65 protein-coding genes and 1 tRNA gene (1 of these 66 running past the window's edge) are annotated in these 55,388 nt (G+C 43.6%); 37 read left to right on the top strand and 29 right to left on the bottom strand.

All coding sequences use genetic code 11. From position 1 onward, the window contains the following. The 4 genes from QUB61_RS10830 to QUB61_RS10815 form a co-directional block, all read right to left on the bottom strand. Window positions 1-273, bottom strand: the 5' end (the start) of a protein-coding gene (locus tag QUB61_RS10830) for an RloB family protein (RefSeq protein WP_333133847.1). 327 nt of this gene lie to the left of the window's left edge; 273 of the gene's 600 nt are visible here — the first part of the coding sequence; its start codon is at window positions 271-273; the stop codon falls past the left edge of the window. A 5-nt stretch (window positions 274-278) separates the two neighbouring features. After that, entirely contained in the window at window positions 279-1,496 is a 1,218-nt protein-coding gene (locus tag QUB61_RS10825; RefSeq protein WP_333133848.1) for an ATP-binding protein, read from the bottom strand. A gap of 280 nt (window positions 1,497-1,776) precedes the next feature. Continuing rightward, the gene (psbA, locus tag QUB61_RS10820) at window positions 1,777-2,859 is read right to left on the bottom strand and encodes a photosystem II q(b) protein (protein ID WP_333133849.1); all 1,083 of its coding nucleotides are present in this window, start codon (window positions 2,857-2,859) and stop codon (window positions 1,777-1,779) included. 141 nt (window positions 2,860-3,000) lie between these two features. Further along, window positions 3,001-3,231 carry a hypothetical protein gene (locus QUB61_RS10815; protein WP_333189937.1) on the bottom strand — a complete coding sequence of 77 codons (231 nt, stop codon included), beginning with the start codon at window positions 3,229-3,231 and terminating at the stop codon, window positions 3,001-3,003. On the opposite strand from QUB61_RS10815, the gene cofG reads away from it, so the two are divergent. After that, entirely contained in the window at window positions 3,221-4,174 is a 954-nt protein-coding gene (cofG, locus tag QUB61_RS10810; RefSeq protein WP_333130083.1) for a 7,8-didemethyl-8-hydroxy-5-deazariboflavin synthase subunit CofG, read from the top strand. The two genes, QUB61_RS10815 and cofG, sit on opposite strands and share 11 nt — an antisense overlap. Window positions 4,175-4,498: 324 nt before the next feature. Here the strand turns inward: cofG and QUB61_RS10805 are convergent, their stop codons facing one another. After that, window positions 4,499-5,275 carry an SDR family NAD(P)-dependent oxidoreductase gene (locus tag QUB61_RS10805; protein WP_333130085.1) on the bottom strand — a complete coding sequence of 259 codons (777 nt, stop codon included), beginning with the start codon at window positions 5,273-5,275 and terminating at the stop codon, window positions 4,499-4,501. Between the two features lie 306 nt (window positions 5,276-5,581). Further along, a complete protein-coding gene (cpdA, locus tag QUB61_RS10800; protein WP_333130087.1) occupies window positions 5,582-6,361 on the bottom strand; it encodes a 3',5'-cyclic-AMP phosphodiesterase in 780 nt (259 codons plus the stop codon). A 201-nt stretch (window positions 6,362-6,562) separates the two neighbouring features. On the opposite strand from cpdA, the gene QUB61_RS10795 reads away from it, so the two are divergent. Next, window positions 6,563-6,633: transfer RNA gene (locus tag QUB61_RS10795), tRNA-Cys, on the top strand. A 124-nt stretch (window positions 6,634-6,757) separates the two neighbouring features. Further along, a complete protein-coding gene (locus QUB61_RS10790) occupies window positions 6,758-7,822 on the top strand; it encodes a site-specific recombinase (protein ID WP_333130089.1) in 1,065 nt (354 codons plus the stop codon). A 7-nt stretch (window positions 7,823-7,829) separates the two neighbouring features. Here the strand turns inward: QUB61_RS10790 and QUB61_RS10785 are convergent, their stop codons facing one another. The 6 genes from QUB61_RS10785 to QUB61_RS10760 all read right to left on the bottom strand — a co-directional run bounded on the left by QUB61_RS10785 (window position 7,830) and on the right by QUB61_RS10760 (window position 13,924). Next, window positions 7,830-8,291 (bottom strand): hypothetical protein, encoded by a 462-nt coding sequence (locus QUB61_RS10785; protein WP_333130091.1) that lies wholly within the window; start codon window positions 8,289-8,291, stop codon window positions 7,830-7,832. A 377-nt stretch (window positions 8,292-8,668) separates the two neighbouring features. Then, a complete protein-coding gene (locus tag QUB61_RS10780) occupies window positions 8,669-10,396 on the bottom strand; it encodes a bifunctional DNA primase/polymerase (RefSeq protein ID WP_333130093.1) in 1,728 nt (575 codons plus the stop codon). Between the two features lie 2 nt (window positions 10,397-10,398). After that, complete coding sequence (locus tag QUB61_RS10775) at window positions 10,399-10,626, bottom strand: hypothetical protein (protein WP_333130095.1); 228 nt, start codon at window positions 10,624-10,626, stop codon at window positions 10,399-10,401. 10 nt (window positions 10,627-10,636) lie between these two features. Beyond that, window positions 10,637-12,811, bottom strand: a complete 2,175-nt coding sequence (locus QUB61_RS10770; RefSeq protein WP_333130097.1) for a hypothetical protein — start codon at window positions 12,809-12,811, stop codon at window positions 10,637-10,639. Window positions 12,812-13,174: 363 nt separating this feature from the next. Beyond that, on the bottom strand, window positions 13,175-13,405 hold the full coding sequence (locus tag QUB61_RS10765) for a hypothetical protein (protein ID WP_333130099.1): 231 nt from the start codon (window positions 13,403-13,405) through the stop codon (window positions 13,175-13,177). Between the two features lie 204 nt (window positions 13,406-13,609). Further along, complete coding sequence (locus tag QUB61_RS10760) at window positions 13,610-13,924, bottom strand: hypothetical protein (RefSeq protein WP_333130101.1); 315 nt, start codon at window positions 13,922-13,924, stop codon at window positions 13,610-13,612. 551 nt (window positions 13,925-14,475) lie between these two features. Here QUB61_RS10760 and QUB61_RS10755 point away from each other — a divergent pair. From QUB61_RS10755 to QUB61_RS10705, 11 genes are all read left to right on the top strand, one after another. Further along, window positions 14,476-14,778 carry a helix-turn-helix transcriptional regulator gene (locus QUB61_RS10755; RefSeq protein WP_333130103.1) on the top strand — a complete coding sequence of 101 codons (303 nt, stop codon included), beginning with the start codon at window positions 14,476-14,478 and terminating at the stop codon, window positions 14,776-14,778. Window positions 14,779-15,297: 519 nt separating this feature from the next. Next, the gene (locus QUB61_RS10750) at window positions 15,298-15,627 is read left to right on the top strand and encodes a hypothetical protein (RefSeq protein ID WP_333130105.1); all 330 of its coding nucleotides are present in this window, start codon (window positions 15,298-15,300) and stop codon (window positions 15,625-15,627) included. A gap of 127 nt (window positions 15,628-15,754) precedes the next feature. Continuing rightward, the gene (locus tag QUB61_RS10745; protein ID WP_333130108.1) at window positions 15,755-16,585 is read left to right on the top strand and encodes a DUF4339 domain-containing protein; all 831 of its coding nucleotides are present in this window, start codon (window positions 15,755-15,757) and stop codon (window positions 16,583-16,585) included. A 199-nt stretch (window positions 16,586-16,784) separates the two neighbouring features. Further along, entirely contained in the window at window positions 16,785-16,928 is a 144-nt protein-coding gene (locus tag QUB61_RS10740) for a hypothetical protein (RefSeq protein ID WP_333130110.1), read from the top strand. A 14-nt stretch (window positions 16,929-16,942) separates the two neighbouring features. Then, entirely contained in the window at window positions 16,943-17,251 is a 309-nt protein-coding gene (locus QUB61_RS10735; RefSeq protein WP_333130112.1) for a hypothetical protein, read from the top strand. A 549-nt stretch (window positions 17,252-17,800) separates the two neighbouring features. Continuing rightward, window positions 17,801-18,385 carry a hypothetical protein gene (locus tag QUB61_RS10730; protein WP_333130114.1) on the top strand — a complete coding sequence of 195 codons (585 nt, stop codon included), beginning with the start codon at window positions 17,801-17,803 and terminating at the stop codon, window positions 18,383-18,385. Window positions 18,386-18,600: 215 nt separating this feature from the next. Further along, on the top strand, window positions 18,601-19,248 hold the full coding sequence (locus QUB61_RS10725) for a hypothetical protein (protein ID WP_333130116.1): 648 nt from the start codon (window positions 18,601-18,603) through the stop codon (window positions 19,246-19,248). Window positions 19,249-19,251: 3 nt separating this feature from the next. Beyond that, on the top strand, window positions 19,252-19,662 hold the full coding sequence (locus QUB61_RS10720; RefSeq protein ID WP_333130119.1) for a hypothetical protein: 411 nt from the start codon (window positions 19,252-19,254) through the stop codon (window positions 19,660-19,662). After that, window positions 19,659-20,171 (top strand): hypothetical protein, encoded by a 513-nt coding sequence (locus QUB61_RS10715; RefSeq protein WP_333130121.1) that lies wholly within the window; start codon window positions 19,659-19,661, stop codon window positions 20,169-20,171. The genes QUB61_RS10720 and QUB61_RS10715 overlap by 4 nt, the downstream gene beginning before the upstream one ends. Next, on the top strand, window positions 20,171-20,434 hold the full coding sequence (locus tag QUB61_RS10710) for a hypothetical protein (protein WP_333130123.1): 264 nt from the start codon (window positions 20,171-20,173) through the stop codon (window positions 20,432-20,434). Before QUB61_RS10715 ends, QUB61_RS10710 begins: the two co-directional genes overlap by 1 nt. Further along, window positions 20,425-20,985, top strand: coding sequence for a hypothetical protein (locus tag QUB61_RS10705; protein WP_333130125.1), 561 nt, complete (start codon window positions 20,425-20,427; stop codon window positions 20,983-20,985). The genes QUB61_RS10710 and QUB61_RS10705 overlap by 10 nt, the downstream gene beginning before the upstream one ends. 119 nt (window positions 20,986-21,104) lie before the next feature. On the opposite strand, the gene QUB61_RS10700 is transcribed toward QUB61_RS10705, so the two are convergent. After that, a complete protein-coding gene (locus QUB61_RS10700; protein ID WP_333130127.1) occupies window positions 21,105-21,968 on the bottom strand; it encodes a hypothetical protein in 864 nt (287 codons plus the stop codon). Then, a complete protein-coding gene (locus QUB61_RS10695; RefSeq protein ID WP_333130129.1) occupies window positions 21,965-22,489 on the bottom strand; it encodes a hypothetical protein in 525 nt (174 codons plus the stop codon). The genes QUB61_RS10700 and QUB61_RS10695 overlap by 4 nt, the downstream gene beginning before the upstream one ends. A 59-nt stretch (window positions 22,490-22,548) precedes the next feature. On the opposite strand from QUB61_RS10695, the gene QUB61_RS10690 reads away from it, so the two are divergent. From QUB61_RS10690 to QUB61_RS10645, 10 genes are all read left to right on the top strand, one after another. Beyond that, window positions 22,549-24,948 carry a hypothetical protein gene (locus QUB61_RS10690; protein WP_333130131.1) on the top strand — a complete coding sequence of 800 codons (2,400 nt, stop codon included), beginning with the start codon at window positions 22,549-22,551 and terminating at the stop codon, window positions 24,946-24,948. A gap of 2 nt (window positions 24,949-24,950) precedes the next feature. Continuing rightward, window positions 24,951-25,151, top strand: a complete 201-nt coding sequence (locus tag QUB61_RS10685; RefSeq protein ID WP_333130133.1) for a hypothetical protein — start codon at window positions 24,951-24,953, stop codon at window positions 25,149-25,151. Window positions 25,152-25,153: 2 nt separating this feature from the next. Continuing rightward, the gene (locus QUB61_RS10680; protein ID WP_333130135.1) at window positions 25,154-26,134 is read left to right on the top strand and encodes a hypothetical protein; all 981 of its coding nucleotides are present in this window, start codon (window positions 25,154-25,156) and stop codon (window positions 26,132-26,134) included. Window positions 26,135-26,140: 6 nt separating this feature from the next. After that, on the top strand, window positions 26,141-27,196 hold the full coding sequence (locus QUB61_RS10675; protein ID WP_333130137.1) for a hypothetical protein: 1,056 nt from the start codon (window positions 26,141-26,143) through the stop codon (window positions 27,194-27,196). Between the two features lie 467 nt (window positions 27,197-27,663). After that, on the top strand, window positions 27,664-28,023 hold the full coding sequence (locus QUB61_RS10670) for a hypothetical protein (protein WP_333130139.1): 360 nt from the start codon (window positions 27,664-27,666) through the stop codon (window positions 28,021-28,023). 5 nt (window positions 28,024-28,028) lie between these two features. Next, window positions 28,029-28,400, top strand: a complete 372-nt coding sequence (locus QUB61_RS10665; protein WP_333130141.1) for a hypothetical protein — start codon at window positions 28,029-28,031, stop codon at window positions 28,398-28,400. A gap of 2 nt (window positions 28,401-28,402) precedes the next feature. Continuing rightward, window positions 28,403-28,732 (top strand): hypothetical protein, encoded by a 330-nt coding sequence (locus QUB61_RS10660; RefSeq protein WP_333130143.1) that lies wholly within the window; start codon window positions 28,403-28,405, stop codon window positions 28,730-28,732. A 1-nt stretch (window position 28,733) separates the two neighbouring features. Beyond that, window positions 28,734-29,066 carry a hypothetical protein gene (locus QUB61_RS10655; protein WP_333130146.1) on the top strand — a complete coding sequence of 111 codons (333 nt, stop codon included), beginning with the start codon at window positions 28,734-28,736 and terminating at the stop codon, window positions 29,064-29,066. 109 nt (window positions 29,067-29,175) lie between these two features. Next, window positions 29,176-29,475: a hypothetical protein gene (locus tag QUB61_RS10650; protein WP_333130148.1), complete on the top strand. Its 300-nt coding sequence runs from the start codon at window positions 29,176-29,178 to the stop codon at window positions 29,473-29,475. Window positions 29,476-29,673: 198 nt separating this feature from the next. Then, window positions 29,674-30,426, top strand: a complete 753-nt coding sequence (locus QUB61_RS10645; RefSeq protein WP_333130150.1) for a C39 family peptidase — start codon at window positions 29,674-29,676, stop codon at window positions 30,424-30,426. A gap of 273 nt (window positions 30,427-30,699) precedes the next feature. Here QUB61_RS10645 and QUB61_RS10640 read toward each other — a convergent pair whose 3' ends face one another. From QUB61_RS10640 to QUB61_RS10615, 6 genes are all read right to left on the bottom strand, one after another. Continuing rightward, a complete protein-coding gene (locus tag QUB61_RS10640; protein WP_333130152.1) occupies window positions 30,700-31,326 on the bottom strand; it encodes a type II toxin-antitoxin system PemK/MazF family toxin in 627 nt (208 codons plus the stop codon). Window positions 31,327-31,330: 4 nt separating this feature from the next. Then, a complete protein-coding gene (locus QUB61_RS10635; protein ID WP_333130154.1) occupies window positions 31,331-31,873 on the bottom strand; it encodes a type II toxin-antitoxin system antitoxin SocA domain-containing protein in 543 nt (180 codons plus the stop codon). Between the two features lie 145 nt (window positions 31,874-32,018). Next, window positions 32,019-32,477 (bottom strand): DUF7689 domain-containing protein, encoded by a 459-nt coding sequence (locus tag QUB61_RS10630; RefSeq protein ID WP_333130157.1) that lies wholly within the window; start codon window positions 32,475-32,477, stop codon window positions 32,019-32,021. Next, on the bottom strand, window positions 32,467-33,048 hold the full coding sequence (locus QUB61_RS10625; RefSeq protein WP_333130159.1) for a hypothetical protein: 582 nt from the start codon (window positions 33,046-33,048) through the stop codon (window positions 32,467-32,469). The genes QUB61_RS10630 and QUB61_RS10625 overlap by 11 nt, the downstream gene beginning before the upstream one ends. 4 nt (window positions 33,049-33,052) lie before the next feature. Then, on the bottom strand, window positions 33,053-33,844 hold the full coding sequence (locus QUB61_RS10620; protein ID WP_333130161.1) for a TIGR04255 family protein: 792 nt from the start codon (window positions 33,842-33,844) through the stop codon (window positions 33,053-33,055). A gap of 276 nt (window positions 33,845-34,120) precedes the next feature. After that, window positions 34,121-34,591 (bottom strand): DUF4079 domain-containing protein, encoded by a 471-nt coding sequence (locus tag QUB61_RS10615; protein WP_333130163.1) that lies wholly within the window; start codon window positions 34,589-34,591, stop codon window positions 34,121-34,123. 96 nt (window positions 34,592-34,687) lie between these two features. Here QUB61_RS10615 and QUB61_RS10610 point away from each other — a divergent pair, with 96 nt between their 5' ends. After that, window positions 34,688-36,169, top strand: coding sequence for an ankyrin repeat domain-containing protein (locus QUB61_RS10610; RefSeq protein WP_333130165.1), 1,482 nt, complete (start codon window positions 34,688-34,690; stop codon window positions 36,167-36,169). Between the two features lie 281 nt (window positions 36,170-36,450). Here the strand turns inward: QUB61_RS10610 and QUB61_RS10605 are convergent, their stop codons facing one another. Both QUB61_RS10605 and purH read right to left on the bottom strand, forming a co-directional pair. After that, the gene (locus QUB61_RS10605; protein ID WP_333130167.1) at window positions 36,451-37,392 is read right to left on the bottom strand and encodes a 2OG-Fe(II) oxygenase; all 942 of its coding nucleotides are present in this window, start codon (window positions 37,390-37,392) and stop codon (window positions 36,451-36,453) included. Window positions 37,393-37,605: 213 nt separating this feature from the next. After that, window positions 37,606-39,153 (bottom strand): bifunctional phosphoribosylaminoimidazolecarboxamide formyltransferase/IMP cyclohydrolase, encoded by a 1,548-nt coding sequence (purH, locus tag QUB61_RS10600; protein WP_333130169.1) that lies wholly within the window; start codon window positions 39,151-39,153, stop codon window positions 37,606-37,608. Between the two features lie 478 nt (window positions 39,154-39,631). Here purH and QUB61_RS10595 point away from each other — a divergent pair, with 478 nt between their 5' ends. Further along, window positions 39,632-41,524: a PAS domain S-box protein gene (locus QUB61_RS10595; RefSeq protein ID WP_333130171.1), complete on the top strand. Its 1,893-nt coding sequence runs from the start codon at window positions 39,632-39,634 to the stop codon at window positions 41,522-41,524. 204 nt (window positions 41,525-41,728) lie between these two features. On the opposite strand, the gene glcD is transcribed toward QUB61_RS10595, so the two are convergent. The 6 genes from glcD to QUB61_RS10565 form a co-directional block, all read right to left on the bottom strand. Then, window positions 41,729-43,204, bottom strand: coding sequence for a glycolate oxidase subunit GlcD (gene glcD / locus QUB61_RS10590; protein WP_333130174.1), 1,476 nt, complete (start codon window positions 43,202-43,204; stop codon window positions 41,729-41,731). A gap of 263 nt (window positions 43,205-43,467) precedes the next feature. Continuing rightward, on the bottom strand, window positions 43,468-44,331 hold the full coding sequence (locus QUB61_RS10585) for a DUF6671 family protein (RefSeq protein ID WP_333130176.1): 864 nt from the start codon (window positions 44,329-44,331) through the stop codon (window positions 43,468-43,470). Window positions 44,332-44,700: 369 nt separating this feature from the next. Further along, complete coding sequence (locus tag QUB61_RS10580) at window positions 44,701-45,000, bottom strand: hypothetical protein (protein WP_333130178.1); 300 nt, start codon at window positions 44,998-45,000, stop codon at window positions 44,701-44,703. Continuing rightward, entirely contained in the window at window positions 44,985-45,818 is an 834-nt protein-coding gene (locus QUB61_RS10575) for a hypothetical protein (protein ID WP_333130180.1), read from the bottom strand. Before QUB61_RS10575 ends, QUB61_RS10580 begins: the two co-directional genes overlap by 16 nt. Window positions 45,819-45,837: 19 nt before the next feature. Next, window positions 45,838-46,494, bottom strand: a complete 657-nt coding sequence (locus QUB61_RS10570; RefSeq protein ID WP_333130182.1) for a hypothetical protein — start codon at window positions 46,492-46,494, stop codon at window positions 45,838-45,840. A gap of 99 nt (window positions 46,495-46,593) precedes the next feature. Beyond that, window positions 46,594-46,986, bottom strand: a complete 393-nt coding sequence (locus tag QUB61_RS10565; protein ID WP_333130184.1) for a transporter — start codon at window positions 46,984-46,986, stop codon at window positions 46,594-46,596. A gap of 155 nt (window positions 46,987-47,141) precedes the next feature. Between QUB61_RS10565 and QUB61_RS10560 the strand changes: the two genes are divergently transcribed. Together QUB61_RS10560 and QUB61_RS10555 are read left to right on the top strand one after the other, a co-directional pair. After that, window positions 47,142-48,320 (top strand): glycosyltransferase family 2 protein, encoded by a 1,179-nt coding sequence (locus QUB61_RS10560; protein WP_333130186.1) that lies wholly within the window; start codon window positions 47,142-47,144, stop codon window positions 48,318-48,320. A gap of 130 nt (window positions 48,321-48,450) precedes the next feature. Beyond that, window positions 48,451-49,122, top strand: coding sequence for a methyltransferase domain-containing protein (locus QUB61_RS10555; protein ID WP_333130188.1), 672 nt, complete (start codon window positions 48,451-48,453; stop codon window positions 49,120-49,122). A gap of 7 nt (window positions 49,123-49,129) precedes the next feature. Here the strand turns inward: QUB61_RS10555 and QUB61_RS10550 are convergent, their stop codons facing one another. After that, on the bottom strand, window positions 49,130-51,085 hold the full coding sequence (locus QUB61_RS10550; RefSeq protein ID WP_333130190.1) for a hypothetical protein: 1,956 nt from the start codon (window positions 51,083-51,085) through the stop codon (window positions 49,130-49,132). A 691-nt stretch (window positions 51,086-51,776) separates the two neighbouring features. Between QUB61_RS10550 and QUB61_RS10545 the strand changes: the two genes are divergently transcribed. The 9 genes from QUB61_RS10545 to QUB61_RS10505 all read left to right on the top strand — a co-directional run bounded on the left by QUB61_RS10545 (window position 51,777) and on the right by QUB61_RS10505 (window position 55,270). After that, entirely contained in the window at window positions 51,777-52,592 is an 816-nt protein-coding gene (locus QUB61_RS10545; RefSeq protein ID WP_333130192.1) for a hypothetical protein, read from the top strand. Window positions 52,593-52,749: 157 nt separating this feature from the next. Then, on the top strand, window positions 52,750-53,265 hold the full coding sequence (locus QUB61_RS10540) for a hypothetical protein (protein WP_333130194.1): 516 nt from the start codon (window positions 52,750-52,752) through the stop codon (window positions 53,263-53,265). A gap of 125 nt (window positions 53,266-53,390) precedes the next feature. Further along, window positions 53,391-53,633, top strand: a complete 243-nt coding sequence (locus tag QUB61_RS10535; protein ID WP_333130196.1) for a hypothetical protein — start codon at window positions 53,391-53,393, stop codon at window positions 53,631-53,633. Between the two features lie 342 nt (window positions 53,634-53,975). After that, window positions 53,976-54,191 carry a hypothetical protein gene (locus QUB61_RS10530; protein ID WP_333130199.1) on the top strand — a complete coding sequence of 72 codons (216 nt, stop codon included), beginning with the start codon at window positions 53,976-53,978 and terminating at the stop codon, window positions 54,189-54,191. Further along, window positions 54,179-54,391 (top strand): hypothetical protein, encoded by a 213-nt coding sequence (locus QUB61_RS10525; protein WP_333130201.1) that lies wholly within the window; start codon window positions 54,179-54,181, stop codon window positions 54,389-54,391. Before QUB61_RS10530 ends, QUB61_RS10525 begins: the two co-directional genes overlap by 13 nt. 15 nt (window positions 54,392-54,406) lie before the next feature. Next, window positions 54,407-54,622, top strand: a complete 216-nt coding sequence (locus QUB61_RS10520) for a PIN domain-containing protein (protein ID WP_333130203.1) — start codon at window positions 54,407-54,409, stop codon at window positions 54,620-54,622. 10 nt (window positions 54,623-54,632) lie between these two features. Beyond that, window positions 54,633-54,770 carry a hypothetical protein gene (locus tag QUB61_RS10515; RefSeq protein ID WP_333130205.1) on the top strand — a complete coding sequence of 46 codons (138 nt, stop codon included), beginning with the start codon at window positions 54,633-54,635 and terminating at the stop codon, window positions 54,768-54,770. A gap of 44 nt (window positions 54,771-54,814) precedes the next feature. Then, window positions 54,815-55,015: a hypothetical protein gene (locus QUB61_RS10510; protein WP_333130208.1), complete on the top strand. Its 201-nt coding sequence runs from the start codon at window positions 54,815-54,817 to the stop codon at window positions 55,013-55,015. Window positions 55,016-55,057: 42 nt separating this feature from the next. Beyond that, window positions 55,058-55,270 (top strand): ParE family toxin-like protein, encoded by a 213-nt coding sequence (locus QUB61_RS10505; protein ID WP_333130210.1) that lies wholly within the window; start codon window positions 55,058-55,060, stop codon window positions 55,268-55,270. Window positions 55,271-55,388 lie beyond the last annotated feature (118 nt).

The following is a 55,388-nucleotide window of genomic DNA, read 5'->3' as shown; positions in this document are numbered from 1 at the left end:
AAAATCTTGTGGTTTCCAATTATCACGATCAAAAACACACCAAACTTGATCGTAATCTTCTAGGCTGTTATATCTCCTTGCACTTTCAACTAGGTTGCTTGGATTCTCTCCAACCCCCTTAACATCTATAACATTCTTTGGAACACGAAAACTCTTAAAGTAGTTAGGTTCTGTCTTTTCTGCTTCACACACAATCAAAAATCTCTGCCTGACTTCCCTCTCGTTAACTTTTCTAGTTGAATATCCGCGAGACTTTTGTTCCCTTTTAGCCATAAAGCTCAACTAATTAAATTATTCAAATTCATAATATATGGAATTGCACCATATTTACCCTTGATATAATCGCTTTCAAAGGAGGCATCATTAGGAATATTATATTCAACCAAAGAATAAAGAGCCGTTGCGCCTTGTCTATTTTTCTCAGTAAACCATATTTGATCCCTACGAAAAATTTTATTGCTGAGCAGATTTGTATCGTGAGTCATAAATATAAATTGTGCATTATTTGGATTTGTATCAGTAGAATTAAATAAGTCAACAATAGCCCGATTAATTAAAGGATGTAATCTGGCATCAAATTCATCAATTACAAGCACTTTGCCGTTACTCAATGTGTCAAATAGTGGGCCTCCCAAAGCAAATACTTTTTTCGTTCCTTCAGACTCTTGTTCCTCTAAGCTAAAGAGTTCCATAGATGTGTGATGCCCGTGACTATCAAATTTTTGATGTAAAGTACCAATTGATGTTGCACTACCGCCACTTTTAACGAGAAATTTCTTAAGTTCATCTGGAAATATGTCTGGCAAAATGTCAGACGTGATTTCCCTCTGTTGTACTTCAACCCCATCAATACCTAAATCCAATTTTCTGATTAAACGTAAAATTTCCTCCTTATTGTTGTCTTCAGCCAAGCATTGCTGCACAGTATCTATTAGATGGTTGTCATCGCGCAAGCCAGAAATAATCTTTAGTTTGTTTGTCAGCCAAGCTAATATTTGCTCTGCAATTTTCACATTGAACTGTGCCGATACAGATAAAAATAAGGCGTTGTCCCTTGTCTTCTCCTGAATACCGTTGGCTTTGTAAGTCTTAGAAACAATGAAATCATGATGGTTACGTTCAAAAAGTTTAGTTTCCCTTTGCTTTGGAACATAAAATAACCATTCCGAAATAACTCTGTCTCGGTTAACTTCAAAGCCATATCTATATTTTTTTTTATTTATTAAAAATACAATTTCAAATAAAGATGGTTTATCTTCAGTTTCTGTACTTAGTCGAAAACGCTCAACACCAATTTTTTCTGTACTTTGAGTTTCTTTAGAGGAATTGACCATAAACCATTTCATAAAACTCAAAGCTTTACCAAGATTACTTTTTCCACTTGCATTTGCGCCGTATATTGCAGCACTTTTAAGTAGTTCGAGTTCATCATCAACGGCAAAGACATTTGCTTCATCAAGATGCTTATCTTTGGCAACAATATTCGCAGCTACCATACTGAAGGTAACTTTCTCTTTGAATGATCGGTAGTTAGAGACACTGAATTCAATAAGCATGGCAAGCTATTGTTTAAAATTAAATATATGAAAAAATCACAAATTTATATTTTAAGCATAACAAGATGTAAACTCAAACGTTAAATTATTAAGATTTTTTTACATTAACTGCTGTCTGAGTTAAGCTGTTGTGCCCCACAAGAAAGCCTATAAAATATTTTTCCCCAAACAAAAAGCGCCCCTATTACTAGGAGCGCTTTTTGTAATCTCAGACTAAAACTTAGCCGTTGATAGAAGGAGCAACCAAAGCTACGGGAGTTGTTTCGCCAGCAGCCAAGTCGAGAGGGAAGTTGTGAGCGTTGCGCTCGTGCATTACTTCCATACCCAAGTTAGCGCGGTTGATGACATCAGCCCAAGTATTGATGACGCGACCTTGCGAGTCGATAATCGATTGGTTGAAGTTGAAACCGTTCAAGTTGAAAGCCATCGTGGAGATACCCAAAGCGGTAAACCAGATGCCGACTACTGGCCATGCACCTAACAAGAAGTGCAAAGAACGGCTGTTGTTGAAAGAAGCGTATTGGAAAATCAAACGACCGAAGTAGCCGTGGGCTGCAACGATGTTGTAGGTTTCTTCTTCTTGACCGAATTTGTAACCGTAGTTCAAAGATTCGGTTTCAGTTGTTTCGCGAACCAAGGAAGATGTTACCAAAGAACCGTGCATGGCGGAGAACAAGCTACCACCGAAAACACCAGCAACTCCCAACATGTGGAACGGGTGCATCAGGATGTTGTGCTCAGCTTGGAACACGATCATGAAGTTGAATGTACCGGAGATACCCAAGGGCATACCGTCTGAGAACGAACCTTGACCTATAGGGTAGATCAAGAATACTGCGGTTGCTGCTGCTACTGGTGCAGAGTAAGCGACGCAGATCCAAGGACGCATACCTAAGCGGTAAGACAGTTCCCATTCACGACCCATGTAGCAGAAAATGCCGATCAGGAAGTGAAATACTACCAATTGGTAAGGGCCGCCGTTGTACAACCACTCATCGAGGGAAGCTGCTTCCCAGATTGGGTAGAAGTGCAAGCCGATCGCGTTAGATGAAGGAACAACAGCACCTGTGATGATGTTGTTACCGAACATCAAGGAACCTGCAACAGGTTCGCGGATGCCGTCGATGTCCACTGGAGGAGCAGCGATGAAGGCGATGATGTAGCAGATGGTGGCAGTTAGCAAGGTAGGAATCATCAAGACGCCGAACCAGCCTACATAAATGCGGTTGTCGGTGGATGTGACCCAGTTGCAAAACTGTTCCCACAGGTTGGCGCTTTCGCGTTGCTGTAAGGTTGTTGTCATTTGCTTATGATTGCTTTATTTGGTTTTCAATGTTCGTGACGGCTTTGTGTTCCGCCATGTAAATAAACATAAAGCTTTTATTTCAGTTTGTAAAGGACTTTTAAGCACATTTTTTCTTATAATTATCATAAGCTAGGCTTATTAAAAGCCAGAAGGCTTGCTGTATAGGGAGTTTAAAAACAGAAGGCGGAATTTGTGGGCGATCGAACGAGAAGAAGAATGCTCATAATCTACCGGGGCAACGAGATTCGGCACTGGCGTCCGTGTTAAGATAGATGAAGGGTTGCGATCGCCAACCGCAAAACTCGCACTGCACAGATATATGTTGTTGCGCAAGTCCGATCGATAAAAGTCCCAACGAATGTCCCGCACCGTCACCTACAGCCCTGCTTATACTCTGGTTCCCACTTACGAGTGTTTTAACCGCTGCACCTATTGCAATTTTCGGGCAGAACCCCTGCAAAGTCCTTGGCTGTCACTACCATCCGCCGAAAAACAGCTTTTGCTGTTGCAAACTCAAGGTGTAATTGAAATTCTCATCCTCAGCGGCGAGGTACACCCTCACAGTCAGCGGCGAAAAGCTTGGTTGCAGCGGATTTATGATTTGTGCGAACTCGCACTTGCTCTGGGATTTTTGCCCCATACTAATGTGGGGCCGCTCAGCTTTGAGGAGATGGCACAGTTAAAAAAGGTCAATGTATCGATGGGGCTGATGCTAGAACAGCTTGCCCCACATTTGTTACAAACTGTTCACCGGCACGCACCGAGTAAAGTGCCTGCGCTGCGGCTGCAACAGTTAGAATGGGCTGGGAAATTAAAGATTCCGTTTACAACTGGTTTGCTGCTGGGAATTGGGGAAAGTGAGGCCGATTGGATTGAGACATTAAAGGCGATCGCCCGGATTCATTCGCGTTACAATCACATTCAAGAAGTTATTCTCCAGCCACACAGTCCGGGAAATCAGCAAAGTTGGGACGGTGAAGTTTTTGATTCTACAAAAATGCCGGAAGTTATTGCGATCGCCCGCAGCATTTTACCATCTGAAATCAGGCTGCAAATTCCGCCAAATTTAGTTGCACAGCCAGACATATTGCTGGCTTGTTTAGAAGCAGGTGCTAGAGATTTGGGAGGAATTGGGCCGCGGGATGAAGTTAATCCCGATTATCCTCACCTGCAACATCAAACTTTAACAGAAATTTTAGCAGCATCGGGATGGCAACTCGTAAAGCGTTTGCCTGTTTATCCTCAGTACGATAAGTGGCTGCCGCAGACATTGCAAAGTGCTGTCAAACACTGGAGAGCCAATCGATTTTAGATTTTAGATTGAAGAATTGAAGAATTGAAGAATTGAGCCTAGTGATCAATCCGGGGGTTCCAAACCAAATTGCTTGATAGTCAGTCAATCGATTTTAGATTTTCGATTTTCGATTTTCGATTGAACAATTGAGCCTACTGATAAATCCGGGGGCTGGTGACCAAATTGCTTGATAGTCAGTCAATCGATTTTAGATTGAAGAATTGAAGAATTGAGCCTAGTGATGAATGCGGGGGCACCGGACTAAATTGCTTGATAGTCAGTCATTAATTATGGGTAATGGGTAATTGTAGCAACATTCTTTAAATTGCTGCTATAGAGATTTTAAATCAAAGAACCGCCCCCATCAATCCACACTTCAGTACCTGTGATAAAGCTGGACGCATCGGACACTAAAAATAAAACTAATTGGGCGATTTCTTCGCTAGAACCGGGGGTATTATCCGTCAAAGGAATCAGGTCTTGAATGGCATCAGGCTCGAGTGGAATGTCATCAAGATTGCGCTTAACCGTACTCTCCCCAATGTCAGTCTCCACCGCGCCCGGACAGATAACATTGACTCTGATTTTGCTGGGAGCAAGTTCTAGCGCCAGCATTTTCGCTAAAGCTACTTGGGCCGCTTTGCTGGAAGAGTAAGCTGTGGCGCCAACTTTCTTGAAACTTCTGGTGCCATTAATCGACGATGTAATGACAATCGAACCTCCTTGTTTTTTCAGATAAGGAACAGCATACTTAACAGCCAAAAATGTTCCTCTGAGGTTAGTATTAATTGTCTTGTCCCACTCTTCGGGTTCTATCTCTTCTATCGGCGACCATACACCGTTAATACCTGCATTTGCCAAGACAATATCAATTCTTTGATATTCATCAAAAATGGTTTGAAATGCCTGTTGCATTTGCACAGAATCGGCCACATCTGCTGCAACAGCTAGCCCGCAGCCTCCTTCATCGACGAACTGGCGGACGGTTTCTTGCGCGGTTTCTAAAGTGCGATTGATAATAGCAACTTTTGCGCCTTCCTTGGCCATTAAAATTGCTGCTGCACGACCAATTCCCGACCCTCCGCCAGTAATAACGGCAACTTTTTGTGAAAGTTTCATAATTTTTTATGTAAAATTACATTATACACGATCGCATAGCAGAAAAATATGACTAGAGAGAGAGCTTTAGTCCTAACTATAGATAGATTTTAGTTATCAAAAATATGAAAGCAAAAAGTAAAAAGATATCTTGCTTTTTACTTTTTGCCGTTAAGACAGTCGTTACGGCTGCCGAACCCAGACAGAAACAGCACCGGCGTTACACCTAAAATCAGCTCAACCATCCTCATTAGTTGCGATCGCTTCGATGTATTGACAACAGAATGTAAATTTGATAAAAAATTATTTTAGGCAAAGCGAAAAATATTAATGGGGTGGCGATTGTGCGGCAACTCGCTCAACTCTGGTGTTCCAAGTACCGTCGATCGCCAATTCAAGCAATCTAAATCCCGGCGGGATTTCGTCAACTACAATCGCATGGCTTTTGGGTAAAAGTTGGAGGCAGGTACTGGGCGTTCCCAAGTAGGAAACTCCGCTTCGCTGTTGGTGAAATTCTTGGTGAATGTGGCCGCAGAGGACAATTTTGATTTGAGGATATCGATCGACAATTGCCAAAAATTCATCGGCATTGTGCAGCATCATTCCATCCATTATTTCAGAGTCGATCGGCAGCGGATGGTGGTGCAAGGCAATGATAACAGGTCGATCGCCCGTTTGTTGCAGTTGAGAGTCGAGCCAATGCAAGCTTTCTGGGGAAAGCCGCCCGCCGTCGCATCCGGCTTCCACACTCGAAAGTAATAGAAATTGCCAGTTTCCTAGCATCCATGATTTTTCAGGGGAAAGGGGCGACTGATTTAAGATTTCTGCTATGACTGGGATGTTGTCGTGGTTCCCAGGTATCCAGTAGGCGGGAATTCCGAGGGGGGCGATGAGGGAGACTAGGCGCTGGTAGGATTCGGGTGTTTCGTCTTGGGACAAGTCGCCTGTGAGTAGGAGTAAGTCGGGCGGCGGCTGTATCTGTTGCAAGCGATCGAGAACTGCTTGGAGGGTGCGGGTTGTTGAGAGGCCTTTCCATTCTCGATCGAGCTCTGCAAACAAGTGAGTGTCGGTGATTTGGGCGACGAGTACGGGAGAAAGGGGTGTCATGGCTGGTGTTGCGGGTCGTTGCTATAGTTCTAGATTACCTTCCCACAAGGGTTTTGGGGATAGGGGAAAAAAGGGCGATTCCCTACCCTTGGGGAACCCAGGCGCGATCGGGATAGCTGCGCTTTACGAAATTTTTGACAGGTATGTTAAAATTTTCGAGATTTGGTGTACTATAAGAAAACGTCAATTTTCAGACGTGACGGCGGCATAGCCAAGTGGTAAGGCAGAGGTCTGCAAAACCTCCACCCCCAGTTCAAATCTGGGTGCCGCCTTGATTTATGGTATTTTTTAAAAGCCTTAAATGCTTGCGTGACAAGGTTTTTGGGTTTGTTACAGATTGTGAATCGCATTTAAATGTGCATAATTGATTGCAAAAAGTAATGCACTTTTAATGCAATGCAAAATCCAAAAATAAATCAGGCGAACGGTCGGCTGAAAGCGGCCAAAACTGGTGTGACTATTCTGCAGAGAGGCGATCGCCTTTACCTCCAGGCGGTGCTACCCCCTCGTCCAGGGTCAAGCAAATTATCTCCCTGCCAGCAGCAGATCGCTCTAGGTATTCACGCAAATCCTTCCGGCATATCCTTAGCTGAGAAAGAAGCTCGTCGATTAGGGTATTTGCGAGATGCCAAGGAGTTCGACTGGGATTTATATGGTGGCAACACCAAGCAAAAATCCGAGACGATCGCCGATTGGGTTCGGAAATTTGAGGAGGCGAAGCAATCGGCGGTTTGTGGCACGACCTGGAAAACTGATTATCAGCGCCCTTTTGGAACTCTCCCCGCTGGTGAGCCGATTACCTCAGAATTGTTGCTTAGTGCGATCGCAAAAACCACACCAAATACCCGGCAGCGTCGCCGATTCTGTTTAGCTTTCCGTCAACTCGCCCAGTTTGCAGGGATTGAATTAGAAATGGGCGAGCTGATGGGGACTTATTCGCCGACAAAGGTTCAGCCCCGGAATTTGCCGACTGATGAGGAGATCGAGGCTTGCTTTGCCAAAATTGAGAACCCTCAGTGGCAGTGGGTTTATGGCGTTCTCGCTGCTTACGGTTTACGTGACCATGAAGCTTTTTACCTGGACTTGAGCAAGTTTCCGATCGCCCAAGTGCTTGAAGGTAAAACCGGGTATCGGCAGTGCTGGCCGTTGCGGCCGGAGTGGGCGGAGAGGTGGGACTTGCAACATATTAAGCGACCGCCTGTTACCGGTGCGTGTCATGCCGACTTTGGCGATCGCGTTTGTAAGTTTTTTGCCAGGTCGCCTGCTGATTTTTGCGCTTACGATCTTCGCCATGCTTGGGCGATCCGGGCGATGAGCTTTGGTTTAGACGCTTCGCTTGCGGCTAAGCAAATGGGCCACAGTCTCGCTACTCACACTCAGACTTATCATTTAGCCTTGAATGAGCGCGAGCAACAACGAGCTTATGATCGGATCTTGCAAAAATTATCCCCCTCTCAATAGCTTTGCCTTAATTTACTCTGAGGAATGTTGTTTGATAGATTTCGGCTTCAAGCTTTTGATAGGCTTCGGTTACAAGTCTCTGCACTTCTTCTCGAAAATAAGGGAATAAGCTCTTTTGCTTGTCTGTTTCGATTTTTGATAATTCTGGTACTGCAGAAAAAGCACATATGCCCACACCAATCCCTCGATCTTTATTTACAGACACGAATGCTAGACCTGCGATTTTGAGATCCTCAATAGCAAAACTTACACATACTTCCGCATCTATTATTTTTGATTTTTCAAATTCTGGAATCTGTGCAAGGAGTGTAAGGGCGGGGAAGTCAGATTTGTTGATAAAGGTTCCTAAGCTAATTTTTCCACTTTCAATCTTTGGATCTTCCCTCAATCCTTTGCTGTGATTCTTGTTTACTTGTTTTTGCCGTTTTGTTTTACCCATTATTCCTCTTCTTGCTTGTTGTTTAAACATTCTAGATCATTTTTTGCAGTCATCAGGATGTATCCCTTCACTTTTCATAAACGCTTTGAGGTCACGGTATGCGTCAAGCAAGGCGATGTAATTATTCCAGTGATCGGAAGTGTAAAATTCGGTAGAAGTAGACCTTAAAAAATTTTCGTCACGAGGAATATCGTCTAAACACTCTCTAGTGTGTCCCCAGTCACCCTCGAAAACGGACTCAAACCTGTTTACGAATTCTTGGACTTTAGGTAGTAATAGGTCATCAGGCATAAGTTTTTGAACTCCAACTGACTAGCATGGGAATTTTTTATTCCTCTTTTGTACGGTAAAACTCTGCCGAAAGTGTCCGAAATTTCGGACACTTTTAGCTTACTGTTGAGCCATGATCAATTTTGCTTTTCCTTGTCCCGGTTTTTTAGCCTAGATTTTGGCTGGAGTCTTTTGAGATTTAGTTCGCCAGTATTCCAATTTAGTGGTGAACCTTCTCTATAAGTCTTTCCCCACTTCTTAAATTCTGGTAAACCTGACTTAATTTCTGGTAAAGAAGACTTGTTTTCTTCAATCTTTTCTTCAATTGGTAAAATTGATAAAGAAAACTTATCCACTGAGATATGCGTCGCGGTCGTTTTCAAACATAAATCCCGCTTATCAGTTGTAGCCTCAATGTGACTCCTTCGCCGTCTGGCAGAGACAAGACGATGATCTATAAGGTAGACATTGCAATGAGGCTCCCACCACTCCCCAAACATCGAAACTAAGCCCTCCTCTTGGCATAGTTTTTCGGGTATATTTTTGAGGTTGGGTCGCTTTTCCATCACTTGCTTTTTGACTATTGGCGGCAACTCCTCACGAAAACCTCGCACTGGAGAGGCCGCCAGCCTGTATCTATTTGAGAGGTGGCGGCTAGCAGTCGAGGGAGATATTCCCCTCAACTGTGCGATCGCCTTCTGACTTCCGCCGTAGGGGCGGAATCCCGGCTTAACATAAATGAACCGATCACTCCTTGCAAGTACCTGCGCCGGTTGTTCACTGGGATGCAGAAGAGTTGTCGGCGCAATTATCTGCGTCGGTTGCCCAGGGTTCCGACCCTGGGCTTTTATTTGCTGCATCTCTTCTTGCCGTTGGCGATGAAGAGATGCTCGTTGCAAATGCTGGGCTTCCACTTCTGTAGCGATGATGTGGATATTAGCCAAATCGTCAATTTTGACGGCGGCGATCGGGCCGAGTTTCTCTAGGTCGGTGAGAGCGATCGCTGTTTCGAGGCTGGAATAGAAAACTTTAACCCAATCTCCCTGTTGTTTATAATTGCGGATCAACCCGGTTTTCTTGGCGTCACGCAACAATCCTCGGATGGTAGGGGCCTTAAGATTTAAAATTATGGCTGCTGCCTTGAGGGAGAATTTTCCTATGCCACATCCCTTTGAGGAATCCTGATGTTTCCAGCGCGAGATATCGAAGCGCCGCGCCAGCAGCCACACCCGCATTAGACCGCCGAAATGCTTGAACAATCGTACTGGGAAACGAACCAAATCCAGTTTCCCATAACCGGCATACTCGCTATGCCAATTTTCGGAGAGTTCGATCAGCCATTCTGGAGCCAAAGTGGGCGGATGTTGCAGCGGATTGTTGATCCACTCATAGGGCTTCCCAGTGCCAGGGTGGATGCTCGGCGGTAACACGCTCTGCTGACCGAGCCAACGAAATTCTAAATACTCCCCTTCGCCATCATCACCACTAACGCCGGTGCTGATGCGTATTTTTTTTATACGAGGCCAGTCAGCCTCAGCTACCGAGAAAAGACATTGCTTGCGGCCGGCGCGTCCGCTTGTCCATGCAGTTGTTTCGGAGAAAGCAGTGATGCCGTTGCTGCCTGCTAATTTTTTTAATAATTCCCAGGCAGAGTCGCCGTCGATGTCAATCGCCAACAGCCCGTTGCCCAGCTTCAAGCCTAAGCCAGTAGCTCTACCGCTCTCTAATTCTGCAAGGCATGAGAGGCGATCGAGATCCGTCTTTGTCCAGTTTTTTCGGATGGGTCGTTTGCCGACAACTGGCTCTAAAATCCAGTCGGCGGGGAGTGTTAGCAAAGATTCACTGGCGGTCAAGGTTTGCAGCATTGCTAGCGAATCTCCGGCCCTAAATCTAAGGTTTTTTGGAGATTTGGCAAATGCCATTTATAAGTTGCCCGCGCCGCGTTCGTTCGCCGAACATCTCTAAAATGTTTGCCACGCTTGAATGTGCCATCAGTTTTTAAATTGAACAAATGGCTTCGGCTAATACCTAATTCCCTAGCGGCATCGGAGGTGGAAATCCAATCTTTAGATAACGGTCTGCCTAGTTTTTGCATGATTTTTTATCTATGTATTTACGGTGAAAATCATGCTGACCAATTCAGAGGTTGGCGTTTTTTCAAGCTCGCCCTCTTTGAAATATTTGACCCACACTATCGGCATTTCACCTTGGGAGAAATCAAATCCGATGATTTTACCTAGAATCATCGGTCGCCGTTGGTGGCAGATCGTATGTCCAATTCTCAAGTGCTCAAATTTTTCTAGTTCTTTGAGCCTTTCCTGCACACTTTTTATATTTCCGTCGAGATTCTCTATCTCCTTCCTTTTGGAAGCAAACCTTTTAGATTGTTCGTATTTCTCTATTAAGCTAAAAAGCTTATTGCGAATCCTAGGTATCTGACTTGAGATATCTGGTGGCAATTCTGCTGCAATCTCGACGGAGGAAGTTATGTTCTTTACAGGCTGTAAGTTTAGTGAAAGCTGACCGGGGCTAAAATCCTCAATTTGATTTATAAGCGCTTTCACCCATTGAATGGTTTCGTCTTCGTCTCCCTCAACGCAACGTGTGAACATTTCTTTTTTGTCGTTTGCGAGGTCAATTATTGTTAATCCACTATTTCGAGGGTGAAAAAAGAATTTCCATCCTCTCCACGATCCTTTGAAAAATCCATCAAGTCTATAAGGTATAGGAACGAAATGTTTTGTTTCAAGGAGTTGCTTCCAATAATCAATACGTTTTACTAAATTAGCTTGTTCTGCTACGCCCCAAAGGCTTGAGGTTTCGGGGTCATTTTCTAGTAAGAATTCCTTGCCCGGTGCAGCTTCCCCTGGGCTTGAGGTTTCGGGGTCATTTTCTAGTAAGAAATCGTTGCCCGGTGCAGCTTCCGCCTCAGGATAACCTCCAGGCAAAAAGTAGAGTTCCGCCTCGGCTGGCTCTGGAATTTCTATTTCTAAAGATGCTGATGCGCGGCTGGCTGATACCATTGCGCGAATGGCTGCTTCTGCTTCGGCAATTTGCTCTCGCAGTCGCTCATTTTCTTGAAGTAATGATTCTGCATTGCTGGGAGGCTGCGGAAACAATTGGCTTAAGCTGGCAATTAAATCGGCGGCAAATTTCTTACCTTCTTCCTCTGGGAGTTCGATCGCCTGTGCGAGTGCTAGAGTCTTTGCTCTGGCTGGGGTCATGTAAGATTCGAGTAAGCCAGTTACGGATTTTTCCTCCCAGTTTTGAATGAATTCAGCAGGATTATTTTCTTTGGGATTGGGAGGGGTTTGTATAGACAGATCGTGTGGCCATTTATGGCTGTATATCGTTCCTTGTTCTGGAGAAAAGTAATAGGTATTTTTCCCAAAATCCCATATCAATTCTGTGTCCCAAGTGGCGTTTTTTGGTGCGGTTTTTTTTATCGTTTCCATCTCTGCATAGGCGATGAGATGTGGGCTATCGTTGTCTCGCCCATCAATTTTTACCAGTGCGGTTTTGCCTTCTTTCCAGGAATAAATTGTTCCCTTTTTACCTTGCAGACCCTCTGCGAAAATCAATACTCTGTCACCTTTGCTGGTGATGCTGGCTTCTAACGGGTTAGCAGGTTTTTCCTCATTGGTTAAAATTCTTAATTCCGTTGCGCGGAAAGGAACGGATTTATTGTTCCCGTAATAAAGCTCTACGTAGATCAGCCCAGCTTTGTCAATGTTAGTTACAATGCCTCTGTCCTTCTTAAGGGCTGATAGTGTTTCAACTTGTACCCCTTTAGTAAATCCTAATTTTTGAATTGCGTTTTTGAAATCCTCCGATCGCTTGCCGGAAATCTCAAATATTGCTATTTCTAGATGCTGTTTGGTGGCCTTTTTGCCTTCGCTTTCTGCCAATTTTTGAGCATACTCAATCACTCTTAATTTATCGTCAATGTCCTCTACAGCTTTTAAAGGTCTTAGGTGTGAGGATGGAAACTTGAGGGTGACTTCTTCGCCATAATTTTCGGAGATGCGGGCTTCTAATTGGGAGCGAATTTTTACATCTTCGATTGCCTGGTAAGCCGTGCTGCTCGATTTACCAAACTCGGTTTTGCAGTAACTTTCAAACGAGCGATAGCCGAGCACTTTGTAAGCTTTACGATCGCGAGCGGCGAGCAACATATTGCCGAGGCTGTCAAAGTTTCCCTTAATCTGTTGGGTCAGTGTTTCCGCTTCCTCTCGCGTCATGTCGGCAGGGCGTGGCGGTGCTGGTTTGCTGGTTGTCATTACCATGTTGACCTCTTAAATATCTTTGGATAGCGCGGAGATTTCTGATTAATAGTTCTGCGTGTTCGTATCCTTTTGTGCAGGCAATGTCTTTGTCTCCGTCGAACTCGCCCTCGGGTGGCGAAGGGATACTCTCCCTCAGCTCGGCTAACCGTGATTTGATTTCGTAGAGATAAAGGATGTCTTTTTCTAGTTGCTGCATTTAGTTTCCGTGTGCTGCGAGTTTTAGGGAACTGAGGGGAACTCTTGAGTGCCTTTGTTTCCAGAGGACTAAAGCTATTCCTTTGTCTTGGCAAATTTCAACGATTGTTCCGATTCTCCATCCATCGTTTGTTCGCGTTACTTTGTCGCCAACTTGGAATTTCATGTTTTGACTTTCCATAAGCCTCCAAAATTTTTTACTCTCCCGGCTGCTTTCAATTCATATTTCAATTCATACAAGTGGCACAAGACGGTACTTTGCGAACAGACTTCTGGCATCTCAAGAGAGATTTTATAGGCCGTTTTAGGGCCGTCTTTGAGGATTTCTAAGATGTCGTTTTTTCTGATTTTGTTGAGAGCGATGTGGTTGGCAATGGCTCGACCTGTGTTCATGTGTCTAGCTGATTTTTGGTGGATAGGCTGTTAGGGGTTGGAGAAAGGCGATCGCTGGGTGAGAAGTGCGATCGCCGGGAGCGAATGAGATAAGGCTGTTCGGATTTGGGCTAATGCTTCATAGGCATCTCCTCTCTTTGGTGTGAGAAGTTGTTATCGGCCACTGCCTCGGTGTGGATTTGGTCTGAAAGTTTGCTGGTACGATTATTCGTTGCGGTCTCTGGGTTCTTCTAAGATTTCGATGGTGATTTCAGCAAGGGTTTCTAGTGGAAGTGAACCCAGTAGTACGAATGCCGCCTGGAGTTGGTCGTCGAATCTGTCACCTATAGGCCTTAACTGGATGAGTTGATTTGATGGGTTGCCTGCCATCTGATTGCAAGCAATTTGAGCCACTGCGATTTTGTGAGGCCAATCCAACTCATTAATCAAAACTCTGAGGAGTTTGAGTGATGCGCGTTGCTCAATGATTTGTTGTTTGAGCTCGTTGCCTTCTGGGTCGAAAGTCGGGTCGATTTGCATTTTTATCCTTGAGGTGAGAGGGAAGCGATCGCCCACAAGCAAGAGCGATCGCTGGGATAGAAAAAATTCAGGTGCATGAGAAAGCTGTTATTGCTGCTGCTGAATAGGCATCACCTCCTGGATAAAGAGAGAATCTCTGCGACCGCTTCCGGGGGGGGTGACGGTTCGTCACAAACTTTCACTTGGTGAGAAAGTTATCGGCCGCTGCCTCGGTGTGGATTTGGTATGAAAGTTTGCTGGTACATATGCTGTCTGGTGAGGGGTGACATCCCTGCGGGGGGAATACCCTAGGCTCGTATCTCAAAAATTGGGATACAAGAAGGAAAAGCTCTCAAGCGATATCCCTAGCGACGCCGAAGCCCGCAGGGCTTACACGGCTATCCGCTTGGTGTTATTAGTTTTTGAGCAACCTTTATATTTGATGTAGGCAGGTCTGGGGACGAATCTAGACCTGCCTAATTTACTGTTGTCTACCTGGAGGTTGACGTGTACACGTTGCCGTGTTATAAATTGATTATACACATCAAAGTGTACACGTCAAGTTATATGACGTGACTATATCAACACAAGTTACGAAAAGCGGTTCCAATCTTCCGTTAACGCTCATGTCTTTGCGGAAAAATATTGATGTTACTCAAGAAGAGTTTGCAGCTCTTCTGTCGGCAGCTTTTAAACGTCTTGGAAGTTCAAGAAAAGTCACCAAAAAATCTGTCTCAGATTGGGAAACGGGAAGGCATAAGCCGCGATTTACGCCTGAAGAAACGCTTGCCACTTGCTCTATATTGCAATGTTCCCTTTCTGAGTTGGCTGAGGCTTCTGCGAATAAATCCGTGCGTTTGAACATTGAAAACTAAATAATTCAGCCTTCCCGGACTACTACATCTGGAAATGCTGATGCAATTGCTGAGTTCTGGGAAAATGGTGACACTCTACCAGTCCCAGAGCCATGACAAGGAAAAGAAAAAATCAACCATATCAGACTTAGGAGAGTAACTCACCCTTGGAAGTTTTGCGGATTGAACTTACTGAGCTGTCTCAAGATGAATTTGTGGTTCAGTGTGGAATCTCCCGAACCACTTACCAGCGCTGGGTTCGCGAAAAGATCCCATTGGATGAAATAAAGCTAAGTCCAGAACAGATTGTCAAGATGTGTAGGATTTGCCACATTTCCCCAAAGACTTTCTTTGAGCGACTGGGAGTAGATCTTGCTGGTGTTCCCGATGATGCTTGTCACGCGAACCGAACATTGAAAACTGAATAGTTCAGCCTCCCCGGCCGTTAAGTCGGAGAGGCTGATGTCTAAGAGGCAGATGTCTGAGCCGTCGGTCTGGTGGGAAAATATTGATATCCCGTCAAATTGACTAGATATTGATATGGCTCATGACATAAAAAGTCAACCGACGTTAGGAGATTTCCCTTTGACAACCTTTCTTCAAAAAACAGGCTTTTCTCATGAACGGCTAGCTGGCGCTATCTCCCATATTTCTGGGCAAGAAGTGTCGGCTAGTACCCTTCGTAGAAGAGCTAGAGAGGGGAGGGAAGGCTGGGAAAAACTGGCACTTAGTGGGATGCAATGGCTTGCCTTGTGTCAAATCTGTGGAGTTCCACCTGAAAAGCTTCATGAGTTTGTTAAGGCACCGGAAAAGTTTTTGCCTGCTGAACAGAACCTTGAAAACTCAATAGTTAAGCCTCCGGGCTATTAACTTGGCTGCACTGAATTTTGTAAATAGTTCAGCCTCCCCGGCTGTTAAGTCGGAGAGGCTGACCTCTAAACTATCGGGTCGATGGGACAATATTGATATCCGTCAAATAGTCCCAAACTTTAGATTTATGAAAATTCCATTGTGGCCCGCGTGGTTCCCTTATCCTATCTCATGGTTGAGGGGTTTTTTGCTCTCCAAGAGTTTTAGCTTTATTGTTGTGAGCGGTCTCCCGGAAGTCACCAACAATGGTGATTTTTTTATACTGCTGGGTTTTGCTTGGCTTGTGCAGCCTTTTTTGTTCACGTTTTTTCATTTCTTAGTGTCTGGAACCCTGGAAGTGTTGGTGACAAACCTTCCTAGCCAGACACCAGGATATATTCGTCAGTGGTTTGCAGACAGGAGGTGTTTGGGAGCGTGGCGACACTGGAGAGAAGGGCTAAACGCTTTTGTTTGTCTGTTCTTTGCCTTCATGGCTTCTCTGTTTATTGCTGCACTTTTTATCTCCGACCCATCCCATCGGCAAGAGTCTCTCTGGAAAATAGGTATAGCGCTGGCATCCTTGCCAGTGACCGCTGCTTACATTTATCAATACGATTTGTGGGCGCGGCACCGACGGGCAGTAAAATCAGCCGCCAAAGCCAAAGCCCAGGAGCCGACAAAAAGGCGATCGCCTGCCACTAAAAACCTACCTGCTCCCGATCCGGTAGACCAAGAACTTAATCAGCTCAGAGCCGAATCTGGAATGAGCCGGATGAAAACTGCGAGACCGACAGTACCAACTCCTGAAGTTCCCGAATGGTATGTCTTTCGCAGCGGTAACGCTGAAGGGCCGTATACCAAATTGCAGCTCCTTGATATCCAACAAATTACCGATCGAACCAAAGTGCGACGTGGGGAATCGGAGTGGCAGCGCGCCGGTGACATTCCAGAGTTGGTGGCTTATCTCACCGAAAAATAGCTTTCACCTTCCAAAAAGTCCAATATATTGGACTTCTTTATTAAACCCTTATTCAGTAAGGGTTTCGTTCGAGGCAGGTCGGTATTATTTTCGACTTGACCAGAGTGAAAATAATCTAGCAACCAGCTCAATAATTCAGAAAGTGTCCGAAATTTCGGACACTTTTGGTTTTCGGGTGTCAGATTCAAGATTTTTACCTATGCCTAAAATCAAGCTCAAGAAATACGAACAGGCTCTGGTCATCCTCCCAGGATGCAAGGGTTTGGATCGGTTGGTGTTGTATGCGAACCTCAAAAGCATGGGGTATCGCTGGGATATGGGCGATCGTAAATGGCGCTTGTGAGTTGAGGTACACAAATGGAAGAATTTACATCCGAAGAAAAGCTGGCAATCCGTGACTATTTTGACTATCCAAATTACCCGCAGCCTCATGGTGAGGTTGTAGCAACGCAACTACTGTCGGCAATGATTGGTTCGGGCAAGTACGAACTCGAAGAATACCCTAGGCTCGCAGAAGCAGCAGTCAAATTAACAACTCTTTTGGCAGTTCGATTCCATAACGAAGTGAAGCGTGAGGTGCAAGAGACGATAACCCCAAAGCCCCCAGTCTCAGAGAAAGATTCTATGAATTCTGACTCTGAGGCTTATGACCCTATCCCCTTCTAAGTTTTGATGGCGGCACCTGCCTTAGTGGTGTGGCAGTCCGGGCCGACGGACACATTCTCCCTATCTGTCTAGTGCGATCGTGTTTGTCTTCAAGTGCGATCGCTCATTCATTAAAAAGCTCCTGCACTGCAAGAACAGTCAGGAGCCGATCACCTTTGTAAACCAGGCAGGCGATATGCAAAATATATCACACCGACATCTCGATCCGAAAACTTTTAAACAGTTGACCCAGTGGTCAATTTATAAAATTTCACGCGAAACTGATATTCCTCTACAAAGCCTCTACAACTATTTAAAGAGCGAATCAGATCCTAAGTATCGAGAGCCTAAGCTCTATATAAAAAGATTGCTGGGCGAGATATACTCGCGTTTAATACCTGACTAAATGGTCGCAGCCCTTTCCTTGATTGGAGAGGGCTTTTTTGTGTGAATTTAATCGATTCGCACCTATTTTGGGCAGTGCCTAATTATTGGGCACTGCCCAGTACCCAGATATTTTGTTATTCGTTATTGTTGGCTTATCGATTCAAATTAATTTTACTTTGCCAAATGTCTAATATTGATGGTAGTGAACCGATTAGAGCAGAAAGAGCCACGGTGAGGTTTTTTGATGGACTGGAAGTAGAGGGCTACAGAATGCCTAGCGGTGAGTTTCGAGTGGGATTAGAGGGAACCAGTAGAGTCTTGGGTTTTGCTCCAAACTGGCTTTATCGGACGCTTACCACAACCGAAGGAAAAACCCTGAAAACTTTACAGGGGTATGGTTTCGACGCTTACACGAGCGAAGCAACGGTAGAGCGTCCTCAAGGTGGTACAACAACTGTCGGTACTATTGGTTTGGACTCTTTCAATATTTGTATTGTTTATGGTGTCCAACAAAAGAAAAAAGCTGCTTTAGCTCTTCAGTTGGCTTTAACCAAGATGGCCCTGATGGATTTCTTCCGAGATTCCTTTGGAGAGCCACCGCTAAGTATTGCCGAGAAGCGTCGCTTGTTTTACGACGCTTATGCAGCTACTATTAGCCCTGAAGATTGGCGACGGATGGACAGGCTGGATATTCTCAGGCTAGCTCTCCCCGGTGATGAACCTCACCTTAAAAAAGGACGCTGGAACTGCTGGAAGGATGACGATTGACTCGCGTCTAATGCCTAATTAAATAGTCGCAGCCCTTTCCTTGATTGGAGAGGGCTTTTTTGTGTGAATTTAAATCGATTCGCACCTATTTTAGTCACTGACTAATAATTAGTCGGTGGCTAGTACCTCTATGTTTTATTACCTACTATTGTTGATTTATCGATTCAAATCGATTCAAATCGATTCAAATCGATTTCACTTACGAATGTAGAGATGTGAAATCAGAAAACGATGAAATCATTGATGTCAAAGGGTTCGACGTTGGGGTCGATTCCAAATCGATTCCGAATCGATTTGAATCGATTTATTGGTTCTCGGTGGCAGAGGCGCGGCACCGGCTGAAACTCGAAAAAACACCTTTCAGAAATGTCGTAGAGGAACTGCTCAATGTTCACGGTGTTCCTGAATCGGCTATTCGGCGAGGTCGCGCAAGGGCTACAGAATACTCGCAAACTGCGATCGCTCTGATTCGCGCATTGAAGAGTGGCGATCGAGTTGCATTCGATCGCTTGAAACAAAATTTGATTCAGCCTTCCTCCGTGGAAACGACTGCACTCACAATCACCGAACACACTCCTGACTTGGATCGGCGGATTGCGGAATTGAACCAAAATTCTGCTTTCGCCTCAGCCTCGTTAGCACAGGATGTCCGGGAGACATTAGAACGAATTGCTGCTCAGACTAAAGCCTCAAAACACCGAACCTCTGGGTTGAATAATTCTGAAATTATTGCAGCCGAAAATCGCGGAGCTGCGAGAGCCCTCAACATCTATCAAGCCGAACAACGGGCTCGTGACGAAATCTTAGCTCAACTGCGAGCAACGGAATTAGGAGGGAGTGATGACCTATTACCACGTAGGTGACACATGAATTACCGACGAATCGATCGGCTCAAGGCGATCGCCTTTGACAGCGGTTTCACCAGCGAAGACGCCAAGCAGTTCGGCAAGCTCAGCAAAACTGCTACATGGGAAGCGCTGCTGGAAACCTACGGCATTCCTTCGCAGGTTGTAGACAGTGTAAACAGAAGTGTAGACAGCAAGACTCAATCGCTTGACACAGGTGATTGGACTAACGATGCTTCTTTTCCGATGTGCAATTTCACTCCCCAGAACTCAACCAATTTTTTAGACTGGGTTGACTTCCCTCAACTCATCGCACTTTTACTCACATCGGCGGGGGTGTTCGTGCTGGCAATGAGTTTGTGGCGACAAATCAATCCTCTTAATCTATTCCCCCCAGTTCGCATCAACATTCAAATCGGGACAAAATTATGAGCTTACAACTGCGCTTATTTGGTGGCGGTCAAACTGCTGCTGGCAAACTTTCAGCCAGCAACGATGGCAGCCATGCAATTGACAAATCAAAAGTTTTGGCACAGACTGACGCCGGAGTAATTACCCCAAACACTCCCGGTAATTTTTCAAGCATCCGCTCTGTTCCCGTTGTGCCAGACCCGCGATATTTCACAAAGGAAGAAGCGGACGCTATGAAGGGCTTAGCAAAGGAGAAAACAGACGGCGCTCGACAATCCAAGCGCGCTTACAAAGCTTTGACCAAGATTGAAGCGGCCGATAAAACTGTACATCAGCAGCACCGTAAATATGAGGGCGCGATGGCACAAAACGAACTGGGCAAGAAGCGCGCTGATACTGGGTTAGCGAAGAAACTGCACGGACTTCGCCCCGGCTATGCTCGCCTCGGACTAGGCATCGACAAAGCGGACTCCGACGCCAGGACTCGCATTGATGAGATTAAATCCAAGCTGACAGGAGGGGCGGAATAATGCGAGCGATGTATCTGGCAAACTATTTTGTCGCTGGGTGCATCGCTTCCTCCTTTTTGGGATGGATAGCGAGTTTGCACCCGATTGCATTTAGAGCGATCGCCTTTTTGACAGCAGCAGCCTTTACAGTTTGGGGCTTGTGCTGGCTCCTAGATTTCTCAGTCAGCAGCCTGCTAAAAATTTCCGTTTCCAGCTTGCAGGCATTTTTACTGGCTCTGTTGGCAGCAGGAGCGATCGGTGCGGGAGTTTTCTTATGCAGCTAAAAATGTTCGTACTTTCTGGCGCTGCTGTGGCACTCTGGCTGGTTCCTTTGACTGCGCTCGACAAGCGTATCGGCTGGCATAAATCTATGCAAGGGCTGACACTCTGTGCTGCGATTGCTTGCGCTGTCACGGCTGGCAACATTGCCCGAGAGCAAGCCCAACAGAACGAAATCGAGGAAATCAAGACTCGCGCCATCACTGCTGATGTGGTCGATGAAATAGCGACATCTGCCTATATTTCCCAGCAGCAAAGACAGCAGGAAGCAGAACAAATTCTGAACCCTGTAGAAGCGTTAGAACGCGCTCTGGCACTGCCTGACGCCGATGTAGAACGTTCACCAAAACCTGAAATCAAACAGCTAGCTGAGAACGGTCAGAACGGCGCTTTAAACGAGGAATCAGAACGCGCTGAACGAGCGCTGCAATTGAAGGCAAAAGGCTGGGGCAAAGCCAAGATAATCCTTGAAGTGTGGGGGGTGTCCAAGGGTGGCAGCCCTAAATACAAGGCTGCTGAGGCTGAGTACGATCGGTTAATTAATGGAGGTAAATAAAAATATCGAGTTTGACACCTCATTGCAACCTCACGCCTACGACTTTAAGAAACCCAGGGGCAACTGTACCCGGGCGATTACCGGAGGGATCTGAGGTTCGTTGATGGGGTTGTTTAACCTCATATTATTATGATTTCGGCGACGTTGATTTTGGTTGGACTATTGGTGGCTCTCGCCACTGCCGGACCTTGCCATCCCGTAGGATCTGCAAAGTAACCAGTTGGCAGTATTTCGACGATAAAGTTTGTAGTGGAAACGCTTGTCCCGTAATTGAATAAAGCGTTAGCCGACCCGTTGTTGTACACTACCAACCCACGCCGATTTTGTTGTTGACGCTCGTTCACGATCGTGGTCGGTGATGTTGTCAACGGGAAACTTGTTGTCGTTCCGCTGTTAGATATGTTGTTTGCACTTTGTTTTGTTACCGGTGGTTGTGGGTTTATTAGCGTTTCTCTGTTTTTAATACCTGTGACTTTTCTCCAAGATCCAAAAAAAGTAAGATAATCTCCCCCTTTTAATCCTCCATTTCCCTGGGCTTTCGGCTCTATTCGGACTCCAATTTTTAAATCTTCGTCAATTAAAGCTGTTTCATTTGTACTGAAGAATGGAGCCATTAATGCCCACGGTTGTTCCAGTGAATTTTTATTCTGAAGTATTTCTTCTCCTCTTTTTGTCCAGGGGCCGTTGCCGTAAGCAACGTAAACCCCTAAATATATTTTTTGTCCTTCTTTCTGAATTTTTGCGAATTTAGCTTCCTTATCTGCATCGCTGCTCAGGGCGTTTGTTTCAGGCCAGCCCGCCTCTAAAAGAGAAAACAGCCCGACTTTTACCTGGAAATCTTCGAGGACTATTGCGTGTTCGACTACAGCATTTGCCTCAAATTGTCGATACTGGCTAAGCACCTGGTTAAAGTCAATCAAGCCAACAATGTTGTTGGCATCCGCAGGCAGAACAGTCTTGACAAACGTTCCTGTATTTTTCATGTCAAATAAGTGCGCCCTTCGCTCGTAACAGACCCATTCGTCGCTTGAGTCATGTCGGCCGGTAGAGCGCTAAAAGACAGACCGATCGTTGCATTTGTGTTCGCAACTCCCGTAGTTCCCATTGTCAAACTCCAGTTCAAATAGTTGGCATTTGTAGGGTTTTTACTTGAGTCGAGTTCTAGGGCTTTTTGACGACGAACAGCGTCAATGAGCGCCTGCACCTCGTTTGTTGCGGTGCTGTCTCCTCCTGTTGGGGGGGTGTATGTCACTCCCGTCAAATAGCTGGAGGCGGTAACAGTGACTGCGCCGGCAGTCCCTCCAGCGACATTAACAGGGCAGCTAAAAGATCCTGAGATAGCCCCTTCGGTGTTTTCAGTGATTGTCAGATACCTCAAGTTGTTTGGGTTTCTGGCAGGGATACCTTGCTGAATTCTTAGGAAATTGATTAAAGCGAAAGTCCAGTCTTCCAGAGTTGTTACTCCGGAGATTGTCCCTCCAGTTCCGTTCGTGAAAGCTGCCATAAAATCTTGCTATACTTCTAGGATATTAGTGTAACTTGTTTTATATTTATTTCCTATTAATGAGAACCCGCCCAACGACAACCACACAAATTGGCTCAAGCTGGGGTACCTCTTCAGGGTTTAACCCCGGAGAAGATTTTGAGGAGCCTAGTGATGTGACGGATGTGGTGAATCTTGAGACGGAAATTCCACGTGGCAGTCGATCGCCGGCAGGCGGGTTGCTTGATACGAAGCCTGTGGGGCGATCGCCGATCGGGCTTGAAGTTGGTAAGTCTGCTGGTGGCGGTTTAAATGTTACTGCCAGTGTTCCGATCGGCGGACCAATATCTGCTCGCGGTGGAATAAATCTAGGCGAGGGTGGCGCTATTAAGGGGGCGCAAGTAGGAATTGGAATTGGGGCAGGGCCGATTGGGGTTTCGATCGACATCGGTACAGATGCCAACGAGAAAGGCGAAGGTGGCTGCTTTCAGTATGTGACCGTAAGCGCGGGGCCATTTTCGCATACTTACGGGAAAGACGTGTGCGAGCCCAAGCAGCCAAAAGAAATTCGCGATCCTTCCCCTTCAACTACTCTCCCTCCAGGCGCTCTGGCTCCCGGCCAAATTGATGCCGCTATGTTAACGTCACCTTGTGGAGTTGTATGCGTAACTTTAGTCAACTTCTTTGACACGGATTGGGAAAATCCATACCCAACAGGCAGAGAAGGTATTTGCCTGAAACCAAGGCGAGTAAAAAGTAGCACCACAGGGCAATTTACTAATCAAACAATTAAAAGTTGGGCGTCAGAATACGATGACTGGGTTTGGGACGATGAAATTAAAAATTCGCTTTCAGATTGGTTTGACGCCTTTTTTACCTATAGTATTGGCACTGAACTAGATTATTTTATTGTGCCAGAAAATACAAGAAATCAATGTTTTCCTCCTGCCCCTTTATCCCCCCCCGGTGCCCCTTTATCCCCCTCCGTTCCCAACCCATTACCAACCAAGAAACCAACCAAGAAAAAAATGGATGACAAATGTTGCAAAGCTTTGATGCTGATGTTGCTCATGCAGCATCGGCATCTCGGCGTTACCCCAATTTCTGGAATGGAGTATCTTAATCAATTTGCAGAAGTTACTCCAAAAGGCGAAAAATTTCAGGGCGAGCAAATGGCTTTCCCTTTTGAGGTTCCCAAGGTTTGGTTAGATCCGCTTGCTAAAAAAGGAGACAAAATACTTGTAAAAAATATTAGTGAATTATTATTCATAATGGGTTCGCAAGCCGAAAGATTAGAGCGAGTCCTAGGCACAAAAGAATTTATTAAAGATTCAGAAGGAAAACTTCGACAGTCTGAGGGCAATGCTTTATCATGGCTTTCAGGAAAAAACCCAGATTTTGCTTACCCCGATCCTAATGATTTCTGGCTAAATACAGATGACGGAATTATTAAAGAAAAACGCCTTGAAGTTCGCAGTCTGACTGACGCAATACGTTACGTTGTTGAAATGGGCAACCGCCTCGAACGGATTTTGCCTATTGCTGAATTAAAAGACAGTTCAATTCCCAAGCGTTGGATTTATCCAGGTGCAAAAGGTCAAGAGCGGGTAGGCAATCTTATTCACTTAATCGAGTTGATGGTGCGCTCCGACGACAAGCATCGCGGCTACTGGCCAGTGAAAGTCAAAGTCAAGGATGCCGACCCTGCAATCAAAGGCGACCAGCCAGTTGTGTTAGAGTTTCACTCGCAAGCCGATGTTTTCAGGGAACTGTTTCAATATTTAATTGACATGGAAGGCGACGGCGACCTAGGAAGTAATTTTGATTTGCGTCAAGCATTTCAAATGTGCCAAATGCACCAATTAACCGTTCAAAATAACGCTATGTTGGACGCAATTGTCGAATACTTAGATTTTAAGGTTAACAAAACAACCGCTAAAGTTCCTATGCCTTTTAATCCCTTTGCGGGAATGTCTAGCAGTATTACAGACAACGTATTAGCGGGCTTGGGATTTATTGACGGCGTTCCAATGACTCCTTCGATCGATTCTAACAAAGAAGCTGATATAGAAGCACTTGCGCCTAACGTTCTTCAAAATACAATTGTTGATGTAGATATTGTAGAGTGTGATGAACCTAAAACTTTAAATGAATCTTTGCTAGAATTGTTAAAACATTCAAGCGCTGCTAGTGCTGCTGTTTCTGAACGAGTTTCAGAATCGGCAATCGATCGAGTCGTTTCGGCTGCGAGTCTAGCTCAAAAAGTAACTTCATTTTTACTGCGGCGAGATGTTGCTGGCGCCTTGGGTATTGGCGACCTAGACAAGTGGATTACTTCAGCAGAATTAGGCTATACAGATTCACCTGAATCTCAAAGTCTGCGATTCCCCGAATCCGATCCGCTGCAGCCTTATAGCAGACCGACTACCGAAAATCCTCGAATTCGAGAGATCGACACTAAGGAGCCAAAAGCGGACTAATTATGAAAATTTTACAGAATTCGGCCGGAGAAACATACATTCAACTTGATCAAAATGAAGAGTATGATATAGAGGAACACTTACAAGCACTAATGGATTTTACTTGTAAGCAAGCCGTAGAGACTTATGGGTTAGTTAACTCTTACGAAAAAATTGTAAGACGCTTAGATGAGCTAGAAGCAAAAATCAACAAAGCGAATTAAATATGATTATCACAGACGGCGAAACAGCTTCGGATTTGTACAATGGCACTGCATCTAAATCGTGGGTGCAGGGAATTAGTGATTTTTTCGGAAATATTGCCGCCAAAATTGGCGACGCGATCGCTAATTTCCAAATCGGCGACGTAAAATTTGGCGACTGGTATCAAGACGATCCGCTAGGAGCTACGGCTGGTGCAATCCTTGGCGGTACTGCGATGTATTTTGGTGGCCGACTTGTATTGGGTGTGGCTGGAACAGTGGGGCGAGTAATCGGTGCAGTGCGATCGCTCGGATTAATGGGGGCAGCGCGAGCAGGTGCGGCAGCCGGGTTGCGGGCGATCGGCGGGCGTCTACTTGCCACGCTTGGAGCGCCGGGAGCACTGGCAACTCGTTGGCTAGCTGGTGTCACTACCGGCGCGCTAATTCGCTGGTGTACCGGCGGTGTTGTCAAACTGTTAAATTTCAATTTTCAAGCAACTGATGAAGAGCTAGACAATCAGGTTACATCGGCCCAGAACAGTTTGTGGGGAATTGCCGGTGCTAGTGCTGGCTCTATACTTGGTAGCGCTTTGTGTGGCATTGTTCCAGGAGCTGCGGTAGTTCGGATTAATCCTGCAAAGTTGGCGGCAATTGCAGAAGTAGATAAAGAACTTTACGAAGAAATAATGCCACAGGTTAAAAGCATGATTATGGGTACGGTAAACGTAGCCAAAAAAATTGGATTTACTCAAATATACAAAAATGTCAGAAAAGTTATTAAAAGTCAAAGTCCATTTGTTCGTCAATTTTCTCCGAGTTTGGCTAACATAATAGATAAATGGGGAGAGAAAAACTCAAAGCCTTGGACAATAAACAGTGCGGTTGAGGAAAAAATAGAAACAATACCTGATGAAGGTATAAAAGCTTATTATGAAAATTTGTGGGAAGAATTTGTTGATTCGTGTACAGAAGCACTTTTTGTAATGTCTACGGCGTTTGGGTAAATTATTATGAGCGCGTGGGAAGAAAAATTAAAAAGTTTAATTTCGCCAACTGAAAGTAAGTGGCCGTATCGAATTGTACAAATTAAACCCAATCGAAAGATTGATGAAGAAATTTACACACTGTCAGGCAGAGAAGAAAATATAGCGGCTAACGGTTCGTTATTTTTAGCGACTTACGATTTACTAGAACGCGATCGTATTGATTTTGACGAATGGTTTGCTCAATGGCGCCTAGGTTTTCCGTTGTCTAATGCTAATCGCGAAACGTCTAACTATCCGTTACTAGGTGAAAACCAATGGCGTAAACCGGGTGCATTGCCGAAATTTAAAGATCTTACACCGCAAGAAATACGGCGTAGGCAGGGTTGGCGAGAAATTGAATACTGGAAAGACAGTAACAATGAGACTGACTCGGTAATTATGGGTGGCACTGACAATATGATTGTCGATCAAATTATCAGATACGAATATCAAGGAACTGCTAAAACCCAAGAACAACTTATTACTAGCGACGTAATTAGATACTCCGGTATTCCCGAAATTACTTTATATTTCAAAGGAATTGACAAAGCTTTGTCAACAAAAAATCAAACAGTTACAGGGGAAAAATCTTTTCGATTTATGGGTTATACAGACAATCCAGCAATGGCAGAAAAACGGCAAGATTTACAATTGATCACTCAAGCTGATATTAGCCGCATTGGAGCAAAAATTAGATCTGTCTTTAAAACCACGCCTCCTTATATTTGGTCAAAAGGCAAAGATCAGGTAATTTACCACGATTGGGAACGCGGTTACAATTTAAATGTCTACGCTTTAAATCATAATGAAGGAGAGCGATTAATAACATCAATTTTAGCTGTTAGAGATTTGCAAATAGATGAAACTTTTGTAAAATACAGCGAAGCCAAAAATATAGTAAAAGCTTACCCACCCGCTACTGAAATTCAAGTTATAGGGCAAACACAAAAAATACCAGAACGCTTACCTAAAGTTAATGTTACGTTTCAATCTGCCAAGCTTTACTTACCTACTCTTAAACAATCAATGATTATTGCATAAATTTAACAAACTAGATTGACAGTGTGGCTTTTTGGAACCCTATAGGGTTCTGTGTTATTTTCACTATTGCATAAATGGCTGCAATGCTTATACCGTAAGTATGTACGCGAAACAACTACAGCTATGGTTAAGTCAGCTCACCAAGTAGATACAAGCGGAACAGGCAAGCTTATTATGAGCTTGCCTGACGGAAAGTATGATGCAACAATAGGGCCGATTGTTGGAATTACAAAACTGTCAGGGGTTCCACCTGCTGGCAGTTTTAGCGAAACCTCAGTAAATGGAGTCCGCAAAGGATTGCTAGGTAGTGTTAAAATTTCGTACCGAGTCGGAACTAAGCGAAAATCCACGAACTTACTTTGTTCGTTAGAGAAGATTGACACTTGTACAACTGAGTTGCCAGGAAAAGCTTATGGAGGCGGAACAATTGTATCTGCTCGATTCCCTGTTCGTCGGAGGCTTCGATAATGGTTGCTCTCAAAAAAATGATAGCTACTGTAGATTTAGGTGCTGGCGCAGCGCAGAAATACTACTTTATGTCAAATCCTCTTCTTTATTCCTCAATCGGTACTACTGTGGGAATTACCACAGCCCCAACTACGGATAAACAAGTCGTTCATAGAGTTGAAGATTTGTTGTTGTACGGAATTCTTGAAAGTATTGTTGTGCGAACAGGTACAACACCACTAAATCGTAAAAGTACAAAAATCTTGTGTGCTGCCAACAAAGCCAAAGTTGCTGAACAAGATTTAATTGGAAAAACAATTCCTCAAGGTATAATTACCTCAGTTAGTGCCGATCTCAAAGCTCAAAATTACTTACCGTAATAAATATGCCGAAAGGTTTAGTTTTTGTTGGCGAAGATACTGTTGCCTATGGATTTGTTAGTAACGCCAAAATTTACACAGCAGAATTGCAAGCAGCTACAGGGTTAAAATCAGTGAATTTGCCTGATGCTACCAGTGGCGTTAAAGTTCCTTGGAGATTACAAGATTTATTGCAAGCCGGAGAGTTGAAACGCGTAACTGCGGTATTGGATGATGGGGCAGGCAAACGCACAAATAGAAGCCTTTATATTACTAAAGCTTCTGTTGCCACTTTTCGTAATCTTAGTACCGCAGGCGGATTAGTAGGCGCGACAATTGACTCAAAAAAAGTTTTGAGCGTTTCAATGCCCCGTAAAGCGTCTTTTCGTTTAGGGTAGTAATGCCATTATCTTCTATTCCTGTCTACAAAGAAACGCTGTTGCTTGGACTTGAACCTTACAAAATACCCGTTTTGTTTTCAGGTACGGTAATAATTGTAGAGCCTAAATTTAGCAACAACTTTATAAGAAGTTTTGCAGGATATTTCATTCCCGCGGTTTCAACAGAAATAGGAGAAATTCAAAACTCTTGGCGCAAAACTTGGATCAACCAAAAACAGTTTGTAAATTTCTCAATTCCTTATTTTCCCTCTACATACGAACTGTATTTTAAAGCAGGGTATTTTTTAAGAGGGAGAACGTTTGAACTAAATATTTGGGAGTTAACTTAAAATGGCAGACATTTCTACAGCAAATTGGTACAACAATTTAGGGACTACAATTCAAGCAGCTTTTAATTCAACAGCAATGAGTAACCTAACGCCTTCTGAAGTAATTTTTGGAGCTGCAACAGCATATCGAAAATCTCAGGAACAATACAATAGCGGAACTTCTGTTACACCGGGAGCTTACATCAATTTTGCTTCTCCGCTTACAACAGATAGCGCGCCGTCGTTAGACAGTTCAGGTCAAATCAGCGCCAACTCGACAATTACTCTTAGAGCTAAAACGGTTTACTCTCCAGGTGCAAAAATTCAACCTCAACAGTCAATTACCATTATCTAGTTTAAAAGCAGCGAACCGGAACAATATCGGCGCTAATAAATTTTAGTGAAAGTTTGCATAAAACTAGCTGTTTAACAATATTTAATTTGCTGGTGCAACAATGTTTACCATGAAAATTGATTGGAATTTTATTGCGTTATTGATTGGTATTGTTGTTGGAACGTTTACGATTTGTGGCTATTTATGGAAAATTAATCGATTTTTGGGAGCCAAAAGTAAATCTGTAGATACCCGCATTCACGCGCTTTATGAAATTATCAAGCTTCAGGCAGCGCAATTTGAAGAAATTACCGATTATCTCGTCCAAGATGCTGAACAGCGAGGTCAATTTCGCATCAGAAAGGGTTTACCTGAACTGAAAGCAGCAGCGTTCAAAGAATATCAAGACGAACACACAGAGTTTAAATAGTTTTAGTTTGTACGACCTAATTTTACGCAAAATGATTTCTATTGACAAAAGTATCTATCGAATTTTGGCATTTGCGTTAATATTTTGTAGCACTGCTACTGTATTTGGCGCTTTAGGTACTGCAATTAAAACAGGCAATGTTTCTGCCAACTTGGCCGCTTTTGGCTCCGGCTTATTTTTGACAACTAAAGTTAAGACATGAGATTAACGACAACTGGCATTACTAATTTCAAGACCAGACCACTTCAGTCTACAGTCCTCCAGCCACAGGAGAAAATAGCTGTACCTGCCGGGGAATTTTTTGAACTTCATGATTGCAAGCCCGATCGCAATAAGCACTGGAAAATTACTTTAAAAGATTTTTTTCAGGGAAGGCGGGAGTGGTTTGTTTATCAAAATCACGTGCGTATCGAGTTGAACCCATCAAATCGCCCGCCTTTTGTGCGACTACCAATCCCGTACAGATCGCAACTTGATAACGAATTAAATCCCGGTGGTGCTTGTAATGTGACCAGTCTAGCAATGGTCATAGAGTATCTAGATCCAACTGCTGGGGATTTGATACACAAGCAATTTGAAGATCATCTTTATAGATTGATGGAAAATAATGACCTCAATCGTCATTCACCCCAGGATTTGGCAAAAGTGGTGAACGAGTTTTATCATCTGAAGGATGATTTTACTGTGTGGGGCTCGATCGATCGTTGTTGCAGCCACCTTGCTGCTAACAACCCGTGCGTGATCCACGGCTACTTCACGTCTTTTGGTCACATTATTGTCCTGGTTGGATATGACGACAAGGGCTTTATCGTACACGATCCTTATGGCGAATGGTTTGAAAGCGGTTATAGAACTGACTTGAGTGGCGAATACCTACATTACTCCTACAAGCTGATCGAGCAAACCTGTATTCCTGACGGTCAATTTTGGGTGCATTATATTTCTCGCTAGATAAAAAGGGATGAGTCGTTTTATCAATGCAAATATAATGCAGTTTTAGTTAGAGTCTATTACACCCCTTGTTTGGAGGGTTTTTTTGTGCCAAGGCAGAGGTCTGCAAAACCTCCACCCCCAGTTCAAATCTGGGTGCCGCCTTTTTTAATTTTTGTTAGATGTGGCTAAGATGCCGTTTGGGCGATCGAGAAGGTTAACAGGATAGAGCGAGAGTGCTCAAGTCCACTGCAAAAACCTTCTTGACCTCTACCATCAATTACTACTCATTGACTACGATCGCAAATCGTCGATCAGTTTTTCTATAGCCATACTTTTTGTGGTTTCATCCGGTAGAAGATTAAACACTTTCTGTAAAAGTTCTGGAGACGCATTTTTAATAAACCAATCTTCACCCGGGTTATCCCCAAGATTAAAAAAATACTTTAAACGTTTCTCTATAGCTTCCTTATCTGCTTTATCCAGTTGTCCAACTCGCTTAAGCCAATCCCCTTGCGAGTCTTTAAAACAGTTAGCATCAACAGTACATATCTGATGCACTAGAGCGAAGGAATTCTTAGAAAGACCATTCTTAGAAAGACGATTTGTGCTTGTAGGATTAATCGGATATGTAGTTGACAAACCTTTAAAGGTTTCTTGTGAAGTCAATGGAATCAGCGTCAAAGTTTGGATGTATTTAGAGTCATCTTGAAATTGGTCACTTATCCAAACAATATAAGGATGCTCTCCCCGAAAAACCCGACTAGAATTAATCACCTGAGTGCAAGAAATTGTCTTGCACTCAATCTCCTCTGGTTCATTTATCTCATAAATATGATTGTGACCGTGTTTGCAACGAACAGATACTCTATAGGGATTGATAAAATAAATCCAACCTTGACGCGGTTTTTGTCCAGCCACTCGCTCACCCCAATTCACTCATTAACTTTTCTCTTTCTTTGTACAGATTAAGTCTCACCTTTTCCTCTGGTTCGTGGCTATATTTAACCTCAAGCATGGGAGCAGTGCTATAGACATATTCTAGTAACTGCTTCAGTTTATCCTTTCCTGCACCCGCCCATTCTCTCCTGATGTTGTCAAGCATGAGCTTCAGACCTAAAGGTAACTTTAAATCATCCACATTACCTGCTCTCTCACCAAGTCTGATGAATATAATTTCTCCCTGAGATTCTTGAAAAATTTCTTTGCCATTCATTTGATTTAAAGCAGCGTCTATGCCTTCATTCCAAGGCCCAAATTGATAAAAACGCCAATCTAAATCAGTAAGCTGTTTGTCTGTCCATTTGACCGCATAAAGATCGGCTAAATACAAAAACTTGATTAACTGCGTTTTTGTAATATGGCCTTTTGTTGCGTAGACAAAGTATTTGATCAGATTTTCTAGCATGGCTTTCCTTCTTGGAATTTCAAAAAGCTCCCTAATTAATCTTATAATTTGTTCGCTCAATTTAACTTTAGTCTATTATATCATCCAAAGAGAAGCTTGGCTGTTAAACCATATAAAAAATAGCTAAGGGTAAGGTGGGCACTGGACACCCTACAAATAGACTATGTGCGTCCCGGACTGTACTCTTCAAAAGTTGAATTGCCGTCTAAGAAATATCTATCGGGATTGCCGCTCGCTTTAATATTTGTTGAACCACCCCATAATAGTTAGGATTTTCTAACCCTTCTAATTCATGTTCGATATCTTCCCAATCCCCTAGCTTGCTTTTCCACTTCCCATCCTCTTCTTGTCTGGCTGCGTGCTGTGGCTGGCCGTTATAGGTGTAGATTGCTATTTTTTGAAACCCCGGTTCAAGGTCACGATTCTCGCAAGGTTCATATCCAATAGTTTGATAAGCTTTGATCAAAGCATCCAGCGTTAGCTCTCTTAAAACACCATCCGGCCAGTACCCATCAGGGTCTACCGGGTCCCATCTGCATTCCTCTTCTCCAGCAGCAAAAGCAAAGCAATTATAATCTACTGTTTCTTCGCTTGTTACTTGATATTCAGTAAGCTCTAAGTTAGGAAATCTCAATATTTTTCGGTACTCTAGCTTACCACTCATAACCGTGTTCTTTTCCCCATTGTATCCAGGCTTGGGCCATTTGCTTCATCCGGCCGCGCTGTTCGGGTTTTACCGGGTTGTCACCAGTAATTGCCCTCAACGCCCAAAACCAATGGTCTGGCTTTTGTTCGAGGTCACGCAAAATCAAGGGGATAACTGGCTGTCCCATGCCGATAATTCTCTGATAAGCCTGGTGCATTGATTTCTGTGTAACTAATGATAGCATCCCCGTCTCGACGCGCCATTTTTCGGCGAACTTCTTAAACTCTGCTTCCAGTTCTACCTTATCCTTTTCTAAATTACCAAGTAAAGAGGGATCGAGCGTATCCCTTATAGTTTCTAATTGAGAGACTGATTTTTGTAAAGCATTTTTAGGTAAACTCATCAAAATAGGCCGATATTTTAACAAGTTAATTACCCTGTGAGATGGCTGAGAATTAACTTCTACCTTAACCGATAAATCATCCGGTACAATATTTTTTCCTCCTATCATAATAGGAGAATTAGGTGGTAAAACATCTTTGTACGACGTTCTGATAATATAAGTTTGGATTGAAAGAGTTCCTGGCATCTTACTAAATTGGTTCAGGCTCCATTGCCACGTGGAGTTGATCTGTAATACTCCACCGGAATAGCTTTCCTCCCGTTCGATTGAAGTTATCAAAGACATTCCAAATATCCTCCTTGTTTATTTTTGGTTCTAGAAAAAAATCAGCATCAAACAAATAACCAGGTTCTTGAAAATTAGCTTTTGACGGGTCTTGTGCTATCACTAAACCGTGATTAAAATTAACCTTACCTCCTTCTATTTCAATTTCCAAATTTTTCCCTAAAGTCCTAATCGAGTCAGACCACTCGCTATTATGCAGCTCAGAAGCAATTTGTGGACTGATTAATTCTGACCAGGGTTTATCTTTATCGTCAATTTTCAATTTCGAGCGAAGTATCAAATCCCTATATCTTAACCCTAATCTAATGTAAAAAGAGGGATTATATATCTCTTCAAAAATGTTAACTGCTTTGGTAAATTTTTCTTTAAATTCTTCATATTGCTTGTATTCAAAGGTCGCTAAACTTAGGGTGTCTCGGTTTAAAGACAACTGCCATTTTGAATTTTCAGACAGAAAATTATAGTTAGTATGCTGTGGGACAAGTGAACCTATTTGTGGCACTAAGGTCGCTATCTCAGGAGGGATGTTTAGAGGCTGCGACTGTTGAAAAATGGGGTAATCAAAACGGACTTTATCCTGAAATTCAAAAGGCTCTTGATTGTTAATTTTGAGAATTGTAGGAAAGCGTACTTGCCCCACAACCTCTATCAAAGGAGTTCGGTGATAAATTACTCGTTGATAATCCGGTAGTTTCATGTCAGGTGGTACTTACTCCATACATTAATATTACCTTTACTTTAAAAAGAGGGTAACGAACGGTTTTACACTAAGTCATATTTGAATAGAGTAGCAACAGGGGCAATAAAAAAATATTACAAACCCTTGATTATCTTTAACCTCGATGATAATTATAGCATTGATAAAGTCAATCTGTCAATTATTAATAAAAAACCTCTTAATAAATATGACAACTTAATTGCTAATCACTAATCGCCCCAAGGCAATTAGCAATTAGCAATCTTACCCAAAACCTCACATTTCGCTGATAATTCTTTGCAGGATTTCCACGCCTGTTACCGCTTGCCAGCCAAACAGCCCCAAGAGCACAACATTCAGAAAAATGTGAGCGTTTCTCGCCCAATCATTGCCTTTTTGCATCAAAGGAGTGAGCGAGGCTGCGATCGCAATTATGGCCATCATTCCCAACCCTGCTAGCAAGTGCGGGCCGAAAAATAGCTTGCCGTTGTTGATGTAGGTAACGCCCATCCCCACGATCGCAACCGTAACCATTAAGGCTAACAGCAAAGAACCCATCTGGTGGTGCTTGACATTGAATTTGCCCTTAATTAACTCTTTTTTGAGTTCGCCTTCCGCGCTTCTGGTACGTCGGATTTGAAGGCCCAGATACAAAGCATAAAATGAGATGGCCAGCAGTACCCACATTAAAACTGGGTGGATGAATTGGCTCCAAACTTTCACTGACAGAGGAATTTCGAGATTCATAGTGTTCTGAGGATTAGCAAACATACTTCATAAAACTTAGCATACCAGTCAGGCCGTCTCGTGCGACGGTAAAAATATACGGTATGAGAGACTATTATGCCTGCCACTAAACAAGACACTGTATTAATCCAAGCGGCCAAGACTGGCAACATTATTCACGTCCAAGCTTTACTCGCTAAGGGTGTTAACGCTAACGCCAAAGACTCTGAGGGGACGACGGCTTTGATGTTTGCGACCCAAAAGGGTTATACGGAAATTGTGCGTATTTTACTAAACAATGGCGCTCATGTCAACCATGTGAGCAGGCGTTTTGGCTTGACGGCTTTGATGCTGGCGGCGGCTCACAAACAGGCTGACTCTGTGCGGCTGTTGCTGGCTGCGGGTGCTGATGTTAATGCTAAAAATGATGATGGAAGTACGGCTTTGATGGCCGCTTCTCTCAAGGGCGATATCAATGTTGTGCGGATGTTACTTGATGCTAATGCTGATGTAAATGTCCGAGATAAAGATGGAGATTCAGCTCTGAAAATAGCTGCTTTATCCGGGCACGAAGCTGTTGTCAAAGCTTTGGTGGAAGCGGGTGCTGTTGCTGACAATTCTATGCTGTTTTTAGCTGTCCGTCAAGGTAGCGCTGAAATTGTGCGAATTTTGCTCAATTGTGGGGCGGATGCTAATGTTAAAAATCTAGAAAGCAAAACTGCTTTGATGCAGGCACAGGCGGTGGGAAATTTGGCTGTTGTCGAGGCGCTGTTGGCTGCTGGTGCTGATGTTGAAATTCGCGACAAAGACGGCGAAACGGCTTTAACTTTGGCTGCGGATGCCGGCAATACTGATGTGGTGCGAGCTTTGCTGGGTGCGGGTGCTGATGCGAATGTGAAAAATGGATATGGGGGCACGGCTTTGATGGCCGCTGCTGCTGGAGGAAATTTGCCGATCGCCCATATGTTACTCGATGCTGGCGCCGATATCAACGCTAAGGATAAAGATGATGAAACTGCTTTGAATTTTGCCGTGGTTGAAGGCTGCGAAGATGTCGTCGAATTGCTCTTAAACCGAGGTGCTAGTGTCGGTTCTAGAAATCGGTTGGGCGATACGCCTTTACTGGTGGCGGCTGTTCACGGCCACAGTGCGATCGTATCGGCTTTGCTGCAAAAAGTAAACTCAAATCCCGCTGATTTTCTGAATGCTAAAAACTTTGGGGAGACGGCTTTGACGCTGGCTGCGTTTCACGGACATACCGAGACGGTGAAGGCTTTGCTTGACGGCGGTGCGGATCCCAATGTCCCGGCGGATTTGGGGAAAACGGCTTTAATGAAAGCGTGCGATCGGGGTTATGTGGCGATCGTCCAATTATTAGTCGAAAAAGGTGCCGATGTCAACTTGCTCGATGATTCGGGCGCAACCGCTGTAATGTGGGCTGCACATCGGGGTTGTGTCGGTGCTGTACAGGTTTTAATTGATGCTGGTGCAGAACTAAACCACAAAAATCCGGGAAATTATACAGCTTTAATGCTGGCTGAATTTAAACGTTATTCCAGCGTGGTAAAATTGCTCAAAAGTGCTGGAGCACTGGAGTAATATAGTGGGTTTGGGGCGGGTTTATTTAATCTATCTGTACATTTTAAGGCTATTGGCAAACCCGCCCCTAGGGGTTTATTCCGTTAACTTACCCCCTTTAAACTTGAGTCTGCGTGGGCTGAATTTGTTTGTATAGTAGCGGTTTCAACCGCCGAGTGAGCGAGGATAATCCAGCCGGATTTGGTGTTATAGCGGTTCTCAAGCGTCGTGAGGTATGCCCTATGCCCACGGAGGCCTATGCCCTATGCACGTCGGAACATGTTACTGAGAAAAGCTATACCTCAATTTGCTTTGCGCACCCAGCCGTTAATAGTAAAGCGGCTATCAGCAAAAGCTTTCGAGGGACAGCTAACTCGCAAAACTTCGTGCATATAGCGGCTTAGAAAAAATACGATGCTGTTATTGCGAGGCTCAACGGTCCTGAATGTATCATCCGCTACATAAAAATTATTTTCGATTTTGCTGTCATAAATCTGCAATTCGCCACCTGAAAAAGCTTTTGGTTCTCGATAGAAATAGTAAACGTAAGTAAAAAATCGGGTTGCGGTTTCTGGAGAGCCGCTGTCGTTGTGAAGTTTGTAAAAGTTGTTGTCATTGTGCATGGTTAATTGAGCTTCTATTTCACCAAGCGGAAATGAGGGAATATTTAATTTGCGCAGCACGTCCGGGAGAATTGCTTTGATGCGATTAACCATCAGTTCCGAAAATTCCGGGAACGAGTGGAGTACCATCGAACGGCGGTAGTCCTCGGCATTAGTTGAGGTGCTGGTAGTCACAAAATCTGATTCTTTGGCTAAAACATATTTGATGAGTTTGTTCTTTTCTGCCGCTGTCAAAAAGTTGTCTATTTGGGCGTAGCGAGATATTAAGTCGTCATTTACAGGCGCAGGGGTGGGAATTTCGGTGGGAATTTCGGCGGGAATTTCTATAGAAATTGCTGGCTGCTGCGGTTGCAGTTGCTGCAAGTAAATAGGGGGTTCTGTGACTAATCCTACTAGGTGTTCCCCGGGAAAAGAAAGGGCGGAACGCCCTTCGTCTATGGGAATGTGAAATAAGGTGGAAAAACCGGGTGTTTGTTGGGTGCGATCGACTAATGTTTTGACAAGGCTGTGTAATAATGGTGTGTCGGATTTGAGGGTGACTGTGCACTGATGTCCGCCAGCGAGCAGGATTTTAACTTTTACGTCTTGGGGTTTAATTTGCTGTTGAATTGTGGTATTCATAGCTGTTGTTATAGAAGAAGGAAATTTTTTTTAGGGCGGGCTAGAAGCCCACCGCACAATAGAACTGGAATTGACTCTTTTCTTTGTGAAACAGGCCGGTCAGCCTGTTTGTGGCGGGCTTTCTTCCCACCCCACAATAGAATTAACTCTTTGTGGAACAGGCATCTTGCCTGTTCATAATAGAGGTGCAAAATGTCATTGCTACGAACTTAATTAATGCAAGAAGTGGCGGATGTCGGTGAAAACCATTGTGATTCCGAGTTGGTTGGCGGCTTCAATGGAATCTCGATCGCGCATACTTCCGCCCGGTTGGACGATCGCAATTATTCCCGCCTCAGCCGCAGTTTTGACTGAATCATCGAAGGGAAAGAAACCATCGCTGGCCAAAATCGCTCCTTTGCTTTTGTCTCCTGCTTGTTCCAATGCTAGTTTAACCGATCCCACGCGATTCATTTGTCCGGCGCCGACACCGATTGTAGTGCGGTCGCGCGTCACAACGATCGCATTTGATTTGACGTGTTTCGCTACTTTCCAAGCAAACAGCAATTCTTCCAACTCTCCCGCCGTCGGCTGTTTCTCAGTAACTGCGCGCCATTTGCTAGTTTCTTCTACTACATTATCTGAGTCTTGCACTAGCAAACCGCCTGCAATAATTTTAACAGTTTGTGGCGGCCCTTGAGTCAAATCTGGCAAAATTAATACTCGAACTTTCGCCTTTTTCTTGATAATTTCTTCTGCCTCTGGTTCGCACCCGGGCGCGACGATACATTCTAAAAATGTTTGAGTTAAGGCCGTTGCGGTAGCAGCATCAATCGGGCGGTTGAGGGCGACAATTCCGCCGAAAGCTGAGACTGAATCGCTGTCGAAGGCTTTTTGATACGCTTCAGAAATAGTTGTTCCCAAGGCTGTGCCGCAAGGATTTGTATGCTTCAGGATAGCGGCGGCGGGTGTGTCCGGGAATTCTACGATCAGGCGCCTTGCTGCTTCTAAATCTACTAAATTATTGTAGCTTAATTCTTTGCCTTGCAGGATGGTGCTAGTCGTCCAGCCTGTGGGTGTACTTCCGCTTTGATACCAGGTGGCCGCTTGATGGGGATTTTCGCCGTAGCGGAGAGTTTGCAACTCTTTTCCTGATAAATTAAACTGCTCTGGTACCGCAGATTCTTCAGCAGCGGATTGGCTGCTGAGATAAGTTGCGATCGCGCGATCGTAGTTGGCTGTATGTTTAAATGTTTCGAGCGCACATCTCTGCCGGAACTTTAAGGAGGCTTCCCCGCCATTTTGCCGCAGTTCTGCTAAATAAGTATTGTATTGGTCGGGATTGCACAAAACTGTCAAATGAGCGTGGTTTTTTGCTGAAGCTCTCAGCAGAGCCGGTCCGCCGATATCTATCTGCTCAATTGCGTCGCCTATTGTAACCCCTGGTTGAGAAATTGTCTGTTCAAATGGATACAAATTGACTACAACTAGATCGATCGCCCGAATTTGATTTGCGGTTAAATCTGCGAGGTCTTCCGGTACATCCCGGCGCGCTAAAATACCTCCGTGGATTCGTGGGTGAAGAGTTTTGACTCGCCCTCCCAAAATTTCGGGAGAATTGGTATATTCCGCAACTTTTGTGACGGGAATTCCAGCTTCTTTGAGGGCAGTTGCTGTCCCGCCGCTGCTAATTATGTCAAATTCAAATTCTTCTACTAGACTGCGCGCTAAATCGATTAGTCCGGTTTTATTGGATGTGCTCAGGAGTGCTAGACGTGCCATTGGTTTGAAGTTGCGGTCGCAAAAATAGACAGGTTATATTCTATATCAAATCTGGCGGCCGGGAAATGATTGGGTAATTGCTAATTATGAGAATTATTGCAGACTTAAAGATGAGTCCGATTATTTTGAACCGTATTTTTAATCAAAATTATATAATCTTTTATACTTACCAGAGGCTTATAAGTTTTATTACTGGCGCCGGGAGCAGGTTATTTTGTCCCGTGCCAGGGGGATTGAAGCTATCTCCAGCCTTCACTGTTCGGCTCGCTACGTAAGTGTCAATGTTGTTTAAATTACTTAAGAAAGCGTAATAGATAATTCGATGGCGATCCCTAAAGAATTTTAACGATCTTTTATATAGGATGAATTGTAAAAGTAATGTGCTAGCATCGGGAAGAAATTGTTCTCTCCCTAAATTTTCGGGAAAATTGGGGATCGCAACACCTATCTCTAAAAAATAATTTGGTATGGTTTAAATATGTTTTTTCAACAAGCCCGTCCCGAAAATAACCTCAGTAATATTACCAGTACCCAGAAAACAACGGTTACAAACATGACTAATAGAACAGACTACCAAGAGATGCCGAAAAAAAGAGCCGAGACTTCGACCGAAGCCAACATTTCAGAAGCTTATAGTCTTAGTTTGTGCGAGCTGCAGCAGATGGAGCGAGCAATGGCACAGCTAAGGCAGGATTTGAAAGCTAGCGAATCTCGGTTTCGGAATGTGATCGAAAAAAATGCCGACGGCATCGCCATCGTTAACAAGGGAGGACTTGTCTGTTTTGCGAACCCATCAGCAGAAGCGCTGTTTAACTGCAAAGCAGAGGAACTTTTAGGTCAAGTATTTTTTGGCGAGTTGGTCGTAGAAGGTTCAGCTTGCGACATTGAGATGGACACGGATATTATTCCCCAAGTTGGAAAAACAGAAGCACCAGGAACTCGCGTCGTGCAAACAGAAGTTGAAGCAATTCGCAAGCACAAAGCAAATGCTGTAGTAGAAATGCGGGTCGTGGAAACGGAATGGGAGGGAGAAATGGCTTATTTAGCTACGCTGCGGGACATTACCGATCGCAAGCAGGCAGAAGAAATGCTTTGGTTGTACGATCGAGCTATAGCAGCTACTAGCACCGGAGTTACGATTTCTGACGCCACTCACCCAGAACATCCAATTATTTATTGCAATCCCGCATTTGAAAGCATGACAGGTTATCGGCGGGAGGAAATTCTCGGGAAAAACTGCCAATTTTTGCAGGGCAGCGATACGGATCCGGTGGCAGTAGAAATAATTCGCAAAGCCTTGCAAAAAAAGAGCGAATGCAAGGTAATATTAAAGAATTACCGCAAAGACGGAACCACTTTCTGGAATTGTTTCTCAATATCTCCCGTGCGCGATAGAACTGGCAAATTAACTCATTTTATTGGCGTACAGAGAGACATCACCCAGAGCAAACAAGCCCAAGAAGCATTGCATAATTCCGAAGCACAAAGCAGAGAACAAGCAGCTCAACTAGCAGCAGCACTTGAGGAACTCAAAGCCACTCATTCCCAATTAGTTCAGAGCGAAAAAATGTCTAGTTTGGGATTGCTAATTGCCGGCGTCGCTCACGAAATCAACAACCCCGTCAGCTTCATTCACGGCAATCTCGCTCATCTCAAAAATTATACTCAAGACTTGTTTCACCACCTCGAACTGTACGAACATCACTATCCTAATCCAGTCGAGGAAATTCAACAGGAAAAAGAAGACAACGATCTCGATTTTTTAGCTGAAGATTTACCTAGAATAGTGTCTTCAATGAGCGTTGGTATAGACCGGATTTGCCAGATTGTTCAGTCGCTGCGGAACTTTTCGCGGCACGACGATTCACAGATGAAACCCGTTAACCTCCACGAAGGTATTGACAGCACGCTGTTAATTCTAAATCACCGTTTGAAAGGAAACGGAGAAAAGCCGCAAATTCAAATTGTAAAAGAATACGGGAATTTGCCGCCTGTTGAGTGTTTTGCCGGCCCGATCAATCAAGTTTTTATGAATATTCTCAGCAATGCGATCGATGCTTTAGAGGATGCGAAAAGTAAGCAAACTGGTCAAGAAATGCCAGAAAGTCCCAGCCAAATTAGGATTTGCACGGAAGTTGTCGGCAAGTTTGTAGAAATCAAAATTGCCGACAACGGGCCGGGAATAACTGAGGAAGTCAAGCAGCGGATATTCGATACATTTTTTACTACCAAACCCATTGGCAAAGGCACGGGAATGGGCTTGTCAATTAGCTACCAAATTATTGTAGAAAGACACAAAGGCGAATTATATTGTACTTCGGAATTGGGCAATGGCACGGAATTTACTATCAGACTTCCCCTCCAACATTAGCGCCGGGTGCGCAATCGGCACCTTACCAACTTGAGATATAGGCAAGGAAGCGAGCGTCCCGATCGCACTCCTAAAAAACGATTTTTCTCGTTTTTTATAGTTCCCAGCCAGAGTCTGGGAACGCATATTTAGAGGCTCTGCCTCCCCATTGTAGAGACAATTTCAGGGTGCTTTTCTGCTGGCATTACCCGCATAAATAGGAAATTAAAAAACCTCCGCACCATCCAACTTCTTAAAAGTTTCAACCTTAGCCTTCGCCGCTTCCCCACAAGTCTTCGGCGTCGGAAACATCTTCCCGGGATTCGCCAAACCTTTCGGATTAAACACCTGACGCACCCACTGCATCGTCTCCAAATCTACCTCCGAAAACATATCCGGCATAAAACACTTCTTGTCAGCACCGATGCCGTGTTCCCCCGAAAGACTTCCCCCAACTTTCACGCAAAGCCTGAGGATTTCCCCGCCCAATTCTTCCACCTTTTCCAGCGCACCTTTTACCGAGTTATCGTACAGAATCAGCGGGTGCAAATTCCCGTCTCCCGCGTGAAATACATTAGCAATCCGATAACCGTATTTCTCGCTCAAACCCTCAATTTCTTTCAAAACATAAGCCATTTGCGTTCGCGGAATTACCCCGTCTTGCACGTAATAATCAGGGCTCAAATGACCCGCCGCCGCAAAAGCAGCTTTCCGCCCTTTCCAAATTTTTAGGCGCGTTTCCGGGTCGCTTGCTGTCGTGATATTTCGCGCTCCGTTCTGCTTGCAAATATCGGCAATTCGCTGTTTGTTTGTGGCAACTTCCACTTCTAAACCGTCGATTTCTATGAGTAGAATTGCCGCCGCATCGCGGGGATAACATCCAGTTGCCACCACATCTTCCACAGCATTGATGCTGATGTTGTCCATGATTTCCATGCCGCCGGGAATAATGCCAGCGCTGATAATATCGGAAACCGATTCGCCCGCTGCTTCTATACTGGCAAAATCCGCTAGGAGAACGCAAATCGATTCCGGCGCTTTGAGAATTCGCAGAGTAACTTCTGTAGCGATGCCTAAAGTGCCTTCGGAACCGACAAATACACCAGTTAAATCATAACCGGGCATTTCGGGAATTTCGCCACCGACATCGACAATTGAACCGTCGGGCAGTACCAATTTTAATCCTAAAACGTGATTCGTTGTGACTCCGTATTTGAGGCAGTGAACCCCGCCAGAATTTTCGGCAACGTTGCCGCCAATCGAACAAACAATTTGACTGGAAGGATCGGGCGCGTAGTAGAAACCGGCGCCGCTAACTGCTTGGGTTACCCAGTTATTAATTACTCCCGGTTGCACGACTACTTGCTGATTTTCTAAGTCTACTTTCAGGATTTTTCGCATCAGGGCAGTGACAATCAGCACGCAGTTTTCTACAGGCAAAGCGCCGCCGGAAAGGCCGGTTCCTGCGCCTCTAGCAACCCAGGGAATTGAGTTGCGATCGCATATTTTGACCAATTGCGCCACTTCCTCCGTAGTTCGAGGCAATACCACTACGGCGGGGCGCTGGCGGTAGCTGGCGAGTCCGTCGCACTCGTAGACAATCAATTCTTCGCGGCGCTGCACCACACCATTTTTGCCGACTACAGCCTCGAATTCTTTAATAACGGGTTTCCAGTTGCGTTCTGTTTCTACGGCTATCATTAGTGACTTTAATTAGGGAACTATCAATAATATTGTTGCAAACTTTACTAAGTTTAGGCAACTAAGTGTTAAAAAAGCCCATTTTGTACAACCATTATCTTAGGACTTATGAAAAGAAACCCGATTTCTACTAAAAATCTTCGGTTTGGTAACGGGGTATCGACGCAGAAACCGGGTTTCTGGTAATAAATTTTTGGTTTGACAGCGAAGTATCTGCCAAGAAACCGGGTTTCTACCTCGTCTGGGGCAAGTCCTGTATTTCTTTAAGGGTTGCAATATTGACAAAGGGAAGGATCGGCAGTCTCTCGACCGTCTGGAAATAGTTTTTCTTTAGTATAACCGCAGTTTTTGCATTTATAGATTGCCGATCGCGCTAGCTGAGTCGGAAAATAGCAAAGTCCGCAGGGCAATCCGATTTTCGTCTCAGCAATCTCGAATCCCGACCAACCGCACTCCGGGCAGAATTGCTTGAATTTTTTAACTAAATCGAGAGTTGCATTTTCGATGTTTTTCATCCGAGTTGGATTGTACATCGCCCGCATATCTGTTTCGATGTGAACTCGGCCGGTTGACGATTTTTTTAAGCCTGCTGTCACAGCGTCAAAAAGTTGTTTTTCTGTCCTAATGCCCTTGACAATTTCGCCGTTACCGAGGGCAGCATCGCCAACTACAACCACCAGTGCGTGATCGGGAAATCCAGCTTTTTTCGCAAAATCATTTGCTTCTTCTATACTGGAAACTAACTGGTGACTGTAGTTAGTTTCAACCGAGAAATAGTCGCCGATGAGTTCTAGATTGTTGGCTCGATCTAATAAAATTACTATTTCTCTGTTAGCTGGCAGATACGGCATCATTGGGTGAGGGCCGAAAGTACCTTCGCTGGCAAAGGCAAGAGTTTCGCCCGCAATTTCTAGGGCTTTTTGTGCTTTATGGCGAGCCGCTTCTATTTGAGTTCCTAAGCGTTTAACTTCTCTGGTGAAGGTGCCAAAAGTGTCAGTGTCAAGCTCCGCAGGTACTAGGATATTTACACCAAATTCTCGTTCCAAAACGGGAGCCATTACCCGTTCTTTTTGGTGCATGGTAGCAATAACTGCGGTGCGAGCGTTCAATAATTGATGTTGGTTCATTTATTTTAAATACTGAAAATACAACTGATGTCACTGCTTGTTTTTATTGCTTGACAAATCAATTACAAAATTTTCTCCATCCTCATAAATCCGCTTTCGAGTTTCCCCAAGTTTTTGTAAGCTCTCTTGAAATTCAAAAGTGTTCAACGCCTGATTTTGGAGCCAGAAAGGTAGGTCTGGGCTAATTATGAGTCTACCTTCTAGAGATTTCTTAGGAAAGTTAGCTTCGTTAGCGTAAGAATATGCAACATATCTAATCGATTGTGAAACTATAGCAATCCTAAATCATTTGTGAATTTCTTACTCCCTCCCCGCGAGTTCGGGGAGGGTTGGGGTGGGGTCAAAAATTTACGACTCCTGCAAGGATTGCTATAGATAATCTGCTAGCGCTTGTTCTCCTTTAAATGAAGGCATACCGGGCGGAAGGCTAGCGCCACCAGGCCAGTCTGCAATCCAGATTGTATGTTTCTTAAAATTCATTAAAAAAGGTTTGTCAAGTCTTGTTAAAACTATTTCTCCTTCAGGAACCGAATCTAGCACTTTTGAATATTTTTCGCGCTCGTCTAGTGTCACTAAAGGTAAATTTCTTAAACCAGAAGCAAGGTTGTCTAAATAGTTATTAGATTGTCCAGGCTTTTTGTGAGAAGCGATAGCTAATAACAATGACAAAAATACTGCTCCGCTAAAGGTGATTTTTTAAATTTTAAATTTAAGTTGTTTGGCTCGATATTTTCCATAAAAACTGATATAAATATGACTAACACAACTACTAATAGCGGGTATGAATAGCGGTATGAATCCGCGCCTCCAGTAGAAAATACTACTATCGCAGCGCCCATGACAGCACTAAGACAAATAGACAGAGTTGCTTCCCGAACAATTTGCTTTTTACCGAGACCAATTATCCAAAATCTAATTGCCAATACAGTCGGTATATAAATAATTGTTAAAATTGCATACAGCTTGAGTTTAATTGCTATATTTGAGTAAATCTCACTGTTAGGAAGCTTGACCGAGCCTCCGTATACAGAACCATGAAAACCTCTACCAAATATGGGATATAGTAAAGTCCCTGAGGACTGATACATTGAGATCGACCAGGGTAAAATAAACACAGCCAATAAAATACTAGCCAAACAAAATTCGTAGATTGCTTTATGCTTTATTTGGCAGCCAAAAATATAAAAACAATAACTTGAAGTGAATAAAATAATACACGCGGGAATAAAGGTGGCTTTTAAAGCGCAGATGGCGGCTGCAAGCAATCCTACAATCGCAGCATTACTTTGGATGTTTGTTGCTTTGAGGTTATCCCACTCAAACACTCTAAATAAGCTGAAGAAAAGACATACCGGAATTAATATACCACTTATATTTATAGGAGTTCGGCTAATTGATAAAAATCCGAACACAATCAGTAATGTCGAGCTTTTTGAAACTTTTTTTTGCTGACAGTATCCGATAATGAGTCCTAAGCTGTTGTGCATCTAATTTGACAGTCAATTTTTATACAATTCTTGTGGGACGGGCAGGAGAGCCCGTCTCTGTATTCAATTTAGATACGTAGCAGCTTATCATTACGACTAAGGCGCATCCAGGATCGATAAGATATAAACTTCTTTCATCCAACAGGCTGAGACTGAATGTATGCAAGAATGATTGTCCTCCAAGTGCAGATACCAATCTTCTTTCGCTGAAAGGATCGGAACCAAGAGAACCTATTTGAAGCATTTTATTGGGGAATACAAAATAGGCGTGGTAGTCATCGCGAAGATTAAACTCATGCCAAGAAACCGAACCACTGTAAGGCACAGCAGCTAGAAGGCAAGCGATAACAGTCCGGATCGCCAAAACAATATTTTCTTTAAAAGCATTAATTAACCGATTCAGATCGTCGGCGATCGAAGTTTTATTTGCCCAGGAATCTATTATTCCGTAAAGTGCGCCCAAGCATATATATATTAAAATAGTTGATTGAGAAATAGTCCATGTCACATTTAATAAACCACCAAATATAACACTCCAAGCTATCCCCCAAGCGGCTCTTTGCCCCCAGTCAACTCTGTACAGGGGAAAAAGGATGCGGTTGACCGCTCCACCCCAACCAATCAGGGATACAAGAATGAGAATTCCCCCGGCAAAAGAAAGAAAATAATAATTCATAATTGTGACCTCTGTATCGATTTAGAAGGTAACGCTCAGACACACCCTTTGACTTAAATTATCAACTCAGCACTCAATTGTCAATGTCAAAAGCGATCGCTAGTTGCCCCCAGCGGCCCCCCCACCTTGACCTTGGAGTACAAGAATTACTCCCGTCATAATTAGCCCCACGCCTACCAACCGCAGCGACGGCAAAGGCTCCTTAAATATAATTTTGCCGCCCAAAACAGTAAACAAGTAACTAATTGACAGTAAAGGCGAGACTATGCTAATGTTGGCACGAGACAAAACTACGATAAAGCCGATCGAAGAAACTGCATACAAACACAGACCTGCAACTATCAAAGGCTGAGTTGCCATTGCCATAACTTTTTCAACTAAATTAGCAGCGCCAATGGGTCCTAAGATTTTAGCTCCTGCCTTCAGACTAAATTGACCTAAAACACTGCACAAAATAGCAGCGAGCAAAACTAGAAAAACGCTTCTACTCATAAGTTTAGTAACCTATATTACCATCACAAATTGCGGTGTCCAAAAAAATTGAAACTTTAGTTAAGTTTTGTTGACTTTTATTCACCACTACTATTTTAAGCATAGATACTGGAAAAGTAAGTATTGTCGATCGCCAGCAACATTAGAACAAACATATGGCAGAGCAGATTAACACCAACAGGGAATACACTCTCGAACTCTCGATACTCATGCCCTGCCTCAACGAGGCAGAAACTTTAGAAATCTGCATCGAGAAAGCGCAGAAGTCCCTGCGCGAACTTAATATTGCCGGCGAAGTAATCATAGCAGACAATGGCAGCACTGACGGTTCTCAAAATATCGCCACCAGAATGGGGGCCCGAGTCGTACCCGTAGCAGCCAAAGGCTACGGCAGCGCCCTGATGGGAGGCATCATCGCAGCGCACGGAGTCTATATCATAATGGGCGATGCTGACGACAGCTACGACTTTTCCAACCTCGGCGCTTTTGTGGAAAAATTGCGGGGAGGCTGCGATTTAGTCATGGGAAACCGCTTTCAAGGGGGCATCAAACAGGGGGCAATGCCGCCGCTGCACAAATACTTAGGAAATCCGGTGCTGACGTGGGTTGGGCGGCTATTCTTCTCAAGTCCCGCCGGCGACTTTCACTGCGGGTTGCGGGGTTTCAGGAGAGACTCAATTTTGAAACTGGATTTGCAAACAACGGGAATGGAATTTGCTAGCGAAATGGTGGTCAAAGCCTCTCTGTACAAGTTGCGGATAACGGAAGTCCCAACGGTACTCTCTCCCGACGGCCGCTCGCGCCCGCCGCACCTGCGAACTTGGCGAGATGGCTGGCGGCACCTCCGATTTTTGCTGCTTTACAGTCCCCGGTGGCTGTTTCTGTATCCCGGTACTGCGCTGATGATTTTGGGTCTAATTGTTAGCATTTGGCTGTTGCCCGGTACTCAAAAAATCGGGAGTATCAGCTTTGATGTACACACGCTGCTTTATGGTGCGATCGCAATTATCGTCGGTTTTCAAGCAGTAACTTTCGCTTTCTTCACCAAAGTTTTCGCCATCAGCGAGAAACTGCTGCCCGAAGACCCCAAACTCAACAAAATATTTCGCTATGTCACCCTAGAGACAGGATTGATTGTCGGAGTCATACTGATATTAATCGGAATAGCTGGCTCGTTATTGTCCTTAACTATCTGGAGTGAAACAGCTTTCGGTAATTTAGACCCTTTTAAAACTCTGCGTTTGGTTATTCCCTCGCTCACTTGCCTGACCGTCGGTTTGCAGATGGTTCTGTCGAGCTTTTTTCTCAGTGTGCTGAGCTTGAAGCGCAGGTAAAATAATTAGATGTAAAATTTTGTTACAAATTTCCGCAAACATGATTTAAATAGCCCAAATCCTGTGTTAAATTCGTCGCGAACAATCGGGCTTCAACCAGGTTGTCAGTTTATCTCAAACCTAAAATTATATGACAGTAACTGAAAAAAACTCCAGCGAGTATATTGGCCCCAAGCTAGGCGGTTTCGCAACTAAACTATCTTGGTACGCCCGCCAAAAAATGTTCGATTTGCTCATGGGATTAGCCAATCCCAGCGCCAACACAACGGTGTTGGATGTAGGAGTAACTTCCGACCGCCGCGAAGACTGCAATTTCTTTGAGAAACTTTATCCGCATAAGGACAAAATCACCGCAGTCGGTATGGAAGATGCTGCCTTTTTAGAAGAAGAATATCCAGGTTTAAAATACGTGCGTTCTGATGGATTAAGCTTGCCATTTCCCGACAAAAGTTTTGATTTAGTCGTGAGTTTTGCCGTAATCGAACACGTCGGAAGTCGGACTCAGCAACAAGCTTTTGTTCGGGAACTTTGCCGCGTCGGCAAAACTTGCTTCATCACAACTCCCAACCGCTGGTATCCTATAGAATTCCACACTGCTGTTCCCCTAATACACTGGTTTCCTCCCTCTTGGTTTCGAGCTTTGCTGAAATTGCTCGGCAAGCACTTTTTCGCCAAAGAGGAAAATCTCAACCTTCTATCCGAAAAAGAGGTATTAAAGATGCTACCAGCCGATGCTGAAGTTTATACCAGACATTTCCGGCTGCTCGGTTTGATATCTAATCTCCTCTTTTATGTCATCTAAAGAGTTGCTACTTACGCTGAACTCCCAAATCCAGCACAAAATTTTCTCCGTCTTCATAGAGCTTTTTTCGAGTTTTTGCAAGTTGCTGCACGTTATCCCGAAAGTCGTGAGAGAGTTGTGATTGCAGTCGAAACCAAGATGACAATCCAGGTCCTGAAGTATCTACATTTGGGGGATGATTGAGACTCCAAGACGAATAAGCGATGTATCGAATAGATTTGGAAACTAAATAGTTTGCCAAGGCTTCCGGACCTTTGAATGCAGGCATTCCTGGAGGCAAACTCGCTCCCCCCGGCCAGTCGGCGAGGAAAAGTTGATTTCGTTTAAAATCTAGGATAAAAGGTGCATCTAGCCTGGTTAAAACTGTTTCTCCCTGTGGAATAGACTGTTGCAGTGCTGCATACTGCAACTTTTGCTTAGCTGAAACTAAAGAGGGATTCGTTAGTCCGAACTTAATATTTTTCACATAAGCTGAATAAGTATTTTTAGTGATATCCCAATTGTAGCTGATTGTAAGACCTGCACAAAATACAGCGACAATAAAAAAGTTAGGAATCCCGGTTTTATTTAACCCTCCTGTATCAGTCATGGCGAGCATAATTAATATGATAATTCCCGGAAACAGGTGAGAGAATGAATAGCGAAAAGGGTCGGCATTTTCGGTAAGTACGCCTACAACAACTGTTGCCACTAGCGCTGCAACTGTCATAGATAAAGGTGCTTGGCGGTTCGAGAACGAGGATTCTGCGGGTAAATTAGCAAATTTCAGAGGTCGGATACTTAAGCTCAAGCAGCCGAGCAATATCAGTATAAAAACGTAAATACCTCTGAATGCTGCGAGGGCTGTTTTAACAGTTCCCAAGAGTGTCGAACCTGATTTGAAAGTGCTGCCGTAGGCGGAGGCGTGATAGCCTTTTCCCAAAAGAGGATACAATAAAGTACCTGAAGATTGATACAAAGAAATCATCCAAGGTAGGAGAAATATTCCTACTAATACTGTCGCCAGCCCGAATTCCCCTACAACTTTTAGTTTTGTATTTGAACTAATAAAATAGCCAAGGTAGCTAACTGCAAATACAATAACCGAGGCGGGAATTAGAGAAGATTTTAAAGTACAAATTGCGGCGGAGATTAAAGCGATAATACAAGCATTGGAAACCCAAGAGTTGCGGTCTATTTCTTTGCTGTCGAGGGTTCTAAACAAACTTAAAAATAAAGCGACAGGCAGCATCATACTTGTAGTGTTTGCCTTGGGGACAGCAATCAATAGAACCAATAAAATTGTAAATATTACTCGTCTAGTCGAAGCTTGATGTTCTTTTAAAAATCCGATAATTAGTCCGATCGTAATTATCAGCGCCAAACTAGGGTCTATGATGTTTAAATTAGTGTCGGAAAGTACGCTGACAATGAAAGTATGGAGAAATGACTGTCCCCCCAAAGATACTATTCTTCTTTCGCTAAAAGGCTCTAGGCCCATCGAACCAAGTTGCAGCATTTTGTGGGGAAATACTAAGTAAGCGTGGTAGTCATCGCTCGTATTAAACCCGTCAGCATACACCATGTTGGCAAAGTTGAGTCTGCCTGTATAAACCCATCCGGCATATTGGATTAAAATCAAAAAACTAACTATGGCAATGCCTGCTAAGATAATTTTATCTTGGCGACTTTCTTGAAATAGCTGTGATAGATTAGTGGCGATTGATTGTCTGTGATTTACCAAATCTACTAGACAATAAATGAGTCCAAAACCTAAAAAAATAAAAATAGTGGTGGGCGAGATATTCCAAGTTGCGTTTAATACACCGCCAATTATCAGGCTGAAAGCTAGACCCCAAGCGGCTCTTTGTCCCCAGTCAACTCGCTGGTTGGGAAACAGGATATTGTTGACGGCTTTTCCCCAACCTGTGAGGGATAGTAGCAGGCAAATTCCCCAGGAGAATGATATTAAGTATGAAATCATTGGTGTCAGAGTCTCTTTTTTTAAATAGTTAACTTGTAGAAAGTTTATTGGTTATGTATTTGCGATTATGCGATAAATCTTTGTCTATCGTACAATACCGTGTAAATTTAGTCAAGTTATGATTGTTTGTATTAGTTGCAGTAAAAAATGGAGTAAGCCAAATGTTAAGTTAATATAAAAAATATCGGTGGTCGAGAAATTTAGGCTATGCTAATAGTGATTATTAAAAATAATCTAGCCCCACAACAAAGTGAAAGCCTATCGCTCGCAAGGGAAAGAGGTCGATGACCTAAAAAAGCCTGAAACCCTTGAAAAACTAGATTTATGCCCATTCCCGCTAAAAGTATCTATCTAGGTTTGCAGCCATTTTTACCTCAGTTTTTGTCGTCTAAGTCCCGGTAGGAAATATATTGTTCGTTCGTAATAAAGCAAGAGAATATTATGAACTTAAAAAATTTACGCTCTCAGAGAGTAGCACCCTACTTAATATTTATTTTTAGTGTCACCATATTTTTTACGGTTATCTCAGTTTGTGCTTAACAAATAGAGTTCGATCCTATCCGTCAAATGAAAGGCATCCAGCAGTGGTTGAGAGGAGAATCTACCTTGCTCAACAGTCTGGTAACAGTAAATCCCAAAGACCTATCTCAAAATTTGCAAACTTGGATAGTATGGCACTCCGGGTGTGTCAATGGCATTTCTACCTTTAACTGCGATTGGCTTGCCTTTAGGAGTTGCGCCCAGAACAACTGCATATATTTTGTTTGTTTCTGGTGGTATAAGGTGGCTCAAGCTACTAGATGCGATCGGCTCGGACTTCAGAGTTAAAATGATTGTATCTTGTTTGCTCTCTCTTTATTATCTAGAAATTGGATGCTCGTTTATTTTTACTGCAGGAGATGTCATTCCTTGGGCGGTATTACCTTGGTTGTTAGTCTACACTATTTATATTTGCTCGCAACTAGATTTACCCAGTAAATCTTACAACCATATGTTACTTCATTCAGCTTTATTAGGGCTGCTTCTAGGAGGGGTTTATTGGTTAAAATACTCTGGCTTCTTAGTTTCAATAGGAGTTCTCACATATATAATTATTAACTTGTTATTTTTTAACCGAAGTCATTCCTTACTCAAACGCTTAATTATATTAGCAATTTGTACAGTATCCACTTTACTTCCTGTGATTTGTCTAACGGTTATCCATCAGTCACTGGCTGGAGTAAGTAGTGCTGTAGAACAGTTTGAAAATGCTATTCCTGTTCCATCGCCTGATACCAGAGGATGGCGTTTATTGGTATCTTTGCTTGCATCTCCCGGTTTAGCCTTGTTCAATTCAGAAATTTTTGCAGGAAATAGGCTTTTGATGTACACTAATATCATTGTCAAAAATTTATTTGGCTTAGATATTTCCGAAAAAAAAGAGACATTTAAAACACTTGTAGGACTCGGGGGAACCTTAGTAGTTGCTTGGTTTTTTATGTACTCTGCCAAGAACATCTGTGATTAAAAGGCTCTGACTTTTTGGTGCTGCATTACCCTCATTCCTTTTGTGTTTATTGCGTATGTATCTAATAAGGCTGGTGTCAATCTTTTGATTTTGGGGATTAGCCGGCTCGAGTTTCTTTATACTTACTGTATTTTATATTCTCACTTCATACCTGCATTTGATTTCTAATCTCGAAGAATCAAAAGTATCAAAAGTTGTAGCATCCCTGGTATTAATATTTTTTTTATTGATGCCACCGCTAAGTTCTATAGCTGATGCTGTTGGGGCGATGAGCCTTCGTAAAGATTATGTGACAGCGGAAAATTTCCTGTATGTCAATCTCTTATCAAAGAAGAATGTCAAGTCGGTAGTTGCTAAGGTTAACTCGGCTGTAAAATCCCCTCAAGATGTTGTGGTTTTGGCTAAAGATAGTCGAGATTATCGTTTTTCTTCATGGTTGGAAATCAAATCTAGATTCCTTCCACTCAATGGAGTTGAGCAGGAGGGGGAGAATAGTAAAATTACAAGTTTGCAAGATTTGAGGGTTATACTTGTGGTTTCTAAAATTATTCAGCAAGATGAAAAAATGATGATGCGAATAAAGCAGAGGTTTGTCCAAGCGACTGGATGGAGTAGACTGAGCGAAGATCTAGATGCTGAGGTTTCTATTTGGTTTGCGGATTTAAAGGCTTGAAAATAATAACTTGAATTCAAAAATATGCGCTTCACGCACTTTAGGAAGAAAAGGGCGATCGCTTTTCCCAGAATTTTAAATAGAGATATAATAGAGAGCCAGCAAAAACTCTTACAACCAAGTCTATGTTTAGTTATAGCAAGGTACTGAATCCAGTTAAAATCCTCACGCTTTCAGACCAACTGCGGTTATTAGAAGAATTGAAAAAAATGATTCTGTTACAGGAAGAAGTTGCAGAAGATGATGAAGTAACTTCAGCCGAAGAAATAGCAGAGAGCGAAGCTGCTGGGCAAGATTACCAAGCTGGTCGCGATCGGGGAAGATCCTCGGCTGAACTCAAATTGAAGGTATTTGGAGAAAAAAATTGACTGACTGCATTCTCCCGAAAGCAGCAGAACGCTATTTATCGCGAATGCAACCGGATGACCAAATACGCATTGTTAAGGCTTTAGATACTTTAGTAAGTGATTATATAGCTTGACATTAAGCAACTTAAAGGTCGTTCTGAATTAAGGCTGCGAGTGGGTAAATATCGGATACTTTTTGTAGAAGACAGGGTAAACCAAGTATATGTTGTGAGTGCGATTAATTTTAGAGGGGATGTTTGCAAATAAGGGCGATCGCGCTTTGGGGAGAAAAAAGGCGATCGCACTTCCTTCGATCCTAAATTGCTATAATAACAGTCAGCCAAAAATCTTAATGAAAAATCTATGTCTACTTACAGCGCGGTACTGACTCAGGTTCTAAGACTTGCACCAGATGAGCAACTGCGACTCATCTCTGAATTATTAGTATATGTTCGTCACCGGGTTCAGGCTAAACCTAAGCGGAGTATTTTAGAATTGGAAGGGTTGGGTGAGGAAATTTGGAATGGGGTTGATGCTCAAGAATATGTGAATCAGGAACGAGATTCATGGAATGGATAGCTCAGTTACAGGGAAAAGTCGTGGGATTAGACACCGCGCCTTTGATTTACTTTATGGAGCAAAATCCAAACTATCTAGAGATGATGCGGGTTTTCTTTAGAGCGTTCGATCGCGGTGATTTTAGGATGGTGACATCAACAGTAACCCTGGTAGAAGTGCTAGTTCATCCCCTGCGACAGGGAAACACGATATTGGCTTAAGAATATCGTGAAATATTGCTCAATCAAGAAAGTTTAACTGTTGTTGAATTAACTCCAGATATTGCTGAAACAGCAGCACAATTGAGAGCAACTTACAATTTGCGATCGCCCGATGCTATTCAAATGGCTACAGCTATCCGTGAGGGTGCTTCGTTTTTCTTGACAAATGATGCGCGGTTGCCTTCTTTGCCGGGGTTAACGGTTTTAGTGTTGGAGAATTTGAGAAGTTGAGGGATTATTTTTGGATGGGAAGAGAGGGGCGATCGCGCTTTGGAAAGAAAAGGGCGATCGCACTTTGGGGAAGATAAGGGCGATCGTACTTGGGGAAGATAAGGGCGATGGCTTTTCTCCGAATCCCGAATTGACATATAATAAATAACAAGCCAAAAAATCAACGGAATTTAGTGTAAGTTAAGATAGCCTATGTTGACTATTGAACAGATAGAAAATGCGATTCTCCAACTTCCGCCCAACCAGATTGGAGAGTTGTTAGAGTGGTTTCTAAATTTGGATTACCAACGATGGGATGTTCAGTTAGAGAAAGATATTGCTGAGGGGAAGCTGGATGCTTTAGCAGCAGAGGCGATCGCAGATTTTGAGAGTGGTAACTATCGAGAGATTTAATGCACTACACGAAGGAGAAAATTTTGGGAGTGTTACAATGCTTTGCCATCAAATGTACAAGCTACAGCAGATCAGTGTTATGAGTTGCTGAAGGCAGATCCGTCTCATCCTTCTTTGCATTTTAAGAAGGTTGGTAATTATTGGTCTGTAAGGGTCGGACAAGCTTATCGGGCGTTGGGTATTGAAATTAAAACAGGTATTTTGTGGTTTTGGATTGGTACTCACGCAGAGTACGATCGGCTGATTGGTAAATAATCAAATAGTGCGATCGACCTTCGCTAAAAATAATATCTCACGGGTGCATCTCACTTTGGCAAATACATCAAATTGAAAGTTGACCGTTGAGATAAGCACAGCGAAGAGCAAGGATAGA

This window comes from Microcoleus sp. C2D2, assembly GCF_036702495.1.
Taxonomy (GTDB): Bacteria; Cyanobacteriota; Cyanobacteriia; order Cyanobacteriales; family Microcoleaceae; genus Microcoleus.
The sequence above is the reverse complement of the archived record's forward strand: the minus strand, read 5'-3'. Positions and strand labels throughout refer to the sequence as shown.

What these genes read in the sequence shown, in the direction of transcription:
- QUB61_RS10695 (WP_333130129.1), bottom strand. Translation starts at nt 22,489, where the DNA reads ATGGCAGCTTTCACGAACGGAACTGGAGGGACAATCTCCGGAGTAACA.
- QUB61_RS10740 (WP_333130110.1), top strand. Translation starts at nt 16,785, where the DNA reads ATGCCTAAAATCAAGCTCAAGAAATACGAACAGGCTCTGGTCATCCTC.
- QUB61_RS10660 (WP_333130143.1), top strand. Translation starts at nt 28,403, where the DNA reads ATGCCATTATCTTCTATTCCTGTCTACAAAGAAACGCTGTTGCTTGGA.
- QUB61_RS10630 (WP_333130157.1), bottom strand. Translation starts at nt 32,477, where the DNA reads ATGAGTGGTAAGCTAGAGTACCGAAAAATATTGAGATTTCCTAACTTA.
- QUB61_RS10510 (WP_333130208.1), top strand. Translation starts at nt 54,815, where the DNA reads ATGTTGACTATTGAACAGATAGAAAATGCGATTCTCCAACTTCCGCCC.
- QUB61_RS10825 (WP_333133848.1), bottom strand. Translation starts at nt 1,496, where the DNA reads ATGGTAGCTGCGAATATTGTTGCCAAAGATAAGCATCTTGATGAAGCA.
- glcD (WP_333130174.1), bottom strand. Translation starts at nt 43,204, where the DNA reads ATGATAGCCGTAGAAACAGAACGCAACTGGAAACCCGTTATTAAAGAA.
- QUB61_RS10620 (WP_333130161.1), bottom strand. Translation starts at nt 33,844, where the DNA reads ATGAAACTACCGGATTATCAACGAGTAATTTATCACCGAACTCCTTTG.
- QUB61_RS10550 (WP_333130190.1), bottom strand. Translation starts at nt 51,085, where the DNA reads ATGATTTCATACTTAATATCATTCTCCTGGGGAATTTGCCTGCTACTA.
- QUB61_RS10770 (WP_333130097.1), bottom strand. Translation starts at nt 12,811, where the DNA reads ATGACAACCAGCAAACCAGCACCGCCACGCCCTGCCGACATGACGCGA.
- purH (WP_333130169.1), bottom strand. Translation starts at nt 39,153, where the DNA reads ATGGCACGTCTAGCACTCCTGAGCACATCCAATAAAACCGGACTAATC.
- QUB61_RS10655 (WP_333130146.1), top strand. Translation starts at nt 28,734, where the DNA reads ATGGCAGACATTTCTACAGCAAATTGGTACAACAATTTAGGGACTACA.
- QUB61_RS10785 (WP_333130091.1), bottom strand. Translation starts at nt 8,291, where the DNA reads ATGTTTAAACAACAAGCAAGAAGAGGAATAATGGGTAAAACAAAACGG.
- QUB61_RS10585 (WP_333130176.1), bottom strand. Translation starts at nt 44,331, where the DNA reads ATGAACCAACATCAATTATTGAACGCTCGCACCGCAGTTATTGCTACC.
- QUB61_RS10645 (WP_333130150.1), top strand. Translation starts at nt 29,674, where the DNA reads ATGAGATTAACGACAACTGGCATTACTAATTTCAAGACCAGACCACTT.
- QUB61_RS10570 (WP_333130182.1), bottom strand. Translation starts at nt 46,494, where the DNA reads ATGAATTATTATTTTCTTTCTTTTGCCGGGGGAATTCTCATTCTTGTA.
- QUB61_RS10575 (WP_333130180.1), bottom strand. Translation starts at nt 45,818, where the DNA reads ATGCACAACAGCTTAGGACTCATTATCGGATACTGTCAGCAAAAAAAA.
- QUB61_RS10625 (WP_333130159.1), bottom strand. Translation starts at nt 33,048, where the DNA reads ATGCCAGGAACTCTTTCAATCCAAACTTATATTATCAGAACGTCGTAC.
- psbA (WP_333133849.1), bottom strand. Translation starts at nt 2,859, where the DNA reads ATGACAACAACCTTACAGCAACGCGAAAGCGCCAACCTGTGGGAACAG.
- QUB61_RS10745 (WP_333130108.1), top strand. Translation starts at nt 15,755, where the DNA reads ATGAAAATTCCATTGTGGCCCGCGTGGTTCCCTTATCCTATCTCATGG.
- QUB61_RS10730 (WP_333130114.1), top strand. Translation starts at nt 17,801, where the DNA reads ATGTCTAATATTGATGGTAGTGAACCGATTAGAGCAGAAAGAGCCACG.
- QUB61_RS10685 (WP_333130133.1), top strand. Translation starts at nt 24,951, where the DNA reads ATGAAAATTTTACAGAATTCGGCCGGAGAAACATACATTCAACTTGAT.
- QUB61_RS10670 (WP_333130139.1), top strand. Translation starts at nt 27,664, where the DNA reads ATGGTTGCTCTCAAAAAAATGATAGCTACTGTAGATTTAGGTGCTGGC.
- QUB61_RS10535 (WP_333130196.1), top strand. Translation starts at nt 53,391, where the DNA reads ATGTTTAGTTATAGCAAGGTACTGAATCCAGTTAAAATCCTCACGCTT.
- QUB61_RS10665 (WP_333130141.1), top strand. Translation starts at nt 28,029, where the DNA reads ATGCCGAAAGGTTTAGTTTTTGTTGGCGAAGATACTGTTGCCTATGGA.
- QUB61_RS10720 (WP_333130119.1), top strand. Translation starts at nt 19,252, where the DNA reads ATGAATTACCGACGAATCGATCGGCTCAAGGCGATCGCCTTTGACAGC.
- QUB61_RS10780 (WP_333130093.1), bottom strand. Translation starts at nt 10,396, where the DNA reads ATGCTGCAAACCTTGACCGCCAGTGAATCTTTGCTAACACTCCCCGCC.
- QUB61_RS10680 (WP_333130135.1), top strand. Translation starts at nt 25,154, where the DNA reads ATGATTATCACAGACGGCGAAACAGCTTCGGATTTGTACAATGGCACT.
- QUB61_RS10705 (WP_333130125.1), top strand. Translation starts at nt 20,425, where the DNA reads ATGCAGCTAAAAATGTTCGTACTTTCTGGCGCTGCTGTGGCACTCTGG.
- QUB61_RS10605 (WP_333130167.1), bottom strand. Translation starts at nt 37,392, where the DNA reads ATGAATACCACAATTCAACAGCAAATTAAACCCCAAGACGTAAAAGTT.
- QUB61_RS10530 (WP_333130199.1), top strand. Translation starts at nt 53,976, where the DNA reads ATGTCTACTTACAGCGCGGTACTGACTCAGGTTCTAAGACTTGCACCA.
- QUB61_RS10675 (WP_333130137.1), top strand. Translation starts at nt 26,141, where the DNA reads ATGAGCGCGTGGGAAGAAAAATTAAAAAGTTTAATTTCGCCAACTGAA.
- QUB61_RS10565 (WP_333130184.1), bottom strand. Translation starts at nt 46,986, where the DNA reads ATGAGTAGAAGCGTTTTTCTAGTTTTGCTCGCTGCTATTTTGTGCAGT.
- QUB61_RS10775 (WP_333130095.1), bottom strand. Translation starts at nt 10,626, where the DNA reads ATGCAAAAACTAGGCAGACCGTTATCTAAAGATTGGATTTCCACCTCC.
- QUB61_RS10610 (WP_333130165.1), top strand. Translation starts at nt 34,688, where the DNA reads ATGCCTGCCACTAAACAAGACACTGTATTAATCCAAGCGGCCAAGACT.
- QUB61_RS10560 (WP_333130186.1), top strand. Translation starts at nt 47,142, where the DNA reads ATGGCAGAGCAGATTAACACCAACAGGGAATACACTCTCGAACTCTCG.
- QUB61_RS10760 (WP_333130101.1), bottom strand. Translation starts at nt 13,924, where the DNA reads ATGCAAATCGACCCGACTTTCGACCCAGAAGGCAACGAGCTCAAACAA.
- QUB61_RS10595 (WP_333130171.1), top strand. Translation starts at nt 39,632, where the DNA reads ATGTTTTTTCAACAAGCCCGTCCCGAAAATAACCTCAGTAATATTACC.
- QUB61_RS10525 (WP_333130201.1), top strand. Translation starts at nt 54,179, where the DNA reads ATGGAATGGATAGCTCAGTTACAGGGAAAAGTCGTGGGATTAGACACC.
- QUB61_RS10615 (WP_333130163.1), bottom strand. Translation starts at nt 34,591, where the DNA reads ATGAATCTCGAAATTCCTCTGTCAGTGAAAGTTTGGAGCCAATTCATC.
- QUB61_RS10555 (WP_333130188.1), top strand. Translation starts at nt 48,451, where the DNA reads ATGACAGTAACTGAAAAAAACTCCAGCGAGTATATTGGCCCCAAGCTA.
- cpdA (WP_333130087.1), bottom strand. Translation starts at nt 6,361, where the DNA reads ATGACACCCCTTTCTCCCGTACTCGTCGCCCAAATCACCGACACTCAC.
- QUB61_RS10805 (WP_333130085.1), bottom strand. Translation starts at nt 5,275, where the DNA reads ATGAAACTTTCACAAAAAGTTGCCGTTATTACTGGCGGAGGGTCGGGA.
- QUB61_RS10765 (WP_333130099.1), bottom strand. Translation starts at nt 13,405, where the DNA reads ATGAACACAGGTCGAGCCATTGCCAACCACATCGCTCTCAACAAAATC.
- QUB61_RS10650 (WP_333130148.1), top strand. Translation starts at nt 29,176, where the DNA reads ATGAAAATTGATTGGAATTTTATTGCGTTATTGATTGGTATTGTTGTT.
- QUB61_RS10735 (WP_333130112.1), top strand. Translation starts at nt 16,943, where the DNA reads ATGGAAGAATTTACATCCGAAGAAAAGCTGGCAATCCGTGACTATTTT.
- QUB61_RS10690 (WP_333130131.1), top strand. Translation starts at nt 22,549, where the DNA reads ATGAGAACCCGCCCAACGACAACCACACAAATTGGCTCAAGCTGGGGT.
- QUB61_RS10790 (WP_333130089.1), top strand. Translation starts at nt 6,758, where the DNA reads ATGCAAAATCCAAAAATAAATCAGGCGAACGGTCGGCTGAAAGCGGCC.
- QUB61_RS10710 (WP_333130123.1), top strand. Translation starts at nt 20,171, where the DNA reads ATGCGAGCGATGTATCTGGCAAACTATTTTGTCGCTGGGTGCATCGCT.
- QUB61_RS10750 (WP_333130105.1), top strand. Translation starts at nt 15,298, where the DNA reads ATGGCTCATGACATAAAAAGTCAACCGACGTTAGGAGATTTCCCTTTG.
- QUB61_RS10700 (WP_333130127.1), bottom strand. Translation starts at nt 21,968, where the DNA reads ATGAAAAATACAGGAACGTTTGTCAAGACTGTTCTGCCTGCGGATGCC.
- cofG (WP_333130083.1), top strand. Translation starts at nt 3,221, where the DNA reads ATGTCCCGCACCGTCACCTACAGCCCTGCTTATACTCTGGTTCCCACT.
- QUB61_RS10545 (WP_333130192.1), top strand. Translation starts at nt 51,777, where the DNA reads ATGGCATTTCTACCTTTAACTGCGATTGGCTTGCCTTTAGGAGTTGCG.
- QUB61_RS10715 (WP_333130121.1), top strand. Translation starts at nt 19,659, where the DNA reads ATGAGCTTACAACTGCGCTTATTTGGTGGCGGTCAAACTGCTGCTGGC.